The sequence below is a fragment of the Prosthecomicrobium sp. N25 genome, assembly GCF_037203705.1.
Taxonomy (GTDB): Bacteria; Pseudomonadota; Alphaproteobacteria; order Rhizobiales; family Ancalomicrobiaceae; genus Prosthecodimorpha.
The window spans coordinates 278,363-333,183 of the sequence record NZ_JBBCAT010000003.1 but is presented as its reverse complement, the minus strand read 5'-3'; the positions used below and the strand labels follow the sequence as shown (position 1 = coordinate 333,183).

Sequence of the window (54,821 nt, the reverse complement as noted above, 5' to 3'; positions counted from 1 at the left end):
GGCTGCGTGAACGATGCGCCTCAGTGTGCCCTGGGCGACGTCTCGGCCGCCTCGGGCTTCTGTCCCGGGGCCGGGACGGAGACCTTGGCCTGCCAGTTGCCGTCGCGGTTCCAGGCGCTGTAGGTCATCCGCGTCCACTCCCGCTTCGCCGTGGCGAAATGGGCGACGAGGGCGGTCAGGAGTTCGCGGATCTCGCCGGGCACCTCCAACTCCGGGCCGGAGACGTCCGGGTTGACGATCTTCGCCATGAAGGGCGCGCCGTCCAGCCCGGGCCGCGGCTCCACCATCAGGACGACCGCGTTCCAGTCCTCGGGGGCGGTGTCGATCAGCAGGTTGATCAGGTGGTTGTCGATCTCGGCTTGCTGGGCGGTATAGGCGGCCATGAAAAGCACTCCGCGAGGCGGTGGTGAAGAACCCGCCGATCATGCCACGGCCGGCCGTTGCTGTCGCGGGGCGGGCCGGACACGGACGTTCCCAGTGCCGTGATCGCGGGGGCCGGGCGGCGGCCCTGGCCGGTCCGGCCGCGAACCTCCCAGGCCTCCGGAAAACTGCTGAAGCCGGCGGGCGGCAGCGGGGGTAACATTAAATGTTCTGAATATTTCGGGAGGCCGCCATGTGGAGACCCGTTGCGCCAACCGGCGCGGCTTCGTCCGCGATGCTCAGGGCCGTGCAGGGACAGGTTTTCCCGACCCTCACCTCGTCGCTGATCGTCGGTACCGACGGACCGGACCTCATCTCCCTGCGGGGCCCGGGGAGCGACCCCTTCGCCCCCGGCGACGCCAACGGCCTCGCCGGGGCCGACACGATCCTCGGCAGCTTCGCGCAGAACCGGCTCGACGGCGGAGCCGACAACGATCTCATCGTCGGCGGAACCGGGTCCTTCCTCGTGCCCGGCCGCGTCGAGGGAGCGCTGGCGCGCGGGGCCGACACGGTGGTGGGCGGCTCCGGCGACGACCTCATCTTCGGCGACGAGGCGGATGCGAGCTACACGGCCGGCCTGGTCGGGGTCCTCGACGGTTCCGATCTCCTGGAAGCGGGCGAGGGCCAGGACACGATCTGGGGCGGCGGCGGCCACGACACCATCCGGGGCGATGCCGGGGATGACCTGGCGTACGGCCAGGCGGGCCGGGACGTGCTCGCCGGCGGCGAGGGATCGGACGCACTGTGGGGCGGGGCGGACAACGACGTCCTGAGCGGCGACGCCGGCGACGACCGGCTCGCCGGCGAGGCGGGCCGGGACACCCTGGACGGCGGTGACGGCCGGGACATCCTTCAGGGCGGCGACGGCGCCGACCTGTTGTCGGGCGGCGCCGACGTCGACGTGATCGACGGCGGGGCGGGGAACGACGTCCTCCGGGGCGGGGATGGATTCGACAGGCTTGCGGGCGGCGCCGGAAACGACCTGATCTATGCCGGCGACCATACGGACGACCGGGACGACTCCGACCTCTCGGGCGGCGACGGCCAGGACACGATCTACGGCGGCGACGGCTACGACCGCATCGACGGCGGCGCGGGGGACGACCTCATCTTCAGCTTCAACGGCGGCGTGGACCTCGTGCTGGCCGGGGCCGGCAACGACGTGGTGGTCTGCGGCACGGGCGCGACCACCCATGGGGGCGGCGGCAGCGACCAGGTGCAGGGCGGGTTCCTCATCGACGAGATGTACGGCGACGAGGGCGAGGATTCGCTCTACGGCAACGACGGCCAGGACGTGATGGCGGGCGGGGCGGGGGCGGATCATCTCTTCGGCGGTCGGGACAACGACCGGCTCTACGGCGACGCCGGCCCGGTCCGCGGCCCGGCCGACGAGGGCGGCAACGACGACGCGCTCGACGGCGGCGAAGGGGACGACCTGCTGACCGGCAACCAGGGCCGGGACTACTTCATGTTCAAGTTCGCCTCCGACGACGGCCGCGACACGGTGACGGACCTGACCTTCGCGGACCGGGACTTCTTCGTCCTCGACGTCGACGACCCGCAGACGTTCGACCGCTCGGCGGTGCAGGTCCTGGACGACGGCACCGACACCACGCTGACCTGGACGGGCCACAGCGTGACGCTGCTCGGGGTGACCGGCGGGCCGGACCGGCTCCAGAGCCTGGCGGACCTGGACGCGCTCAGCCAGGCGAAGGCGGGCTACGACGTCGTCTACCTGCTCTGAGGCGGCCTCGTCCTGACACCTCCTGTCAGCACGGCAGCTGCGCGCGCCGGCGGGCGACCTTTTCCCGCCCGGGGACTCGCGCCATATTGGCTCGATGGCCCGCACCCCGAAAACCGTATCCCCGAGCCCCGCGCGCCGGCGCGGGTCCGCGACCGCAGTGCCCGACGACGCCATGCCGTGGGAGGCGCCGGCGGCGACCGGCCTGACGGCCGGCGACGACCCGCCGGCGGACGGCTTCGGGGAGGCGCCGCAGGCGGCCTTCGCGGGCGCCCCGCTCGGCCATTCGGTGGCCGACTGGGCGCGCGAGATCTCCGCGGAGGCGATGCGCGAGGCGCCCGCCCGTCCCGCGGGCGCCAGCCGGGCCAAGGCTCCGGCCGCCGAGCCCGACAAGAAGGCGCGGCCCAAGGGCCGGCAGCGCGGGGCGGACGGCGACGCCTCGCCGGCCGAGCGAGCGCGGGCCGGGCTGATGCCGGTGGCCGGGCTGGACGTCACGCTCGAGGAGGCGGCCGCGATCCCCAAGGGCGGCGCGACCGCCACCGTCGAGGCGCTGGCGGCCCTGATCTCCTCGGGCAACCCGCTCTTCAAGGACGGCAAGCTGTGGACGCCGCACCGTCCGGAGCGGCCCGAGAAGTCCGAGGGCGGCATCGCGCTCAAGATCGTCTCGGAATACGAGCCGGCCGGCGACCAGCCGACCGCCATCGCGGACCTGGTGGCGGGGGTGCAGGGCCAGGAGAAGACGCAGGTTCTGCTCGGGGTGACCGGGTCCGGCAAGACCTTCACGATGGCGCAGGTGATCGAGCGGACGCAGCGGCCGGCGCTCGTGCTGGCGCCCAACAAGACGCTGGCGGCCCAGCTCTACGGGGAGTTCAAGAGCTTCTTCCCGGGCAACGCGGTGGAGTATTTCGTCTCCTACTACGACTACTACCAGCCGGAGGCCTACGTCCCGCGGACCGACACCTTCATCGAGAAGGAATCCTCGATCAACGAGCAGATCGACCGCATGCGCCACGCCGCCACGCGTGCGCTCCTGGAGCGCGACGACGTGATCATCGTCGCCTCGGTCTCCTGCATCTACGGCATCGGCTCGGTCGAGACCTACACGGCGATGACCTTCTCGATCGAGGTCGGCGAGCGGCTCGACCAGCGGCAGCTCCTCGCCGACCTTGTCGCCCTGCAGTACCGGCGCAACGAGGCGGCCTTCGCGCGCGGCACCTTCCGGGTCCGGGGCGACACGGTGGAGATCTTCCCGGCGCACTACGAGGATCGCGCGTGGCGAGTCAGCCTGTTCGGGGACGAGGTTGAATCCATTGTGGAATTCGATCCGCTCACGGGACAGAAGAGCCAGAGCCTGAAGTTCGTGAAGGTCTACGCGAACTCGCATTACGTGACGCCGAAACCGACGTTGCAGCAGGCCATCAGCTCCATCAAGCTCGAGCTGAAGCAGAGGTTGAACGAGCTCCACGCGGCCGGCCGCCTGCTGGAGGCGCAGCGGCTGGAGCAGCGCACGGTGTTCGACCTGGAGATGCTGGAGGCGACCGGCTCCTGCGCGGGCATCGAGAACTACTCGCGCTACCTCACGGGCCGCAAGCCGGGCGAGCCGCCGCCGACGCTGTTCGAATACCTGCCCGACAACGCCCTCGTCTTCGTCGACGAGAGCCACGTGACCATCCCGCAGATCGGCGGCATGTACCGAGGCGACTTCCGCCGCAAGGCGACGCTCGCCGAGTACGGCTTCCGGCTGCCGTCCTGCATGGACAACCGGCCGCTCCGCTTCGAGGAGTGGAACGCCATGCGGCCGCAGACGGTGTGCGTCTCGGCGACGCCGGGCGGCTGGGAGATGGACGAGAGCGGCGGCGTCTTCGCCGAGCAGGTGATCCGCCCGACCGGCCTGATCGACCCGGAGATCGAGATCCGGCCGGCCAAGAGCCAGGTCGAGGACCTGCTCGGGGAGGTCAAGGACGTGGCGAAGCGCGGCTTCCGCAGCCTCGTCACGACGCTGACCAAGCGCATGGCCGAGGACCTGACCGAGTACCTGCACGAGCACGGCGTGCGTGTGCGCTACATGCATTCCGACGTGGAGACCCTGGAGCGCATCGAGATCATCCGCGACCTGCGCCTCGGCGCCTTCGACGTGCTGGTCGGCATCAACCTGCTGCGCGAGGGCCTGGACATCCCGGAATGCGCGCTGGTCGCCATCCTGGACGCCGACAAGGAGGGCTTCCTGCGCTCCGAGACCTCGCTGATCCAGACCATCGGCCGCGCGGCGCGCAACGTCGAGGGGCGGGTCGTACTCTACGCCGACCACATGACCGGCTCGATGGAGCGGGCCATCGCGGAGACCAACCGCCGCCGCGAGAAGCAGCAGGCCTACAACACCCTGCACGGCATCACGCCGGAGACGATCAAGCGCGAGATCGCCGACATCCTCGGCTCTGTCTACGAGCAGGACCACGTCACGGTCGACGCCGGCTTCGCCGACAAGGGCCACCTGGTCGGCCACAACCTCCAGGCCCATATCGCCGACCTCGAGAAGCGCATGCGCGACGCCGCCGCCAACCTCGAATTCGAGACCGCCGCGCGCCTGCGCGACGAGATCAAGAGGTTGCGCGAGACGGACCTGCTGGTGAGCGACGACCCGATCACCCGGCAGTCGGCCCTGGACGACCAGACGGGCGGGTTCGCGGGCGAGCGCAAATACGGCGCGGCGGGCAACCTGCCGCCGTCACGGGTGCGGAAGAACACGCTGGACGAGATGACCGTGGGGCGGACCGAGGTGCCGCTGGGGACCGGGGAGATGCCCAAGCGGCCGGCGCCGAGCACGGCGGCGGGGACGGTCGCGGGGAGGAAGGGGGGGAGGTGGCGGGGGAGGCGGTAGGTGTGCGGAGAAGGGTTGGATCAGGGGCGACTCGTCGACACACCGGGTCGACACTGAATCGAGGTGGGTCAGGCTCGCCGGACCAGGGTTGAGAACCCGGAAATGGGTATGCTGTCACCGGAATTCGGAACTGCGTATGCTGTCACCGCAATTCATGCTGGCCCCGTAAACCAACGGCACACCGCTGACCACGTTCAACCCTCCCGCCTTGCGTGCACAGTTCAGATCGGTCACCATAGGTTATTGATTCCGTAACTGGATGGTGACGATGCGCCAGCATACAATGCAGTTCGCAAATTTCATATTGCGCTTCGGCGAGAAGAAATTCTTACTCGACTACCTGGATACTGTCGTTATTCCCGCGATAACAAGTAAGAAGATTGTCCGTCGCTACGGACGAAAGACAAAATTTAAGTTAGTTGACACAAACATCGTAAGACTGGAGTCCGGCGATAAGCCAGTGTTTGGTGTTTATGGAAGATTAGTCAAAGATACACTATTAGTTCGCACTCAATTGTTGATTGAAGGCGATACTTTAGTGAAAGATGAATCTAGCATGAGATCATCTCCATCATCGTTTTTCCTGCTTGTTATCAATAATCATAGATTAGTCTACTTTCCTGAGACGCCGCATGCACCAGATCTAAAGGCCTTTAAAGCAACAATTCAGTACTTTTTGGACGAAGAACACAGGCGTTACATCAGAAAACTAATCTCGACCCCAATAGGTGCGCCCTTCCCTCGTTCTGTATCGGAGGCCTATTTCGAGAACCCTGCACCTACGCTGGAAGTAGTTCCACTTGGAGGGGGTAAGGACTTAGTCGAATTTTTGCGGCAGTACAAAGTCCTTAAAAAAATATCCCTAAGAGTTGTCCGACCAAACCCAGAACTTGACGGCGCAGAAATACTAGGAGAGCTCGTCGAATACACAAAGAAACTGGAGGCAGATAGCTCGACACTAATTTCAGAAAGCAAAGGTGGTTTGAGTGTAGACGCGGCGATTGAGACTGCCAAAGACGCCATAGAGACAGGAAGCGTTTTCGTCACGACTAACGGGACAGATAAACTGGGTAACCAACTCCAAGGTAATAATGAAAAATTCATCATAACAAGGAATCTAGCAGCAATACCTCCAGACGACTCAGGAACTGCCGCGAAGATGTACGACGCGCTCAAAAAGCTTGGTGATGAACAGATTGTGAAGGTTCCAAGCATTAGTTTATCTAAAGTCAACGCTGATTTCCTGGAGGCGCAAAGTCTGAGCGAATGAGCAAACCGGAAGCCTTTTTCCCAGACAAAGACTTCATCTCGGCCTATCTTAGGGCGAGCAAAGTAGCTTCGTCTGACACACAGCGATCTGTGTGTCTAGGATTGTTCAACATGCAAATGATCTTGCTCATAGTCTATATTATAACTGGTGGAAATTCAATAGACTTAAACAGTACCTTTTCCATAATCCGTCGTATTACGTCGGTGGGAAGCTCAATGTCCACAAACATACTGGGGTTTTTAGTTGGGGGGTTCGCTATTCTGACGGCGCTGTTAAATCCAAGATTTCTGCTGAGTCTCGCCAAAATACCTTCCCGTCAAGACAAAAAAATAAATCGAATGCAGTATATCCTGTACGCATATCTTTTTGTTTTCGCCCACTACATTGCTTTCTTAATTGTAACCACCATGATTAGCATAGCATTACCCGACGGCACGACATGGTTGAATGAACGCTGGCATCGACCAGTTATCGCCTATGGTCTTTGGCTGGCAAGTGCGTTATCCGCTTGGACTTTATACGTCCTTTTGTTACTGAAGTCGTTCGTCTGGAGCATATACACAACTACTTTGCTCCACGTCGCCTCTCATGAAATGATGGAGCGAATGGACGATGTTTCTCTCTCGGCATCAAGCGGGATTTTGAAAGCCTACCTGAAGCGATAAATGCAATTCAGCAATCTGTTGTGGAATATGGACAACAGTTTACCACTGCCCCCGATAATTAAAATTTAATCATTGGGTGCATCACCCACCGCGCTCGCGTGTAGAATAGCGAGGCAGATTAGATACTCCGAATTGCGGGGACAGCTTACTGGACTGCACCCCTTGGGTGAGACACGGTAAATGAGGGACAGGGTTCCAAGGAGGAACCATGTCGGATCAATCTCTGCGTGTCCATACTGCGGAATTCAAGGTTGCGGCGCTCCGGCGGCTGGAGGCCGGGGAGACGCTCGCGAGTGTTGCGGCGGATCTCGGGGTCGCGCGGCAGCTCCTCTACAAGTGGCGGAACGCCTTCCGGGCGAAGGGGCTCGCCGGGCTTTCGGCCAAGCGCGGGCGCAAGCCGAAGCCGCGCGCGGCGGCGCCCGCGCCCGCCGGCGATCCCCCGGCGGCCGGGTCGCCCCAGGATCGAGCATCGGCCGGGCCGCCCCAGGATCCGGCGGCGGCCGCGACCGCGGAACTCGCCGAAGCTCGCCGGCGCATCGCCGAGCTCGAGGCCAAGATCGGCCGCCAGCAGATGGAGCTGGATTTTTTTCGCAGAGCCTTGCAGCCGACGGACGCGGCGAGCCCGCAGCGGCCCGTTCCGCCCGGATCTACGCGGTCATCGAGGACATGACCGCGTTAGGGCTGCAAGGCGCCCCCGCCATCGACCATCTCTGCCGCCTCGGCCGCGTCTCGCGCGCGGGCTGGTACCGCCGCCGCGAGGCCCGGGCGCCGGCCGAGGCCGACGCCGACCTGCGCGACCGCATCCAGGCGCTGGCCCTCGCCCACAAGCGCTACGGCTACCGCAGGATCGCCGCCCAGCTCCGGCGCGACGGCGAAACCGTCAACGCGAAGAAAGTCTTGCGCCTGATGCGCGAGGACAACCTCCTGTGCCTGCGCGTCTCGCCTTACGTGCCGCGCACCACCGACAGCCGGCACGGCTTCCGCATCCGGCCCAACCTCGTGCGCGGCCTGGTCCCGTCCGGCCCCGACCAGATCTGGGTCGCGGACCTGACCTACATCCGGCTCGCCGAGGCCTTCGTCTATCTGGCCGTGGTGCTCGACGCCTGTTCGCGCCGGGTGGTCGGCTGGGCGCTCGAGGACCACATCGAGACCCGCCTGGCGCTCGCCGCGCTCGACATGGCGATCGCGGCGCGCCGGCCGCCGCCGGGCTCGCTGATCCACCATTCCGACCGTGGCGTCCAATATGCCTGCGGCGCCTATGTCGACCGTCTGGAGACGGCCGGCATCCGGATCTCGATGAGCGGGCTCGCCAATCCCACCGACAACGCCAAGGCGGAGAGCTTCATGAAGACTTTGAAGGCCGAGGAGGTCGACGGCAAGCGCTACCGCTCGCTCGCCGAGGCGCGCCACGACATCGGCCTGTTCCTCGAAACCACCTACAACCGAGTGCGCCTCCACTCCGCCCTCGGCTATAAACCACCCGTTGAGTTCGAGAACGACCTGGGCCACTCGCGGCCCGAATGATACGACCGCATAAGCCGTGTCACCGATTTACCGTGTCTCACCCAAGGGGTGCAGCCCATTACCCATTCCCCTAATCCGTCGCCTCGGCCAGAATTACGGGGACAGCTTACCAATTCCCTATTTCGACCCGTCAGTTCGCGAACCTGATACCGGCCCCACTCCACGCATCGCAGGGTCCGCTCCGGATTTCGCTCCTGGTCCGGACTTACCGCCTCTGTCGCCCGAGCGAGTTCAGCACCGCACCCACGGTCCGCGCCAACGCGGCGACGGTCCAGGTCACCAGTGTCTGCCCATGCACCTCGTCGAGGCGGCAAGCAGTCCGTCAGGCGCGGCGGGTCGGGGGCGTTGGGCAGGGCCTTGCGCCGGGATTATGCTCCGCGTAGAGGAATTCGTAGCAACGAAGTCTCCGATCTTGCTTTTCGAGAGCATTCCGTTCGGTTCCACTCGCCGTTCCGGGAAAACGGAGCCCCGCGTCCCATGTTCCGTATCCTCGCCTTTGCCGGCCCGCGCCCCACGGTCGAGGATCCGGTCGTCGTGACGGCGGTGTCGATCCCGCCGGGGGTGGCGGCATGACCGCCCGGGGGACGGACCGGGCGGCGGACCGGCGGTTCGCCGAGCGGGCGATCGGGGCGATCGAGGCGGATTTTGCGCGGAGCGCCGACACGCACCTGATCCGCGTGCCGCTGCCGGCCTTCCCGGACCAGGACCTCTACCTGAAGGACGAGAGCACCCACGTCACCGGCAGCCTGAAGCACCGGCTGGCGCGCTCGCTCTTCCTGCATGCCTTCGCGAACGGCTGGCTCGGGGAGGGGACCACGGTGGTCGAGGCGTCGAGCGGGTCGACGGCGGTGTCGGAGGCCTATTTCGCCCGGCTCGTCGGCCTGCCCTTCGTGGCCGTGATGCCGCGCTCGACCGCCGGGGAGAAGATCGAGGCGATCCGGTTCCAGGGCGGGGACTGCCGCTTCGTCGACCGCCCCGACGAGCTCTACGCCGCCGCGGCGGCGATCGCGGAGGAGACCGGCGGCCACTACATGGACCAGTTCACCCAGGCGGAGCGGGCCACCGACTGGCGCGGCAACAACAACATCGCCGAGTCCATCTTCACCCAGATGCGCGCCGAGCGGCACCCGGTGCCGGACTGGATCGTGGTCGGGGCCGGGACCGGCGGCACGTCGGCGACGATCGGGCGCTACCTGCGCTACCGGCGCCTGCCCACGCTCCTCGCGCTCGCCGACCCGGAGAGCTCGGTGTTCCACCGCTTCGTCCTGCGCGGGGAGGGGACGCTGCCGCCGGGCACGCCGCCCTGCCTCGTCGAGGGCATCGGCCGGCCGCGCGTCGAGCCGAGCTTCATGCCGAAGCTCATCGACCGGGCCGAGGCGGTGGCGGACGTGGAGTCGATCGCGGCCGCCCGGCTCCTGTCCGGGATCCTCGGCCGCCGCGTCGGTGGCTCGACCGGCACCAACTTCGTCGCCGCCCTGCGCATCCTCGCCGGCATGCGCCGCGCCGGCCGGGGCGGCTCGGTGGTCAGCCTGCTGTGCGACTCCGGCGAGCGCTACCGGACCACCTACTACGACGACGGCTGGGTCGCGGCCCGCGGCCTCGACCTCGCCGGCGCGACGGCGGCCGTCGAACGGGCGATGGCGGAGTGAGGGGCGGGTCCGGCGGTCACTTCGCCTTCGCCATCCGGGCCGTCATCTCGCCGAGGATGCGCGCGCCCTCGGCCTCGACGGTCAGCAGCAGGTCCCCGCCCGCCGCCACCTTGCGGCGCGTCTCGGCGTCGGCGAAGCGGCAGGTGGCCAGCCATTTCCGGCGGGCCTCCGCCATGTCCGCCCGCGCGCCGGCGGCTTCGAGCAGGCGGCGGGTCCCGGCGTAGGGGCGCTCGGCCCCGCCGCGGTAGTAGGGCTGCTGGACGTAGCGGGGGACGTACTTGAAGGGGTCGGCGAAGACCGTGGCGTTGCAGGCCCAGATCGTCTCCTGGATGGCGAAGTTCGCGAAGTCCCAGGCGGACAGGCCGTCCTCGTTGGTTGCGTCGATGGCGGCGACGACGGCCTGGTGGGTAAGCAGCTCCTCGACGATCTCGGCATGGCCGGCATAGGCGGCCTGCATGAGCAACGTCATGCCGCCGGGCTCCGTCTTCGCGATCGCGGCGCCGCCGCCGTGTGCCGCGATGGCGGCGCGGAGGTCGCGGCGTGCCGTCCCGACCGCGGCGAAGAACTCGGACTCGCGTCCCGTCGTCTCGCCGATCACGTAGAGGCGGTCCGCGAGACCGTCGAGGACGGCCTGCGGGGTGGGCACCTCGGCGGCGCGGAGCGGGACCGCGGCCGCGAGGCCGAGGGCGGTGAGCGCGGCGAACATGATCGCGGACTTCGGCATGGCTCGGCTCCGAGGGCGGACTTTTCGGTAACCTGGCAGGGTTTCATTGCCATCCCGTTGCGGGGAGGGGAGGGATCGTGGCCCGGCGCTCCAACGCGCCTCGACCCGGACCGGCGGGCGTTGTTTCGCGGTTGACCGACCGTGCTTCCGGTGGCCGCATGGCGGGCGCCGCTGCCCACAGCCCGGTCCGGGGACCCGCGAGGGTCCTGCGCGGCCGAGGCGTCCGCGCAAGCCGAGACGGTCCTCGCCTTGGGGACCCGACGAAGGAGAGCCCCGATGCCGAACGACGACGCGCGTCTGCGGCAGGTGGTAGCCCTGCTGGCGCCCCGATCCGGGGAGCGGGTCCTCGAGATCGGCTGCGGGCACGGTGTCGCCATCGGCCTCGTCCTTGCGCAGGCCGCGGAGGCGCGGGTGGTCGCCGTCGACCGGTCGCCGGCGATGGTCGCGGCGGCGCGAAGGCGGAACGCCGGCTTCGGCGACCGGGTCGACGTGGTCGAAGCGGACCTCGCCGCCCTCGACCTGGGAGGACGGCTGTTCGACAAGATCTTCGCCGTCCGGGTCGGGGCATTCGCCCGCAAGGACGCGGGACCCGAGCTCGCGGCGGCGGCGCGGCATCTGGCACCGTCCGGCCGGCTCTACCTCTTCATGGATTCGCCCTCCGGCGACGCGGCGACCCTGGGTTCGGCCATGGCGCAGACCCTCGTCCGCCACGGCTGGCGCGTCCTGGACAGGAGTCCCGTGGCGGAGCGATCGAGCGCCTGGGTCATCGCGGACCTGCCGAACCGGACTGCGGCCCGCCCGTGATCGGCCCGCTCACGATCTCGAGCGGGTGGAGGACCGGGCAGGGCGGGCGATCTGCTGCCGCTAGGCCGCATCCGTGGTCATCACGAGGCCCGGCCCGGCCGGTCCACTCTCATCCCCCGTAGACCCCCATCGCCGCGTCCACGCCGGCTCCGGCGGGGGGCACGTAGCCGTTCCGGCGGAGGACCTGCTCGAGGGAGGCGAGGCAGCGCAGGACGTTGGGCTTGCGGCAGACGTAGCCCATGGTGCCGATGCGCCAGATCTTGCCGGCGAGCGGCCCGAAGGAGGTGCCGATCTCGATGCCGAAGTCCTCCAGCATGGCCTTGCGGACGGCCTCGCCGTTCTTGATCGCGTCCGGGATAACGACGCCGGTGACGTTCTTCATCCGGTGGTTCGGGTCGCCGTAGAGGGCGAGGCCCATGGCCTCCAGGCCGGCCCGGAGGGCGCGGCTCGTCAGCTCGTGGCGCGCCACGGAGGCGTCGATGCCTTCCTCGAGCAGCACGCGGGCGCATTCGCGCGCGGCGTAGAGCATCGAGGAGGCTTCGGTGTGGTGGTTGAGGCGCTTCGGCGACCAGTAGTCCATGAGCATGGCGAGGTCGAAGTAGTTGGAGCGGATCACCGGCCCCTCGCCCTCCTCCTGGCCCGGCGCGCGGATGCCCTGCTCGACGTGGCGGCGGGCATTCACGATCGCCTCGACGCGGTCGTTGAAGGTGATCGGGGCGGAGCCGGGCGGGCCGGAGAGGCACTTCTGCAGGCCCGCCGAGGTGATGTCGATCTGCCAGGCGTCGACCTCCATCGGGTTGCCGCCGAGCGAGGCCGTGCAGTCGACGTAGAGAATGACGTCGTGGCGCCGGCAGATCGCGCCGATCTCGTCGAGCGGCTGGAGCATCGTGGTCGAGGTGTCGCCCTGGCAGATGGCGAGCACCTTCGGCCGGTGCGTCCGGATCGCGTCCTCGATGCGGCCGGGGTCGAAGACGGTGCCCCAGGGGGCTTCGATCGTGGAGACGGCGGCGCCGACGCGCTCGCCGATCTCCACCAGGAGATGGCCGAACCGGCCGAAGATCGGCACCAGGAGGCGGTCGCCGGGCGCCAGCAGGCTGACCAGGCAGGCCTCGATGCCGGCCCGCGCGGTGCCGTCGATCAGGAAGGTCCAGGGATTGCGGGTGCGGAAGACGTGGCGGTAGAGCGCCATGGTCTGGTTCATGTAGCCGGTGAACTGCGGGTCGAACTGGCCCTGAAGGGGCACCGCCATGGCGCGCAGCACGCGCGGGTTCACGTCCACCGGGCCGGGGCCCATCAGGAGCCGCGGGGCGGGGTCGAGCTCCTCGAAGAGCTCGGGGATGGCGAGCGCCGGGTCGGCGGGCCTCATCAGGGTCATCGGCTCGAGTCCTTCGGACGGCGGAAGCAGGGCGGACCGACGCTAGCACCGGCATCCCGGGCGCTTCAACGGGCCGGCTGCTCTCGAATGCCCCTTCGGGGGAACTTCACCTGTTCCTGCGGGAACAGCGGCGCCTGCGCTTCCCGGTCAAAGTCCCGTCATCGCCGAGCCGGCGATTGTCAGGGGAGAGTGAAATGACCGTCTTCCGCGTGGACGTCGACCGAGACGAAGCCGAGATCGTGAAGCCCGATCCGTCCAGCATCCTGACTGTCAGGATCGACCGCAACAAGAACGGACACGCCAAGTCGCTGTCCGAGATCTCCATGCAGCAGTTCGGGACATTCCATCTCTGGCCGCTGATCTGGATGTATAACTATTCTCGGCTGAAGGACCCGAACAAGACGCGCCTCGGCATGTTGCTCTTCGTGCCCCGCCGCCATGCCGTGACGCCGAGCCAGCTGTCGGAGTCGACGCGAATCTTCCTGATGTGGAAGGACGTCTCCCGCGCCCGCCGCATGCTCAAGGACTGGGTCGAGCGTGCTTTCGCGGACGGCGAGCCGGTGCCGGACGACGCGCTGGAGCTGCTGCCCGACTGGATGCGCTGGAACAGCGACCGGGAGCCCGAGTGGATGAAGTGGAACAGCCACACGGCGGAGTGAGACCGGCGCCGGCGGCCCGCGTCAGAGCTGGACCGCGCATTTGATCTCGCGGCCCTCCAGATAGATCGTCACCGTGACGATCCGGTTCTTCCCGAGGTCGAAGCGGCAGAGGTCGTAGGTGCGGGTGTCTCGCTCGAAGGCGACCGTGACCGGGCCGCTCTTCTGGCGGATCACCGCCGTGGCGCCGGCGGCATCGGCGAGACCCGCGACGGCCTCGCCGTTGAGGCGATAGGTGCCGTTCGACTGGGCGAACTGGCGCTTCACCTCGACGAAGCCGGTCGGCTCCTCGGCGACGCGGCAGCCGGTGGCGGCCAGCGCGAGGGCGACGGCGGCGAGGCGCAGGGGCGGGCGGGGCATGTCAGGTGCCGGGCTCCGGCGGGGTGACGGCCTTCAGGAAGCTCTTCAGCGCCGAGGAGGCGCTGCGGATGTCGTCGGCCAGGCGGCGGATCACCTGCAGCATCTGGTCGGCGTTGTTGAGGGCCTGGAGCTCCTCGATGTAGTCGCTGCGGGTCTGGACCGTGCGCAGGAGCCGGGCGAACTCCTGGCGGGCCATGGTCAGGTCCTCGCTCGCCTTCTTGGCTTCGGCGCCGATGCGTGTCCATTCCTGGACGAGGAACTGGCGCTCCTCGTTGGTGAAGCGCGTGTCGGCCTCGATCTGGCGCTGCTTGGTGCGGGCGAAATCGACCACCTTCTGGCCGAGCACCGCGACCGAGCCGTTGTCGGAGACGGAACCGAGCGCCTCGGCGATGAGGGCCTGCAGGTCGGCCAGCTCCCGCCGGGCGGCGTCGGGCGCGGTCGCCTTCTCGATGTCCTTCGTGGACTGCTCGATCTTGCCGGTGAGTGAGCCGAGATTCTTCTTCACCTCGCCGAGGGTGCGGTTGAAGTCCTCGACCGGGTTGTTGAGTTGGGGGGCCTTTTCGGCCTGACCGGCCGTCTGGGCGGGCGCCGGCGAAGCCGGGAGGGTCCCGGCGGCGACGGCCAGGGACAGGAGAAGGGCCGGCACCGTCCGCATTCCACGCAACTCCGCAAGCGTTAACGAACCGTTAGCCTGCGGCGCCTTGGTGGCGAAACTTCGGCGGGCCGGGCTTGCATGGAAAGGCGGGGCGCATCGGCCCCGCCTTCGATCCTGCCTGGCGCGGGACCGCCGCTCAGCCGGCCTTCTTCAGGCTCTGGGCGATCTTGACGAGCGTCTCGGCGTGGTTCTTCTCGCCCGTCTCGCTGCCCCAGTAGGTCAGGACCAGCATGGTGGTCTCGTTGACGACCGCCACGGCGACGCTGATGTCCGTCTCGGCGCCGTCGTCGTCCTGGCCCTTGGCGGAGATCTCGAAGAGCGGCATGCCGTTGATGGTGCCCTCGGTCTGCTTGACCGTCTTGTCGTCGACCTTGACGCCCTGCTTCAGGAGATACTCGAGGGCTTCCGTGACGGCCTTCTCGGCGCTGGCGACGCTCGCCACCTCGACTGCGAGATAGATCTCCTCGTCGGGCGAGACCGCCTCGACGCCGGCCTCGATGGCGGTCGGCTTCCAGTTGGCCGGCAGGTCGACGCTGGCGACCACGGGGGTGCCGAGCTTGAAGATGCGGGCCTCGGCGAGGCTCGGGACGGCGAAGGCGAGGGCGGCGGCAAGCATCAGTCTCAGCATCGAATGGTCTCCAGCAAGGATGGGCGAGCCGGCCCGCAGCGGGCCCCGCGACGAACCGGCGATGGGGCGAGACTAGCGGTCAGGCCTTACCGGCCGGCGAACCGCCGGGTCGGAGCGGGCGGCTTCTTTCCGCTTGGGAAAGCGGATGTTGTCGGAATCGGACGATTTGACGGGATCGGTCATGAGCCCGTCACGCGCCGGCCCTGCGCGGCCCCGGCTCAGGCGTTCTCGGCCCGGGCTCCGCCGAGAGCCGGGCGCATGGCGGGCCACTGGCCCCAGAGCGTGCCGGCGACGATCAGGCTCGCGCCGGCGAGGGTGGCGAGGGTCGGAAGCTCGGCGAAGACCAGGAAGCCCCACAGGCCGCCCCAGACGAGGGCGGTGTACTCGATGGGCGCGAGGGCGGCCGCGGGGGCGCGCGCGAAGGCACGGGCCATGGACAGATGACCGCCGATGCCGAGGAGGCCCACGGCGGCGAAGAGGGCGAGGTCGGCGGGGGCGGGCGGAACCCAGACCAGGGCCGCGGGCAAGGCGAGGATCAGGAACGGCACCGCGTTCTGGAACCACACGATGGTGATCACCGGGTCGCGCTGGGCGCGGTGGCGGAGGTAGACGAGCGAGAGCGCATAGGTGAGGGCCGAAAGCAACGCCGCCGCGACGCCGAGCACCGCGCCGCCCTGGAAGGCGCCGGCGCCGATCCGGCCGCCGACGATCATGAGCATGCCGGTGAAGCCGATCGCCAGCGTCGCGGCGACGCGGGCGGTGAGGTGCTCCTTGAGGATCAGAATGCCGAAGAGCGCGATGAGCAGCGGCGCCACGAAGGAGAGCGCGATCGCCTCGGCGAGCGGCAGCGTGCTGATGGCATAGAAGAAGCTCGTCGCCGTCACCACGACGAGGAGCGCCCGGCTCCCATTGGCGACCGCGGTCTCCCGCGAGGGCCAGCCGGGCCGCACGAGGGCCATGCCCACGGAGGCGACCAGCCCGCCCGCCGCATAGCGTAGGAACGCCACCTGCAGGACCGGGTAGCGCTCGGCCAGCAGCTTGATGGCGACGTCCATGGCGGACAGGAGGGCGATGGCGAGAACGGCGAAGAGAACGGCCTTGCGCATCGCCGCACCATAGCCCAGCCGGGGTGCGCACCGCGAGGGGGCGAGGCCACCGTCTTCCGCCGGGAGCGTGCGCCCGTCTCCGTCCTCACAAGGTCCGGGCGGCGAGGCCCTTCATCAGCACCGGGCCGGTCGGGCGCCCCGTCGGGGAGCCGGTCTCGGGCTCCAGGGTGATCTCGAAGAGCTGGTCGGGCGCGGGGTCGGGCAGGTGGCCGAGGTCGAGGGGCAGGGTGCGGGCCCGCGGCATCAGCCCGACCGAAATCGGGCCCTCGGCGCGGTCGCGCAACGTCCAGACCTGGAGGGCGCGGCCGGCCGGCACGGGCAGGTCGGCGAGGGGCACCAGGCGGACGCGGCCGTCCGCGAAGGCCTCCACGACGGCGCCCGGCTTGCCGGGCTCGACGAGCAGCACCGCGACCACCTGGGGACGCGGCGCCGGCATCTCCCAATAGGTGCCGATCACGAGTCCCATGGCGACCACGGCCGCCGCCGCCAAGCCGCGCCAGACGCGGACGGAGCCCCAGAGCCCCGCCACCGGGCCGGCGCCGGGCCGTCCGGTCGGCGGGAACGGCAGGAGGACGGCACCGGACGGGGCATCCCGGTCGGCCTCCACCGGGTCGGCGGCGGGCGACGGACCGTCCAGGCGGGCGAGAAGGCTCGGCCAGAGGCCGGCCGGCACATCGGCGGGCGGCGTGGCGCTGTCCAGTTCGGCCAGGCGACGGCGCCAGCCGGCGACGGCGGCGCGGAAGGCGGGGTCGGCGGCGACGAGACGCTCCGCCTCGGCGCGGTCCGCGCCCTCGGCGAGGCCGAGCACCCACTCGGCGGCGAGCAGGTCGCGGTCGGGTCCGGGCGCGGCGGGGGCGGGCGGCGGCGGAGGGGCGGTCATCCGAGGCACTCCCTGAGGCTCGCGAGGCTGCGCCGGATCCAGGACTTCACGGTGCCGAGGGGCAGCCCCAGGCGGCCGGCGAGCTCGCCGTGGCTGAGCCCCTGCGTGTAGGCGAGCACGATGGCGGCGCGCCGGCGCGGCTCGAGGCGGTCGAGGCAGCGCCTCAGGGCACCGGCCTCGGAAAGGCGGGCGACGGCGGCCTCGGGATCCTCGTCCTCCGAGGGACGGTCGTAGGTTTCCGGGTCGTCGACGAGATCCGTCCGACTCTCGCTGCGCAGGATGTTGAGCGCGCGGTTGCGCAGGATGGCGTAGATCCAGGTGAGGCCGCTGCCGAGGCGCGGGTCGAAGGTCTCCGCCTTGCGCCAGACCTGCAGGAAGACGTCCTGCACGACCTCCTCGGCGAGGGCGCGGCGCTTCACGATGCGCTGCGCGACCGCGATCATGCGGCCGGCCTCGCGGTCGTAGAGAGCCTTGAGGGCCGACCGGTCGCCCTCGGCGCAGGCGCCGATCAGGGCCTCGATCTCGCCCGACGCGGGACGCCCTTCGTTCACGGCAAGCTCCACGTTTCGTCCTCCCCCGGCGGGCCGTGCCCGGTTCGAGCGCGGGTCCGCGAGGTCCCGCAAACCTTCTACACCGCCGCGGGACGCCCGGATGCAGGGGGTCTCAACAAATCGTCAGGCCGCATCCGGGGAGGGGGGCGCCGGGTAACCGCGGCATGGGACCGGCGAGGGTCGCCGGCCCGAAGACAAGGAGGTCGTCCCATGCCGTCCCGCACCCTCGCGCTCGCCGCCGCCGCACTCGCCCTGCAGACCGTCGCGGCGTCCGCCGAAACCGTCGCCGCGCTCGTCGGGGACGACTGGCTCGCGCTCATCGACACGGCCGAGCGGCGCGCCGCCAAGCCGGTCCGGATCTCCGGCCTGTCCGCGCCCGTGGTCGGCCTGGACGTCCGGCCGGCGGACGGGATGCTCTACGCCCTGGCGGCGGACGGGACGGTCGCGACCGTCGATCCGGCGACCGGCAAGGCCACCGTCCGGTCGAAGCTGGAGGCGATGTTGCCGGCCGGCGTCGCCGGCGCGGTCGACTTCAACCCGGTCGCGGACCGGATGCGCATCATCGGCGCGGACGGGACCAGCCTGCGCGCCAACGTCGACGACGGCAAGGTGGCGACCGACGGCAAGCTCCGCTATGCGGACACCGACGCCCACAGGGGCAAGAGCCCGAAGGTCACGGCCGCGGCCTATTCCAATTCGGTCAAGGGTACCAAGGAGACGGCCCTCTACGACCTCGACACCGCCAACGGGCTGCTCGTCAAGCAGGCCCCGCCGAACGACGGCATCCTCAACACCATAGGGTCGGTCGGCGGCAAGGTGACGGCCTTCGACATCGTGGCGGACGGGCAGGGCGGCAACACCGCCTGGGTGCTGGTCGGCACGACGCTGCACAAGCTCGACCTCGCGACGGGAGCGATGTCGAGCCCGGTACGGATCGACGGTGTCGAGGGCACCGTCCGCGACATCGCGGTCCTCTCCCGCGGCTGAGCCGCCGCGCGACCGCGACCGGGCCGCGGCGGCCGTTCACCCCCCGCCGCCGCGGCCCGGGGTCACTCGAGTTCGTAGCCCATGGCGGCCATGCCCTCCTCGAGGAGGTCGCCGACGTTCGGGATGCCCATCAGGTAGCGTGCGGTCGAGCGGGTCGCCCGCTCGGCGGCGCGGCGCACCGCGACAGGCCACTCCTGCGGCTCGAAGTCGCCCCGGCCGATCCAGACGAGGGCGACGAGGTCGGCCTTCTCGTCCACGTTCAGGCCCTCGATCACGCCGCGGATCTGCTCGTCCGTGCCGTCGTCCGCGATGGTCTCCAGCACGTGCAGGGCGCCGTCCTCGTAGCCGTCGATGCCGCCGCCGAAGCCGCCGGCCTCCTCCTTGCCGTCCATCATCCGCAGGTACTCGATGAGTTCCTGAACCTTGGCGGGGGCGATTTCCATGAGCCTTCTCCTCGACGTCGCGCGCGGGACAGACTGCCCTCTCACGGTGCGCCCCGCCTTGCGACGGATCAAGGCCGGCGCGTCCTTCGGCCTCCGCCGGCGATCCGAAGGCCGACGAGTGTCGTAAGGTCGCAGGGAGGGGTCGCGCCGCGGCCAACGACAACTGTCTAGTAAAAATCGAGTCTCAGATCGTAAGTTCATGGAATGAGAATTGATTCAGGCCTATTCATGCATGCTGCAGCCATGCTGTCGAGCGCGATCTGTTTTCCCCGACTCGATGACAACCTTGAGGAAATGCCGCATAGTTTCCGCCGGGGGGACGAAGAGGGGGCTCTTCGCCGCATGGCGGACTCGGCATTGCGCGCGCGCTCGGGCGTTCGCGCAAGGGTCGACGTCGTCCTCCCGACGAACTGGGAGGAAAACATATGAATCTTGTAACCGCTCTGGCGATCGTCATCGGCGCGCTCGGCGCCGTCGCCACCTATCTCGTGCTCGGACCGGCCGCCGATCTCGGCCTGCAGATCTGGATCGTCTTCATCGCCTGGGCCAGCTTCTTCCACTGCGGGGGCGGCGAGGCCGGCCTGAAGAACTCCGTGGTCGCCAACATCTGGGGCGCCCTCTGCGCCACGGTCGCCCTCGTCCTCGTCGCAAAGGCGAGCGGCGGCAGCCTGCCGGTGATCTCGATCATCGTCGGCATCACGGTGGCGGTGATGATCCTCGGCGCCCACCTGCCGCTCTTCGGGGCCATCCCGGCCGCCGTGTACGGCTATGCTTCGACGGCCGGCTACACGCTGCTGACGAGCGGCGACGCTCTGAACTTCGGCCTCAAGGGGCCGTTCACGACGGTGGCGCTCTCCTGCATCGTCGGCGGCCTGTTCGGCTACGTGTCCGGCAAGATCGCGGGCACCCTCGCCAAGTAGGCGGTGCGGCCGCACCATCCAGAGGCCGCGGCGGAGGATATCCGCCGCGGCCTTTCGCATGCGGGGGCGCGGGCGGAGGGCTTCACCTCGGCGGGCAAACGTGGTGACGTCCGGCCCTTTCCGATCCTTCAGCCGGAGCCCCCATGCAGGTCCTCAGCACGCCCCTCGCCCCCATCGTGATGCTGCTCGCCTCCAACGTCTTCATGACCTTCGCGTGGTACGGGCACCTGAAGTTCAAGGGCGCGGCGCTCTGGACGGTGGTGCTGGCGAGCTGGGGCATCGCCTTCTTCGAGTACTGCATCGCGGTGCCAGCCAACCGCTACGGACATGCCTTCTATTCCGCGGCCGAGCTCAAGACGATTCAGGAGGTGGTCACTCTCCTCGTCTTCGCCGTATTCTCCTACGCGTATCTCGGCGAGCCGCTCGGGTGGAATCACGCGATCGGATTCGCCCTCATCGCGCTCGGCGCCTTCTTCGTTTTCCAGAAGTGGTAAGATGATCTCCCCCTTGCTGATCGAGCTCGTCGGCAGCATCGCCGCCGTGCTGACCACGGCCTGCTGGATCCCGCAGGCGCTCCGGGTCTTGCGCTCGCGCCAGGCCTCGAGCCTGTCGCTGGCGACCTTCGCGATGCTGGTCTCCGGGATCGTGCTGTGGCTGACCTACGGGCTCATGATCCAGAGCTGGCCGCTGATCGCCTCCAACGTGGTCAGCCTCGTGCTCAACGGCGTGATCCTGGGGGTCAAGATCCGCTACGGCTGAGCGACCGGCGGCTCGACCGCGGCGAGGCGGGCGAGCCAGTCGTCGAGGCGGCGGCCGTTGGTGCCCCAGTCGGCGCGGCCGAGCTGGCTTTGGGAGTGGAGCGCCAGGGTCGACCGGCCCGGTCCGGCCGGCAGGTAGCGGACCCGGATCGTATCGGGAAAGCGCATCAGCGGCGTGTAGGCGACGTAGCGCTCCTCGAGCGCCTCCGGGTAGTCGGCGACGCGGGTGACGAGCGGCAGGCCGGCGAGCACGGCGCGCAGGCGCTCGCGCAGGACCGTGGGCTCGACCGCATAGACGGGCGGCTCCCGGTCGATCCTGGCACGGCACAGGGTCGCCGGGCAGACAAGGGCATCGTTCGGCCAGGGGCTGCGCGTCAGGGTCTCGAACTCGACCCGGCCCAGGTCCGGCTTGCCGAACAGGAGCGCCCAGGTGTTCTCGCGGCCGTAGAGGACAAAGAGCGCAGCGGCGGCCAGGACCGCGAGGCCGATCGCATGGAGCAGGATCATCATGACGACACGGCGCATCGGGGGTTCCGGGTGGGTCGGGCGGAGCGCGGGCGCGTGGGCGGGCGCGGTCACGCTTCCCGCATAGACCGGGCCTTATCCAAAAGGAAGGCGCGGACTGCCGGATCCTCGCTCATCCCGGCGGCCCGGTTCCAGGCCTCGACCGCCGCGGCCCGCTCGCCCGCGACGGCGAGGAGATGGGCGCGGGTGGCCCAGAAGGGCTGATAGGCCCGCGCCTCGGGGCCGATCTCGTCGAGGACGGCGAGCCCGGCGGCCGGGCCGGCCGCCTCCGCCAGGGCCGCGGCGCGGGCGACGCGGTTGCCGAGGGTTGGCGCGAGCCGGACCAGGAGCTCGTAGAAGGCGGCGAGGGCGCGCCAGTCCGTCCTGCCGGTGCGACGCCGTTCGAGATGGACGGACTGGATGCAGGCCTCGACCTGGAAGCGGCCGAGCCGGCGGGCCTGCGCGGCTGCGGCGAGCAGGCCCTCGGCCTCGCCGACAGCCTCGAGATCCCAGAGCGTCGCGTCCTGCTCGCCGAGGGGCACGAAGCGGCCCTGGGCGTCGCGCCGGGCGGCCCTGCGCGCCTCCGACCCCAGCATCAGCGCCAGGAGCCCCTTCGCCTCGGGCGAGTCGGGCGCCAGCGCCACGACCAGGCGGCCGAGCCAGATCGCCTCCTCGGTCAGTCCCTTGAGCGCCGGGTCGCTGCCCAGCGCATCCTCCCAGCCGGTCCCGAAGGCCGCGTAGACGGCGCCCAGCACGGCGTCGAGGCGGGCCGGCAGGGCCGACCGGTCCGGGACCTCGAAGGGGATGCGCGCATCGCGGATCTTGGCCTTGGCGCGCACGAGGCGCTGCGCCATGGCGGCCGGGGAGGTCAGGAAGGCGCCGGCGATGCGCTGGGCGTCGAGGCCGAGCACCGTCTGCAGCATGAGGGGCGCCTGGACGGCGGGGTCGATCGCCGGATGGGCGCAGACCAGCATGAGGCGGAGCCGCTCGTCGGGGATCGTGGCCGGATCGGGGTCCAGGGAGGCCTCGCCCATCAGGTCGAGCGTGGCGGCGGCCTCGGCGCGCACCCGCCCGTGACGCGCCTCCTGCCCGAGGCGGCGGCGCGCGGCGGTGACCAGCCAGGCCTCTGGCCGCTCTGGCACGCCGTCGACGGGCCATGTCCGCAGCGCCGCCGCGAGGGCGTCCGCAAGGGCGTCCTCGGCGGCGGCGATCGACCGGCTGCGGGCCGCGAGGATCGCGACCAGCCGGCCGTAGGAAAGGCGCACGGCCCTCTCGGCCGCGCGCGCCGCATCGGTCACCGCGCCGACCCGGCCGGAGGCATCGGCGGCATGACGGGGCGAACCTCGACCGACCCGTACTCGGCGGCGGGCGCCCGGGCGGCCCATTCCAGGGCGGCGTCGAGATCGGGCACGTCCAGGACGACGTAGCCGCCGAGCTGCTCCTTGGTGTCCGGGTAGGGGCCATCGGCGACCTGGCGCGCGCCGTCGCGGATGCGCACGATGGTGCCGGTGCGCGGGGGCAGCAGGCCATGGCCGCCGACCATCACGCCGGCCTCGCGCATGGCCCCGATATAGGCCATCCAGGCGCCGAGGGACGGGCTGCGCGTCTCCGGGTTCTCGTACTTCTGGTAGATCTCCTCGGGCTCCATGAAGCTGAGCATGTACTGCATCGTCGTTCCTCCTCCGGCGTCGACAGGCTAGTCGCCCCGGGCGCGTCGGCCAACGGTCCTGCGCTACGCGCCTCGGGGAGGCGGCCGGGATCGCCTCCCCTCGACCCCATGAGCCGCGGGCAGGCAGGAGATCGACACCGGGCCGGAAAAATTTCTTCACTGCGGAGCCGGTCCTTGCGGAAACCCGCGGGGCCCATCCGGTGTTTGGCTCTCCGGCACCGGAGGGAACCATGCAGAAAATCATGAGGGCGTTGATCGTCGCCACCTCGCACGACCGGCTCGGCGACACCGGCAAGCCGACCGGCTTCTACTGGGAGGAACTCGCCACCCCCTACCGGGTCTTCCGCGAGGCGGGCTTCGAGGTCGACATCGCGTCGATCCGCGGCGGGGAACCGGCGGCGGACCCGAAGAGCGAGCCGAGCGCGGAGGAGCCACTGCCGGACGTGGTCGCCTTCAAGAAGGACGAGGCCGCGATGGGCAAGCTGCGGCGGGCGCCTTCCGTGCAGGAGGTGGTCGCGGCGGACTACGACGTGGTCTTTCTCGCAGGCGGCCACGGAGCCGTCTGGGACATGCCGGGCGACCCGGCGCTCGCCGCGCTCCTCGGCGACGTGCATGCCCGCGGCGGCGTCGTCTCGGCGGTCTGCCACGGCCCGGCCGGGCTCGTCGGCGCCAAGGGGACCGACGGCGCCCCGCTAGTCGCCGGCAAGCGGGTGGCAGGCTTCACCAACGAGGAGGAGACGGCGGTGGGGCTGACCGAGGTGGTGCCCTTCCTCCTGGAGACGCGCCTCGGCGAACTCGGCGCCTTTTTCGAGCCGGGCCCGGCCTTCAAGCCCAAGGTCGTCCGCGACGGCCGGCTCGTGACGGGCCAGAACCCGATGTCCTCCGAGGCCACCGCGGAGCGCGCCGTGGAGGCGGCGCGCGACACGGTGGGGCGGTAGCTTACCGGCCCTGCGGCCCGCCTTTCCGCTTGCCCCGAGGCCCGTCCGGGACTAGGTTCCGCGCGCTTTTCGCGACCGCGAAGGCCAGCCAGTCCGGAGAACCGCCATGGGCTTCATCGCCGACAGCCTTTCCCGCATCAAGCCGTCCGCCACCATCGCGGTGACCAACAAGGCGCGGGAACTGAAGGCGGCGGGGCGGGACGTGATCGGGCTCGGCGCGGGCGAGCCGGACTTCGACACGCCGGACAACATCAAGGAGGCCGCCATCCGGGCGATCCGGGAGGGGCAGACGAAGTACACGGCTGTCGACGGCACGCCGGAGCTCAAGGCGGCGATCGCGGCGAAGTACAAGCGCGAGAACGGCCTCGACTACAAGCCGAGCCAGATCTCGGTCGGCACCGGCGGCAAGCAGGTGCTCTACAACGCGCTCCTCGCCACGCTCAATCCGGGCGACGAGGTGATCGTGCCGGCGCCCTACTGGGTCAGCTACCCGGACATCGTGCTGCTCGGCGGCGGCGTGCCGGTGTTCGTCGAGACCTCGATCGAGACCGGCTTCAAGGTGACCGCCGACGCGCTCGACCGGGCGATCACGCCGAAGACCAAGTGGTTCATCTTCAACTCGCCGTCGAACCCGTCGGGCGCCGCCTATTCGCGCGCCGAGCTGAAGGCGCTGACGGACGTCCTGATGAAGCATCCGCAGGTGTGGGTGCTGTCGGACGACATGTACGAGCACCTCGTTTACGACGACTTCGCGTTCACGACACCGGCCCAGGTCGAGCCCGCCCTCTACGCGCGGACGCTGACCATGAACGGCGTCTCCAAGGCCTATTGCATGACCGGCTGGCGCATCGGCTACGGGGCGGGGCCGGAGACGCTCATCAAGGCGATGGCGACGCTGCAGTCGCAGTCGACCTCGAACCCGTCCTCGGTCTCGCAGGCCGCGGCGGTCGAAGCGCTGAACGGGCCGCAGGACTTCATCCCGCGCAATAACGCGGTGTTCAAGCAGCGGCGCGACCTGATCGTCTCGATGCTCAACCAGGCGCGCGGGCTGACCTGCCCGACGCCGGAGGGCGCCTTCTACGTCTATCCGTCCTGCGCGGGCGCGATCGGCCGGACGGCGCCGTCCGGCAAGGTGATCGCCACCGACGAGGACTTCGTCACCGAGCTCCTGGAGGCGGAGGGCGTCGCGGTCGTGCAGGGCTCGGCCTTCGGGCTCGCGCCGCATTTCCGCATCTCCTACGCGACCGCCACGGAGGCGCTGGAGGAGGCGGGCCGGCGGATCCAGAGGTTCTGCGGCAACCTCCGGTAAGGTCGGGTTGGCGAGGGCGGGTCGGCTGCGGCCGCCGGGCGGCGGCGGATCCGCAACCGCGCGTACGGTCACGGCCACGGTCCCGCCGCTTTCGCGGCCGATGCACGGGCCCAACCAGTACCGAACGAGGGTCCATTTCATGCGCAAGTTCATCGCTCCGGCCGTCGCGGCGGCCGCTCTCGTGGCCCTCGCCCAGCCGGCCTCGGCGGAAGTCCGGCTGAAGGTCGGGGTCCTGGAATGCGACATCGTCGGCGGGGTCGGCTTCATCGTCGGCTCGACCCGCGACCTGGCCTGCACCTACACCCCGGTGCGGGGCAAGCGGGAGGCCTATGCGGGCCGGATCTCGCGCTTCGGCATCGACATCGGGGCGGTCACGTCGACCAAGCTGATCTGGGCGGTCTTCGCGCCCTCGAACACGCGCCTCGGCGCGCTCGCGGGGGGCTATGTGGGCGCGTCGGCGGAAGCAACGGTCGGGGTCGGGATCGGCGCCAACGCGCTGATCGGCGGCTTCGGCAACTCGATCGCCCTCAATCCGCTCAGCGTCCAGGCGCAGACGGGCGCCAATCTGGCGGCCGGCGTGGCCGGGCTATCGCTGACGGCCCGCTGAGGCGCGGCGTGGCCGTCAGGCCACCTCCTCGTCCGGCACGACCCGTTCGGTCGGGCGGGGGGCGATCAGCACCTTGTCGATGCGGCGGCCGTCCATGTCCATGACCTCGAAGACGTAGTCGCCGATCACGGCCTTCTCGCCGGCATGGGGGATGCGGTTCATCACCGAGAGCATGAGGCCGCCGAGGGTGTGGTAACTGCCGCGCTCGAGCTCGGGCAGGTCGACCAGACGCTCCAGGTCGTCGATGTCCGTGTCGCCGTCGAGGAGCCAGGAGCCGTCGTCGCGGCGCACCGGCCCACCTTGCGGGGCGTCCACGTCGGCGAGGTCGCCGGCGATGCCCTCGATGATGTCGGTGAGCGTCACCAGCCCCTGCAGGCCGCCATATTCGTCGACCACGAAGGCGCAGTGCACGGGCGTGTTGCGGAAGCGCTCCAACAGCTTCAGCACCGGCGCATTTTCCGGGACCACCACCGGCTCGCGCACCAGGCTCGCCAAGTCGAGCTCACGGCCTGCGAGGGCGTCGGCAAGAAGATCCTTCTTGTAGATGACGCCGGTCGGCTCATCGATCGAGCCGGGCGCGACGACCAGGAGCGAGTAGGGGCACTCGGCGATCTCGCGCCGGACGGCCTCGGGCGGATCGTTCGGGTCTATCCAGTAGAGATCCGGGCGCGGGGTCATGATGGCGCGGACGGGTCGGTCGGCCACCCGCATGACGCCCTCCAGCATCTCGCGCTCCTCGGGGTCGAGCACGCCGGCCTGCACGCCCTCGGCGAGCACGTGCATCACCTCGTCCTCCGTGACGTCGCCACCGGTCGACTCCTTCACGCCGATGAGTTTCAGGACGGCGTTCGAGGTGACCGACAGGAGCGACACGAAGGGCGACGCGAAGGTGCTGACGAAGGCGATGACGCCGCCGACGGCGAGCGCGATCGGCTCGGGATGCGCGATGGCGAGCCGCTTCGGGACCAGTTCGCCGAAGACCAGCGTCACGAAGGTCATCAGCACGATGACGATCACGAAGGCGACCTCGTCGGCGGCGCTGCCGAGGGAGGGGACCACCGCCAGCAGGAATCCGGCGAGATGGTCGGCGAGGCTCGCGCCCGTGGCGGCGCCGGCCAGGAGTCCGACCAGCGTGATGCCGATCTGGACGGAGGACAGGAATTTGTTCGGGTTCTCGCCGAGTTCCAGCGCCCGGGCGGCGCGGGCGTCCCCCTCCTCGGCGAGCGGTCCGAGACGCGACTTTCGCGCGGAGACCAGCGCCATCTCGGACATGGAGAAGAAGCCGTTCACGAGCGTCAATGCGATGAAGAACAGTAGTTCCAGTCCGAGCATGCCGTGAACGTGGGACGCCGCTCAGGCGCCCGGCCCCCCGTGTGGTTGTCGTCGAGGCGCAGAGTAGCACAGGTCGACCCGGATGGGGGAAGCCGGGCACCGTCCCTCGCGCTATTCGGAGCATCCGACGGAAGCCGCTGCGTCAGGGGCCGCCGCACCGCAAGTTCGGCATCCTCGCTATGGACAGGCCGTTCGTCCGGAGCGACCATGCCCGGGCCAGGGGCGGCGGAGCCCGCCCTGTCCCGCCCGTGCCCTCGGGGCCGACATGCCGGACCGAGGGTATGGCGTACTGCGAACATATCAAGAACGGGAGGCAATCATGGCAGATGGTCAAGGCGGTGCCGGCGGAGGCGGCTCGGGCAACGGCAGACGAGGGGGCCCCCGGTGCGTGGCCCTGGTCGGGCCGTTCTCGAGCGGCAAGACGACCCTTCTCGAGGCGATCCTCGAGCGCACGGGGGCCATTCCGAAAGCCGGATCGGTCGCAGCCGGAACGACGGTCGGCGACGCGGCCCCGGAGGCCCGCGCGCACCGCATGGGGGTGGAACTGAACGTGGCGGAGGCGACCTTCATGGGCGACCGCTATACGTTCCTGGATTGCCCCGGGTCGGTCGAATACCTGTTCGAGACCGAGGCCGCGCTGACCGGCGTCGACATGGCGGTGGTCGTCTGCGAGGCGGACGAGAAGAAGATCCCGGCCCTGCAACTCACCCTGAAACAGCTCGAGGACCACGGCGTCCCGCACATCCTGTTCCTGAACAAGATCGACAAGGCGAGCACCTCGGTGCGCGAGACGCTGGCGCTGATGCAGACGGCCTCGTCGGTGCCGATGGTGCTGCGCCAGATCCCGATCTGGAAGGACGGCATCGCGATCGGCTACATCGACCTGGCGCTCGAGCGCGCCCATGTCTATCGCGAGCATGCCGAGAGCGAGGTCGTTCCGATCCCGGACGGCGAGCGGGCGCGCGAGGTGGAGGCGCGCTACCAGATGCTGGAGCGGATCGCGGACTACGACGACCACCTGATGGAGGAGCTTCTTTCCGACATCGAGCCGCCGCGCGACGAGATCTTCGACGACCTGCGCCGCGAAATGCGGGACGGGCTGATCTGTCCGGTCTTTATCGGCTGCGCCGAGCGCGGCAACGGCGTCAGCCGGCTCCTCAAGGCGATCCGGCACGATTGCCCGTCGGTCGCCGAGACGGCCGACCGGCTCGGCCTCAACGCCGGGGGCGACGGCGTCGTCCAGGTCGTGAAGACCTTCCACACCCAGCACGGCGGCAAGATGTCGGTCGCCAGGGTGCTGGCCGGCAAGATCGGAGACGGCGCGGTGCTGTTCGACGGGCGTGGCGAGAGCGACCGGGTGTCCGGCCTGTACCGGCTCAACGGCAAGGAGAGTGCCAAGCGCGGCGAGGCCCTCGCGGGCGAGACGGTGGGGCTCGCCAAGGTCGAGGTGGCGCATACCGGCGACACGCTGACCACGTCGAAGGCGGGAATCGCCCGTCTGGTGACGCTCGAGCCGCCGGAGCCCGTGATGGCGCTCGCGGTGGCGCCGCACGACCGGAAGGACGAGGTGAAGCTCTCCACGGCGCTGCAGCGCATCGCCGAGGAGGATCCGTCGATCCGGGTCAGCCACGACCCCGTGAGCAGCGAGACGCTGGTCGAGGGGCAGGGCGAGATGCACCTGAAGATCGCCTTCGAGCGGCTGACGGCCAAGTTCGGCGTCACGCTCGAGACCCGGCAGCCGGCCATCCCCTACAAGGAGACGATCCGCGGCAAAACGACCGTGCGCGGGCGGCACAAGAAACAGTCGGGCGGCCACGGCCAGTTCGGCGACGTGGTGCTGGAGATCGCGCCGCTGCCGCGCGGATCGGGCTTCGTCTTCTCCGAGGCGATCACGGGCGGGGTGGTGCCGCGCAACTACATTCCGGCGGTCGAGGAGGGCGTCGCCGACTGCCTGAAGCACGGGGTGAACGGCTTCCCGGTCGTCGACCTGTCGGTCAGGCTGATCGACGGCTCCTACCATTCGGTCGACAGTTCCGACCAGGCCTTCAAGACCGCCGCCCAGATCGGCATGCGCGAGGGCCTGCCGCAGTGCCAGCCGGTGCTGCTGGAGCCGATCCTGCGGGTCGAGATCGCCTGCCCGTCGGACGCGACCTCGCGGATCAACCAGATCGTCACGGGCCGGCGCGGCCAGCTCCTCGGCTTCGACGGCCGGCCGGGCTGGGCGGGCTGGGACGTGGTGCAGGCGCTGATCCCGCAGTCGGAGATGCACAACCTGATCGTCGAGCTGCGCTCGGCGACCGCCGGGGTCGGCAGCTACCGGGCCCGCTTCGAGCATCTGGCCGAACTGACAGGTCATCTCGCGGCCAAGATCCTGGAACGCGCGAAGGCCGCGCACGCGGCCTGACGCCGGGAGGCTCGGCGGGCGGAGCCCCGCTCCGCCCGCGGCCTCGCGCGGGGTGATCAGTCACGGGACGTTGACGCGGTCGTGTCTTGCCGGGCGGGCGGCGGCGACCAATTCTCCTCACCGGTCATCCGTCCGGGGAGCGAAGTCATGCCTGTGATCCGCCGCAAGGGTTGGGAGATACCCGAATCGCAAGCCACGCCGGAGGCGCTGTTCCTGGACCGGCGGGCGATGCTCGGCCTCCTGGGAGCCGCGGGCGCCTCCGGGTTGCTGCCGGCCCCGGCGCTGGCGCAGGAGGATGCCTTCGCCAAGCGCTTCCCGGCGCAGCGCAACGAGGCCTTCAAGCTCGACCGGCCGCTGACGCCCGAGGACGTCAACGGCAACTACAACAACTTCTACGAATACGGGACCGAGAAGGGCATCGCGTCGGCGGCGCAGAAGCTGAAGACGAAGCCCTGGACGGTCACGATCGACGGCCTCGTGGAGAAGCCGATCAAGCTCGACTTCGAGGAGCTGGTCGCCAAGATGCCGATCGAGGAGCGGCTGTACCGGCATCGCTGCGTCGAGGCCTGGTCCATGACCATCCCGTGGACGGGCTTCCCGATCGCCAAGCTGATCGAGTTCGCCAAGCCGACCTCCGGCGCCAAGTATCTCCGGATGGAGACCTTCCTGGACAAGGACATGGCCTTCGGTCAGCGTCGGCTGTTTATGTACCCCTGGCCCTACGTCGAGGGGCTGACCATGGCGGAGGCCGCGAACGACCTCGCGTTCCTGGCCGTCGGGGCCTACGGCAAGCCGATCGCGAAGCAGCACGGGGCGCCGATCCGGTTGGCCGTGCCGTGGAAGTACGGCTTCAAGTCGATCAAGTCCATCGTCCGCTTCGAGTTCACGGCCGAGCGGCCCAAGGGTATGTGGGAGCAGCTTCAGTCGAGCGAGTACGGCTTCTGGGCCAACGTCAACCCGGAGGTTCCGCATCCGCGCTGGAGCCAGTCCCATGAGCGGGTGCTGCACACGGGCGACCGCGTGCCGACGCTGCTCTACAACGGGTACGGCGAGTGGGTCGCAGGCCTCTACAAGGACATGAAGGGCGAAAACCTCTTCATGTGAGCGGCGGCCAGCCGCGAATGCCGCAGGCGCTTTGGAAAAAAGACCGGATCGAGGAGCACTCGATCCGGTCCAGTGGCCTCGCAAGAGGCGATTGATCCAGAGGGGAGAACCGTCAACCGAGAGTGGGTGACCCTTGGTGACGTTCGTACCTTGTACCGAAGTTCTTAACAAACAATCAACTGGGAAGTTGACCTAGCGTCCATTCTTCTGCCCCCTGCGGGACGGGCAAGCCATTTCGGTTCAGGGGAACCAAGAATTCAGTATCGTCTAATTCATATGATACTGGATCGATAGCTTACATTCACGGAATACGAATATACTACATGCAGCGCCGCTCGTCCTTTGTCTCCGTCACATGCATCATGGAGACTGTGTGTACAGACGAGGGAGGCGTGCCTTCTTCTCGGGTATGCCGAACAACTGAAATATTTCTGGCCGATCCCCTGAAGTTCTTATACGTCTCGGCTCTCATCATGTTTGAGGGGGAGCTTCAAGGCGACCCCGGCGTCAATAAGTCCAGCGTTCCGCCTTCGAGATGAGGAAGTCGCGGAAAACCTTCACCCGGGCCGTGTTGCGCATCTCCTCAGGATACACGAAGTAGCAATCGAAGGACGGCACGTCGGCTTCCGGAATGAGCTGGACGAGTTCCGAGCCCGCTTCGATCAGGTAGTCGGGCAGGAGCGCGATGCCGATTCCGCGCTCCACCGCGCGCTTGATGGCGATGACGCTGTTGATGCGCAGGGCCGCCTTGCGCGGGCCGCCGGGCGCGCGCCCGACCGTCTCCAGCCAGTTCATGTCGCGCAGGTAGGTCGGCGCCGAGGTGCCGAAGGTGATGATCCGGTGCTCGTCCAGTTCGTCGACGGTCTCCAGGTGGCCGTAGCGCTTCACGTAGCCCTGGGAGGCGTAAAGGTGGAAATGGACCGTGAAGAGCTTGCGCTGAATGAGGTCCGGCTGCACGGGCTGCCGGATGCGGAGCGCCACGTCGGCCTCGCGCATGCCCAGGTCCAGCTCCTCGTCGTCGAGGATCAGCTCGAGCTGCACGTCGGGATAGAGATCGACGAATTCGTGGATGCGCGCGGTCAGCCACGAAGTGCCGAGGCCCAGCGTGGTGGTCACGCGCAGGCTGCCGGACGGCTTCTCCTTGGTTTCGACGAGGCGCGAGCGGACCTGGTCCAGTTTGACCAGCACCTCCCGAGCGGTGCGGAAGAGGAGTTCGCCCTGTTCGGTGAGAATCAGCCCCCGCGCGTGCCGGTGGAACAGCGGGACGTTGAGATCCTGCTCGAGCGCGCTCACCTGGCGGCTCACCGCCGACTGGCTCATGTCGAGCTTCTCGCCCGCGTGCGTGAAGCTGCCCGCCTCGGCCGCCGCGTGGAAGATGCGTAGCTTGTCCCAGTCCAAAACGGCCCCCCTCGTCTCTTGCGTGCGTCGCCCGGCCTATTCGGCCGCCTCGCGGTGAACGGCGACGCCCGCCAGGTACTTCTCCGCCTCCAGGGCCGCCATGCAGCCCATGCCGGCCGCCGTCACGGCCTGGCGGAAGACGTCGTCGGTCACGTCGCCCGCTGCGAACACGCCCGGCACGCTGGTCGCGGTGGAATAGGGCGCCGTCCAGATGTAGCCCGAAGACTTGAGCCGCAGCTGGTCGCGGAAGAGATCGACCGCCGGAGCATGTCCGATGGCGATGAAGATCCCGTCTACCCCGACGTCGGTGGTCGCGCCCGTCTTGACGTTGCGCAGCCGGGCGCCGGTCACCCCGAGCGGCTCGCCGCCGCCGAGGACCTCGGCGATCTCCGAATCCCAGACGACCCGGATCTTCGGGTTCTCGAAGAGCCGCTGCTGCAGGATGCGCTCCGCGCGGAAAGAGTCGCGCCGGTGGACGACCGTGACCTTCGAGGCGTGGTGGGTGAGGTAGAGCGCCTCCTCGACCGCGGTGTTGCCCCCGCCGACGACCAGCACCTCCTTGCCCCGGTAGAAGAAGCCATCGCAGGTGGCGCAGGCCGAGACGCCGAAGCCGCGGAAGGCCTGCTCGGAGGGCAGGTTCAGCCAGCGCGCCTGGGCACCGGTGGCGATCACCAGGGTGTCGCCCTGGTAGGTCTCGCCGGAATCGCCCACGAGCCGGAAGGGTGGGCCGGAGAGGTCGGCGGAGACGATGTGGTCGTAGACGATCTGGGTGCCGACGTGCTCGGCCTGGGCGCGCATCTGCTCCATCAGCCAGGGGCCCTGGATCGGATCGGCGAAGCCGGGGTAGTTCTCCACATCGGTCGTGATGGTGAGCTGCCCGCCGGGCTGGATGCCGGCGATCAGGATCGGCTCGAGCATGGCGCGAGCGGCGTAGATGGCGGCCGTGTAGCCGGCCGGGCCGGAGCCGATGATCAGGACCTTCGAGGACGGCATGGGAAGAACCTAACGCTTCTCTGACGGCGGCAGGGTGACGTCTGCGGCGCCGGAGGTCAATCGAACGGGACGAGACTCCGACACGCCGTCGCCCCCGCGATCCGCTTCCGCCATCCGGCGCGCCACTTCGCGCGCCACGGTCACGGTCGAGTCCACGGGGGCATATGTATAGTCTTCGAGTCGTCCTTCAAATGGTCGTATCAGCCCGGCGTCCCGGAGTCCCGCCAGAAATCGTTCGAGCTTCCTGGACAATCCCGTGGGCTGGTGAACCAGCACGGGCCGGCCGGTCGCCAGGGCCTCGCCGACCATGTTGAAGCTGTCGCCAGTAACCACGATCGCATCCGCGTGGGCGAGGAAGTCGAAATAGGGGTTCGGCTCCGAGCCGTCCCACACGAGGCTCGGACGGCCGGCGACGGCGCGGCGGACCGCTTCGAGGACGGCGGGGTCACTGCGCCGGGACGGCGTGACGAGGAAGGAGCCGGCCTCAGGCGCGAGCGCGGCGAGGCGCGGCGCCAGGCCTTCGAGGCCGGGGCCGCCCCCGAGGAGCACGGCGACGCGCGGGACGGGGAGGCGGTCGAGCCAGGCCGGCGGGGAGCGCCGGGCCTCGGCGAGCCGGGCCGCGGAGACGCGGTGGGGGCCCGTGGGGGTGACCAGCACGTCGGGCCCGCGTCGCCGGTCGTGGGCGGCGACCCACAGGAGATCGGCGCCGTGCCGGACGGTGCGCGGATCGCGCAGCACGAGCACGAAGGTGCGGGCGCCGGCGCGGGCTTTCACGACCCGCGCATAGGCGATCGCGCGTCGGCCGCAGGCGACGACCAGGTCCGGCCAGGGCGGGGCGATGGGACTGCCGGCCCGTTCGGGGGCCTCGCGTGGATCGATCGGGCCGCGGGGCAGGAACCAAACCCAGGGCGGGCGCGGGGCAACGCGCCGGAACTCGACCTCGCAGCCGAGCGCCTCGACCACGCCCAGGGCGGGGTTCACGTCGCCGGCCTTGCCGTCCGTCAGCACCCAGGCCTTCGGGCGTGCGTCCCTCGGATCCGCCGTCTCGATCACGCTGTGTCGGGTCCTGCCGCTCGGCGGCTGCTTCCGTCCGCCTTTGCGAAAATGCTATAGAGCCGCCGCGCCAGGAAACAAAACGTCGATTCTCAGCGGGGCGGGGCGCCGCCCCCGGTTCCCTCCTCCGACACGAGACCTGCCTTGAAGCTGCGCCTCGACGACATCGACTGGCACATCCTGCGGGAACTGCAATCCGACGGGCGCATGACGAACGTCGAACTGGCGCGGCGGGTGGGTATCTCGGCGCCGCCCTGCCTGCGGCGCGTGCGCGCGCTGGAGGAGGCCGGCATCATCCGGGGCTACCGGACGCTGCTCGACGAGAAGGTGCTCGGCTACGACCTCACGGCCTTCTGCTTCGTGTCGCTGGCGAGCCAGGCGGACGCGGATCTCGCGGCCTTCGAGGCCAAGGTCAGATCCTGGACCATCGTGCGCGAGTGCTGGATGCTGTCCGGCGACACCGACTTCATCCTGAAATGCGTGGCGCCGGATCTTCGCAGCTTCCAGGCCTTCGTGATCGACGACCTCACCAAGGCGCCGGCGGTGGCCGGCGTGAAGACCGCGCTCACGATCAAGATGTCGAAGAACGAGCCCACGGTGCCGCTCGGGAGCGGCTGAGACCGGGCTCCAACGTGCGGGCGAGGCGGTAGAATTTCGGCATCGCCGGCAGTGCCGCGGCCTATACAAGACGGGTATTTGCGGTAGTATCGAACTTGGCCACTCGATGACATAGCGCGGGTAAACCCGAGCGTGCGTCCCGGGTCCTGAGGGCGACGGGTGAATTGCGGCCACCCGTCGGCAAGCAGGATCGGGGCGACGCCCGTATCGTGGCGTACGGCCGTGGATTGGACATTGTTCGTGAGTGCCGCGGTCGGCGGGTTCTGCGGGGTGACGGTCCGCATCTGGATCTTCCTGATCGTGGTCCTGTGCGGCGCCGCCCTGCCGGTCGGGGCCGTGGTGCTCGGATTGTCCTCGCCGGGCGGCGCGGCGCTCACCTATCTGATCCACGTCCTGGTGCTCTACACGTCCTACGTCATCGGCGCGGCGGTCGCCGTGTGGCTGGACCGCCGCTATCCGGTCGAGCCGAAGGACGGCCCCGCCGGGCCCCGCGAGGGCAGCCCCGGCGCATCCCGGCCGCATTAGCGGGGCGCGCGCAAAGGCCGCACAGCCCGCTGTCCGCGCCTCCTCCGATGGGGCATTTGCGGCCGAGCGCCGAACGATCCCCAAAAAAGCTGTCATGGCCCTGTCGGATCCGGTCGGAACGGCGCGTCCTCGGGCGGACCGGGGCGGCGTCCGGCCCCGAGCGCGACTATGGAGGAGACAGCGATGCGGGTGATGGTGCTGGTGAAGGCGACGACGGACAGCGAGGCGGGGATCATGCCTTCGACGGAGCTCCTGGCGGAGATGATGCAGTTCAACGAGGAACTGGTGAAAGCCGGCCTGATGGAGACGGGGGAGGGCCTCCAGCCCTCGGCGCGGGGCAAGCGCATCGCCTTCGACGGCGCGTCGCGGACCGTGAAGGACGGACCCTTCCAGCCCGCCGGCGAGCTGGTCGCCGGGTTCTGGATCTGGAAGGTCAAGGACATGGACGAGGCGGTGGCCTGGGCGAAGCGCTGTCCGAACCCGATGCCCGGCCCGAGCGAACTGGAGATCCGGCCCTTCTACACAATGGAGGATTTCGGCGGGGCCGTGACGCCGGAACTCGCCGCGCAGGAGCAGCGGCTGCGGGCTCAGACCGGCGGCTGACCGGCGCGTGGCGGAATCGCCGTCCCGCGACGGAACAGCCGGGCGGCGTACCGGTTCCGTCGTGGGGCTGGCGACCCGGAAGGTGCAGCATGAAGAGCTTCATTCTCGTTCTCGCGATCGTCGCTGCGGCGACGCCCGCGGTCGCAGGGCCTTGCACGCAACGTCTCGCGGATCTCGAAAAGACGATCGGCGCCCGGAACGAGGGCGGCGGGCCGGCGATCGAGGGCAATCCGGCGGTCTCCGGGTCGACCGGATCGGGCGCCGCGGCGCCCGCCACCCAGCGCCGGGACATGGACCTCATGGCGGCGCTCAACGAGGCGAAGGGCCTCGACCGGGCCGGCATGGAGGACGAGTGCCAGAAGCGCGCCGCCGACATCGCGGCATCGCTCCCGCCGGGCAGCCGCTGAGCTGCGAGTGGGCTTGTATGGACCCAACGCGAGGACTGCCCGCGGCTTGACGCTGCGGGCAGTTGCAGGCCTCGACGCCTGGGGTTGGCGTGACTGCCACGCTGCTCCTAGTCAGCATCCCCCGAAGCAGTTTGTTGTGAAGCGCTCCTTGCTACTTTCTTTTCAGCGACTATGTGTGCGATCTTATCGAATCTATCAGCGCGCTTTCGTCTTTCTATATACCATTCTTCTATTAGTTTCTCTGTTAATTCAATTAGTATGCCAGCCTCATCTGCATCTACCGGTACTATTACGTCAATGTCCTTCTCCATATGAGCACCGATGTTGCCAATTGTTCGCACATGGTCTATGGCCTGAACGCTATCAAGGCTGACTCCCTGTGGGGCTTTGCCGATTGCCAAAGCCTTGCTCAGCTCTCTGATCTCTTCAGCGAGTGTTGCCCTTGCAATTCCGCAGAAATCTCTAATCATGCCTTGTAAACAGCGGCGAGCGAGCGTTGCGGAGGCCTTCGGACTAAGGTCTTTGATCAAGCACGCTTCTGTGTAATCTGATCTGATAGCTGCGGGAACATACTCAGGAATTTGCTTTGCACTGCTTTCGGGTTGCAGTTGCCAACGACGTACCAATCCCTTAAACCTTGCGGGTTCAGATTTCGATGGATCTACTTCGAATAGATAAACACTCAAGGACAAATTGTTACATTCATTGTCCAGGCATCGGATCGCGACAAGCTTGAGATCTAAAGGGCCTTGCGCACTGTGTGCTCGATTAAAGTCGAGGAAGTGAGTTACTTGTATATAGTTATAGTCCGATGCTAGCTGCATCTGGTTGCAGAATGGGCACTTCCACTTGATAGGCCAAGACATAGTACCTGCGATTTCTTCGATCGGAAACTTCTATGCGGTGCGTGTGAGCGGCGACAATGTACGTTCATACCCTACACCAAATCGTAGCAGCCTAAAACACATTCTCGCTAAAATTTCACCAGCCCAATGCAGTCGCATCAGGCTGGTGAAATTAGGATAGGCCAATCAGCCGAAGCGGACGCCGACCACCTCGTAGCTGCGGGCGCCGCCGGGGGCCATGACCTCGACGGTGTCGCCGACGTCCTTGCCGATCAGCGCGCGGGCGATCGGCGAGGAGATCGAGATGCGGCCGAGCTTCACGTCGGCCTCCATGTCGCCGACGATCTGGTACGTCTTCTCCTCCTCGGTGTCCTCGTCGACGAGGGTCACCGTGGCGCCGAACTTGATCTTGGTGCCGTTGAGCTTGGTGACGTCGATCACCTCGGCGCGACTGAGCTTGTCTTCGAGCTCCGCGATACGGCCCTCGTTGTGGCTCTGCGCTTCCTTGGCGGCGTGATACTCCGCGTTCTCCGAAAGGTCGCCGTGGGCGCGCGCTTCCGAGATCGCGTTGATGATGCGCGGACGCTCCACCTGTTGGCGGTGCTTCAGCTCGTTCTCCAGGGCGATGAAGCCGGACGGCGTCATCGGAATCTTTTCCATGGGTACTTACCCCCGGTTCGCGGCCCGGATGGCTCCGGACTCGACAAAAGTTCAGATGCGGCGTCCGCGGGATCGCCCCCCCGGAAACCGCACATCAATCGGCGCCCGCCCGGCCTCGAGGCCTCCGGAGCACCAGCTTCAGGATATGTCGTCCTGACATCGGACCGCTTTTTCGCGCAAGCCCGACGCCCCAACACATACCCGCCTCTCGGCGTTCCGTCGCCCCTCCAGAACGGGGCGGCACCGGCTCACCGGCCGGCCGCGAAGTAGGACTGCAGCGGCCGCACTTCAAGATCGCCGGCGGCGTAGGCCACGATGCCCTCCGTCGCCGCGATCGCTCCTGCGAGCGTCGTATAGTACGGCACCTTCTGCAAGAGCGCCGCGCGCCTGAGCGACCGGCTGTCGCCGAGGGCCTGGTTGCCTTCCGTGGTGTTGAAGACCAGCTGGACCTCGCCGTTCTTGATAGCATCGACGATGTGGGGCCGGCCTTCAAGCACCTTGTTGACCTTGGCGCAGGGCACGCCTTCGGCCTCCAGGAAGCGCTGGGTGCCCGAGGTGGCGATGACCCTGAAGCCGACCCGGGCGAGGGCGCGCATGGATTCGATGATGCGCGGCTTGTCGTCGTCGCGGACCGAGACGAAGACCGTGCCGGCGGTCGGCACGCGGTTGCCGGCGCCGAGCTGCGACTTTGCGAAGGCCATGGCGTAGTCGGTGTCGAGGCCCATCACCTCGCCGGTGGACTTCATCTCCGGCCCGAGCACCGTGTCGACGCCGGGGAAGCGCGCAAAGGGGAAGACCGCCTCCTTGACGGCGATGTGGTCGAGCGTCTTGGGCTTCAGGCCGAAGCCGGCGAGCGGCTCCCCGGCCATGACCCGGGCGGCGATCTTGGCGACCGGCTCGCCGATCGTCTTGGCCACGAAGGGCACCGTGCGCGAGGCGCGCGGGTTGACCTCCAGCACGTAGACGACGTCGTCCTTGACGGCGTATTGCACGTTCATCAGACCGCCGACGTCGAGGGCGAGGGCGAGGGCCTTCGTCTGCCGCTCGATCTCGGCGACGATCTCGGGCTTCAGGCTGTGGGTCGGCAGCGAGCAGGCGCTGTCGCCGGAGTGGATGCCGGCCTCCTCGATGTGCTCCATGATGCCGGCGATGAAGACGTCGCGGCCGTCGCAGAGCGCGTCGACGTCCACCTCGATCGCGTCGGAGAGATAGCGGTCGAACAGGAGCGGGGACTTGCCCAGCACCATGTTGATCTGGCCGGTCTTGTCGTTCGGGTACTTGGCCTTGACGTCGGCCGGCACCATGCCGGGCAGCACGCCGAGGAGGTACTCGTCGAACTGGCCCTCGTCGCGGACGATCATCATGGCGCGGCCGCCGAGCACGTAGGAGGGGCGGACCACGAGCGGGAACCCTAGGTCGCCGGCGACGAGGCGGGACTGCTCGATCGAGTAGGCGATGCCGTTCTTGGGCTGGCGCAGGCCGAGCTTGTCGAGCAGGCGCTTGAAGCGGTCGCGGTCCTCGGCGAGGTCGATCGCGTCGACGGAGGTGCCGAGGATCGGGACGCCGGCCTTCTCGAGCGCGTCGGCGAGCTTCAGCGGGGTCTGGCCGCCGAACTGGACGATGACGCCGTGAAGGGTCCCGCGCGACTGCTCGAGCCGGATGATCTCGAGCACGTCCTCGGCGGTCAGCGGCTCGAAGTAGAGCCGGTCGGAGGTGTCGTAGTCGGTCGACACGGTCTCCGGGTTGCAGTTGACCATGATGGTTTCGTAGCCGGCGTCCTTCAGCGCGAAGGCCGCGTGGCAGCAGCAGTAGTCGAACTCGATGCCCTGGCCGATCCGGTTCGGGCCGCCGCCGAGGATGATGACCTTCCGGCGCTCCGACGGGTTCGCCTCGTCGGCGAGCCGGCCCGCGAAGGGGCGCTCGTAGGTGGAGTACATGTAGGCGGTCGGGGAGGCGAACTCGGCCGCGCAAGTGTCGATGCGCTTGTAGACCGGATGGACGTCGAGCCTCTGGCGCAGCGCCTTCACGTCCGCTTCGGCCTTGCCGGCGAGCTCGGCGAGGCGGGCGTCGGAGAAGCCCATGGCCTTCAGCTGCCTGAGGCCGGCGGTGGTCGCCGGCAGGCCGTGGGCGCGGACCTTCGCCTCCATGTCGACGATCGCCTGGAGCTGGTCGAGGAACCAGCGGTCGATCTTGCAGATGGCATGGATCTGGTCGTGGCTCATGCCGAGCCGCATGGCCTGGGCGACGTGGCGCAGGCGGTCGGGGGTCGGCGTGCCGAGGGCGGCCCGGATGGCGTTCTTGTCGTCGCCCTGGCCGAGGCCGGGGATCTCGATCTCGTTGAGGCCGGTCAGGCCCGTCTCCAGGCCGCGCAACGCCTTCTGGAGCGATTCGGTGAAGGTCCGGCCGATGGCCATGACCTCGCCGACCGACTTCATGGAGGTCGTCAGCTGGGTGTCGGCGCCCGGGAACTTCTCGAAGGCGAAGCGGGGGATCTTGGTGACGACGTAGTCGATCGTCGGCTCGAAGCTCGCCGGCGTGGCGCCGCCCGTGATGTCGTTGGCGAGTTCGTCGAGCGTGTAGCCGACCGCCAGGCGCGCCGCCACCTTGGCGATCGGGAAGCCGGTCGCCTTGGAGGCGAGGGCGGAGGAGCGGGAGACGCGCGGGTTCATCTCGATGACGACCATGCGGCCGTCCTCGGGATTGACGGCGAACTGGACGTTGGAGCCGCCGGTCTCGACGCCGATCTCGCGCAGGACCGCGAGGCTCGCGTCCCGCATGATCTGGTATTCCTTGTCGGTGAGCGTCAGGGCGGGCGCGATGGTGATCGAATCGCCGGTGTGGACGCCCATCGGGTCGACGTTCTCGATGGAGCAGACGATGATGCAATTGTCCGCCTTGTCGCGGACGACCTCCATCTCGAACTCCTTCCAGCCGAGCACCGATTCCTCGATCAGCACCTCGGTGGTGGGCGAGGCGTCGAGGCCGCGCTCGACGATGTCGAGCAACTCGGCGCGGTTATACGCGATACCGCCGCCGGTGCCGCCCATGGTGAAGGACGGGCGGATGATGGCCGGCAGGCCGATCTCCTCCAGCGCCTCCAGGGCCTCGGTCAGACCCTTGGCGACGTAGCGGCGCTTGCGCTCCTCCTCCCTGGCGTTCCACTCGGCCAGGAAGGCGCGCTCACGCCGGGCCTTCTCGTCCGGCGAGGCATCGGACGCGCGGATCTTCAGGATCTCGGCGTCGTGGTGCTCCCGGTCGACGCGCTTCAGGTCCGAGGCGTCGGCGAAGCGGGCCTTCGGGGTCGCGAGGCCGATCCTGGTCATGGCCTCGCGGAAGAGCTCGCGGTCCTCGGCCTTGTCGATCGCCTCGGCGGTGGCGCCGATCATCTCGACGCCGTACTCCTCCAGGACCCCCATCTTGCGCAGGCTGAGGGCGGTGTTGAGCGCGGTCTGGCCGCCCATGGTGGGCAGAAGCGCGAAGCCCTTCGACCGGTCGCCGCGCTCCCGCGCGATGATCTTGGCGACGACCTCGGGGGTGATCGGCTCGATGTAGGTCGCGTCGGCCAGCTCGGGATCCGTCATGATCGTGGCGGGGTTCGAGTTGACCAGGACTATACGATAGCCTTCCTGTCGGAGCGCCTTGCAGGCCTGGGTTCCGGAATAGTCGAACTCGCAGGCCTGGCCGATGACGATCGGTCCGGCGCCGATGATGAGGATGGTTTCGATGTCGGTCCGTTTCGGCATACCTGGCTCGCGTTCCGCAATCGGACGCGCGGGATCGCGCGTCTCGTCGAGGCTGACGGTCTTTCGGGCTGAGACCCGGGGGCTTATAGGGGAAAAGGCCGGCGTCGGGAAGGGCGGTTCACGCGCTCCGCTGCGGCACCGCGGATCCGCCGCAATCAGCCTCTAGCCGGGCGCCATGCCAGCCCTCCGGTCCTCCATGCTCCTCGCCCTGTCCGACCAGTTCCTGCGCTACGCCCTCGTCGGGATCGCGGCGGCGATCGGTCACTACGGGACGCTGATCGGGCTCGTCGAGGGCGGCTTCGCCGGGGCGGTCGCGGCCTCGCTGGCCGGGTTCGTGGTCGGGGGCGTGATCTCCTACATGCTCAACCGGCGCTTCACCTTCGCGAGCGAGCGGAGCCATGCGGGCGCGGTGCCGCGCTTCGCCGTGATCGCTGGGGCGGCCTTCCTGATGACGGGGGCGCTGATGCACGCCCTGACGGCGTGGGCGGGGATCCATTACCTGGTGGCGCAGCTCGTCACGACCGGCATCGTGCTCGTCTGGACCTTCTTCGCCAACCGGTTCTGGACGTTCCGCGGCTGATCCGGTCAGGCCGCGAAGGTTGCGATCACGGCCTCGGCGGCGGCCTCGCCGCTGTCGAAGGCGCATTCGATGCGCGGGCCCAGGCACCAGTCGCCGCAGCAGCCGACTCGGGCGTCCGGGTCCCAAAGGCATGGCACGCCCGCGGCCTGCTCGACCCGCGCGTAGCGCCAGCGGTGGGCCTGGACGAAGAGCGGATCATGGCCGCAGCCTGTGGCCCGCAGGAAGGCCTCCATCAGCAGCGACGCGACCCTGTCGGGTGAGAGTTCCAGGTGGCGTCGGGACCAGGCCGGCGAGGCTTGGACCACGATGGTCTCCGTATCGGCGGGGCGGCCCGGCTTGGACCCGTTGCGGGCGATCCAGACGATCGGTCCTTCGTCGAAGCGCATGCGATCGGGCAGGCCGATGGGCTCCGCATAGGCGAGGAGGAGGGTCCAGCAGGGAGCGTAGACGGCTTGGTGGAGTGCGTCGACCCGCAGACCGGCGGCCGCCGCGAGCGGGGCCGCCTGCGGCGCCGGCAGGGCCAGGAGGACCGCGCCGTAGCGGCCGTTGTGGGGGGCCGTTACATCGCCGTCGCGCACCACCACCGTCCAACCGTGGTCGTCCTTGCGGAGGCCTGACACGAAGCAGTGGGGGACGAGCGGCAGTCCCGCGGCCTCGGCCCGCAGGACGGCGTTCATTCCGGGCAGGCCGACGAAGCGGTCGTCGAACCATTCCGCCGCCAGCCCCGCCGCGCACCACCGGTCGAGCACGGCGCGGAAGCGGGGGCCGCGGGCAGTGAAGTACTGGGCGCCGTGATCGAATTGCAGGTCGGCCAACCGACGGGTCGCCATGCGACCCGAAATGCCGTTGCTCTTGTCGAAGAGCACGGGTGCGAAGCCGGTCTGCGCCAGTCGCCGCGCCGCCGTCACACCCGCCATGCCGGCCCCGATCACCGCAACCGGAATCATGCCGACGTGTCCTCGAGTCCGTTCATGCTGATCTCCGGAAGATTCGTATTCCGATCAGTGCACGCGGGTGCGATCCGCTCAAGTGACCGGGACGCCGGAGCTGCTCTGATGCTGGGTATGAGCAAAGGGGCGACTCAGACGGCTGGGCCGTCAGGACATTACGTTGCGTAATATTCACATAATGGATCATGTCCTTGCGGCAATCAAGCACGCGCGCAGGACAGTCCGACTACGGACCAAGCCGGCCGACGGCAACACCGGGAACTCGGGACGGCGGGCGCGCTCAGAGGGGCCGGTCGGGCTTGGGCGCGCCGTCATAGGCGCCCCAGATGGACTGGTCGTAGTTGATCACCGACCCGGTCATCAGCCCGGACTCCTCGGAGCAGAGGAAAGCGCAGGCGCGGCCGACCTCGAAGGGGTCGATCAACCGCCCCCAAGGCTGCTGCGACGAGGCCTTTTCGAGCCAGTCGGGCGCGGCGTGGTGGAACTCGCGCTGGATCCGGTCCTCGCCGTCGGAGGCCATCCAGCCGATGTTCAGGCCATTGACGCGGATGCGGTTGCGCAGCAGCGCGTAGGCGGTGTTTTCGGTCAACGTGGCGAGGGCGCCCTTGGAGGCGCAGTAGGCGGCCAGGAACGGCTGGCCGGCCTTCGCCGACATCGACCCAATGTTGACGATCGTGCCCTCGATCCTCTCCCGCCGCATGATCGCGATGGCACCCTCCATCAGGTAGAAGGGCGCGCGCACGTTGACGGCGAAGATGCGGTCGAAGAGCTCGGGCGGGGTGTCCAGGATGGTGCCCCGGTCGGTGACGCCGGCGGCGTTGACGAGGGCGTCGACGCGCCCGAAGGCATCGTCGGCGGCGGCGATCACGGCCCGGCAGTCCTCGACGCGGGCGAGGTCGGCGGGCACGAACACCACCCGGCAGCCGGTCGCCTCCTGGATCTCCCGGGCCTTCGCCTCGCCCTTCTCCACCGACCGCCCGCAGGTGACGATCCCGGCCGCGCCGCGCTCCGCGAAGACGCGCGCGATGGCGGCGCCGAGGCCCTGGGTGCCGCCGGTGACCACGGCGATCTCGCCGGAAAGCTGGGACATGGGGAGGCGATCCTTATCTGCCGTTTTGCTTGGGGCGCGCCGGCCCGTGTCGGCCGCCCGTTCGTCGAAGGACCGGCCGCGGCGCCGATCGACGCCGCGGCCGGGAGGCGATCACCCGCCGATGCAGGTTTCGATGTTCTTGGGCGTGCAGACGTCGAGGCCCGTGTAGGTCGGGTCGGCGACGGTCTTGCCCTCCTTCAGGTCCTTCAGGAAGAACATGGCCTTGTAGCCCATCTCGAAGGGCCGCTGGCCGACCTGGCCGCGGGAGAGGCCGGCCTTCATGAGGTCCATCTGGACCGGCAGCGTGTCGGCGACCACGAGGGCGAGCGAGCCGTCGGCGATCTTCGCCTTGTACTTCTCGGCGACCTTGCGGTAGGCGTCCGGCAGGAACTGCGGGAAGCCGCCGGTCGGCGTGAAGGCGTCCAGGTTCGGCATCTTGCCGAGGATGTCCTCCATCTGCTGCACCGACCGCGGGAAGTCGTCGTCGGTGTAGAGCGGGCAGCCGTCGGCCTCCTTCCAGTTGTTCTGGCCGGTGAGGCGGTTGCCGGGCGAGGTCGTGCCGGTGGCGCCCGCCAGGGTGTCGCGAATGCCCTGCATGCGCTCGTTGTGGTTGGCCGCGGCGGCGCCGCCGGACTGGATGCAGATCGTGCCGCCGTTCGGCTTGATGGACTGGACGATCTTGGCGATGTTCACGCCGATGTCGTAGTTCTTCGTGCCGACATAGGCGACGCGCAGGGCCTTGTCCTTCGGCAGGAGGTCGGAGTCCCAGGTGAGCACCGGGATGCCGGCCTTCTTGGCGCCCTCGAGCGCGCTCGCCATGGCGGCCGCGTTCGACGGCGAGACGGCGATGCCGTCGACCTTCTTGGCGATCAGGTCGTTGACGATCTGGACCTGCTCCTCGCCGCCGCCGTGCTCGCCGGGGCCGATGTAGAGGCACTCGACGGCGCCGTTCAGCTCCTTCTCGGCCTTGCGGCAGCCCGCCAGCGCCTGGTCGAAGAAGGGGTTGTTCATGTTCTTCGGCACGAGCGCGAAGGTGTACTTCTTGCCCTGCGCCGCGGCGCCGCCCATCGAGAGCGCCAGGGCCGTGCCGACCAGCAGGGCCGTCGAGACGATCTTCTTCATGGTGAGTTCCTCCTATGACCCCCGTTCGTTGACTTCAGGCTTGGCCGTGGGGTTCGGTCAGGCCCGCTTGCGTCCGCGGACCCGCTCGAGCAGGACCGCCAGGATGATGATCACGCCGACGAAGGCGCCCTGCCAGTTGGAATCGACGCCGGCCATGAGCAGCGAGTTTCGGATGAGCTCGATCAGGGCCGCGCCGATGAAGGCGCCGTAGGCTCCGCCGGCGCCGCCCATCAGGTCCGCGCCGCCGATCACCGTCGAGGCGATGACGCGCAATTCGTAGGACTGGCCGAGGGCATTGATGGCGGAGCCCTGCCAGCCGACGATCAGGATCGAGGCGAGCGAGGCGGAGAGGGCCGAGATCACGTAGGCGGAGAGCTTGACGGCCTTGACGTTGACGCCCGTCAGGGTGGCGGCGTGCTCGTTGCCGCCGATGGCGTAGAGATGGCGGCCCCAGGCGCTCATCCGCAGCACGAGGGCGAGCACGATCGTCAGGACGATCAGGATCAGCACCGGGTTGGCGATGGGGAAGGGCAGGGGCAGGCCGAGGTTGTCGCCGCCGCCGAGGAGCTTGAAGGTCGGGCCGCTGGGGCCGAAGTCGTAGATCATCTTGTTGCCGGACAGGACGATCGCGAGCGAGCGGGCGATCGACATGGCGCCGAGCGTGACCACGAAGGAGGACAGGCCGACATAGGCGACGAAGAAGCCGTTCACGACGCCGACCGCCCCGCCGGCGAGGAGGCCGGCCGCCACGGCCGCGTACCACGGGTACTGGGCCTGCAGGACGAGGCCGCAGACCACCGCCACCATGCCCATGATCGAGCCGACCGAGAGGTCGATGCCGCCCGTCAGGATGACGCAGGTCATGCCCAGCGCCATGATGCCGATGAAGGCGAAGTTGCGGGAGATGTTGTAGAGGTTGTTGGCCGTCGGGAAGCTGTCGGGCTGCAGCCAGCTCATGAAGGCGAAGATCGAGAGGAAGACGACCGTCACCCAGAAGGACTGGGCCGACAGGAGATGGTCCAGGAGGCTCTTCTCCTTGACGGACAGCATGTTCTCGATGGCGACGGAGTCCTGCGCGGCCGTGGGCGCGGTCGGCTCATGCGGCATGGATCGCCCCCGTGATGAGGCCCGTCACCTCCTCGGGCGAGGAGAGGCGGATCTGCTTGTCGGCGACCTTGCGGCCACGGCGCATCACGACGACCCGGTCGCAGACGGCGAAGACGTCGGGCATGCGGTGGGAGATCAGGACGACCGCGATGCCGGCGTCGCGCAGGCGGCGGATGAGGTCGAGCACCTCGGCGACCTGACGCACGCTGATCGCCGCGGTCGGCTCGTCCATCAGCACGATCTTGGCGTTGGAGAGGCGGGTGCGGGCGATGGCGACCGCCTGGCGCTGGCCGCCCGACATCTGGCGGACGAGGTCGCGGGGCCTGGTCTCCGACTTCAGCTCGACGAAGATCTGGCCGGCCCTGTGGACCATGGCCTTGTGGTCGAGGAACTTGAACGGACCGACCTTGCGCTTGATCTCGCGGCCGAGGAAGACGTTGGCGGCGGCCGTGAGGTTGTCGCAGAGGGCGAGGTCCTGGTAGACGACCTCGATGCCTTTCTTGCGGGCCTCGACGGGCTTGTGGAAATGGCAGACCTCCCCGTCGAGCACGATCTCGCCCGAGGTCGGGGGGAAGTTGCCGGCGATCAGCTTGACGAGGGTCGATTTGCCGGCGCCGTTGTCGCCCATCAGGCCGACGATCTCGCCCTTGCCGATCGACAGGTCGACGTCCTGGAGCGCCTTGATGGCGCCGAAGCTCTTGGAAACGTGCCTGAGAGTCAGGAGGCTCATGGACGAGCCCCCGACGATGCCGTGCCGGCCATGCGATCTCCTCCCATGCCGGTCTGGCGCCGGCATCTGCCCGGCCCCGTCAGGGAGGCCGATGCTTTTGTGTGAGGATACCCCGTTTCTTGGGAGTGGCAAGAACATTTTGCACGAATGAAATATTCTGCCAAGACATCGGGAGCGTCTGGCGTGGTTTGCAGTATAGGACCGTCGAAGCGGAAGTCTTCCCAGGTCATCGCGGTCACGTCTCTTGGCGTTTCGAGAACCATGGCGACATGACACGTGCTTTCCGCCTGGTCGAGACTCGTCTCAGCTTGGGGAAGGACTCGCGACGCCTGTCGAGACTGTCAGGGTTCCGTCATGCGGCTCGCCTGCGCCCGGCGCCGGCCGCCGCGCGCCGGCGCGGGAGAGGCTTGCGGGGCGGGGGCTGCGGGGCTTAGCGTCTGGTCCGAGGCCGCCCGCCAGAGGCGGCCACGGGAGGAACACCATGACGCTTCGCACCAGCCTCGCGGCCCTGGCCGGGCTCGCCGCCTGCCTCGTCCTCGGTCCCGCCCTGGCGGCCGACTATCCGGCGCCGAAGGACGGCGTCTATGTCGCCAAGGACTTCAAGTTCCATACCGGCGACCGCCACGCGGAAGTCCGTCTCGCCTACAAGACCATCGGCGAGCCGACCGGCGAGCCGGTGCTGATCCTGCACGGGACCGCCGGGTCTGCCCAGAGCATGCTGACGCCCGGCTTCGCGGGGGAGCTCTTCGGCGAAGGCCAGTCGCTCGACGCGAAGAAGTATTTCATCATCCTTCCCGACGCGCTCGGGGCCGGCAAGTCGTCGAAGCCGTCGGACGGTCTCAAGGCCGAGTATCCGGCCTACAACTACGACGACATGGTCGACGCCCAATACCGGCTCGTTACCGAGGGCCTCGGCATCAAGCACCTCCGCCTCGTGCTCGGAAATTCGATGGGCGGCATGCATGCCTGGGTCTGGGGCACGCGCTATCCGGAGATGATGGACGCCATCGTGCCGATGGCCTCGCAGCCGACCGCGATGTCGGGCCGCAACTGGATGATGCGCCGCCTGATGATCGAGACCATCAAGGCCGACCCCGACTACAAGGGCGGCAACTACACGACGCCGCCGAAGTTCGCCGCCATCGCGAACGTCTTCTACGGCACCGGCACGAACGGCGGCGACATGGCCCTGCAGAGCCAGGCGCCGACCCGCGAGGCGGCCGACAAAATCATCGACGCCCGGCTCAAGGCGGCGTTCACGGCGGACACGAACGACTTCCTCTACCAGTGGGCCTCCTCGGCGGACTACGACCCGTCGGCGAAGCTCTCCGCCATCAAGGCTCACGTGCTCGCCATCAACTCGGCCGACGACGAGCGCAACCCGGTGTCGACCGGCCTGATGGCCGAGGCCATGAAGCAGGTGAAGAACGGCCGCCTCCACGTCATTCCGGCGAGCACGGCCACGGCCGGCCACGGGACGACCGGGGGCATGGCGAAGCTCTGGGCGCCGCAGCTCGCCGAATTCCTGGCGAGCGTGCCGAAGATGTGAAGGGACGGGCGGCGCGCGATGGCCGAGCCGGTGTGGATCGAGGCCGCCCTCAACGGGCCGTGGGGTCGCGGGCTGCAGCCCGGGATCCCGGTTTCGGTCTCCGAGATCGTGGCCGAGGGTATCGCGGCCGCGGAAGCCGGGGCGGCGATCGTCCACTTCCACGCCTATGACGAGGCGACCGGCCGGCAGCAGGACGACTGGGAGATCTACGCACGCATCATCGAGGGCATCCGGGCACGGGCCGACGTGATCGCCTACCCGACGATCCCGCTCGCGGGCTCCGGCCTCGGCGCCTTCGAGCCGGCCGGGGCGCGGGACCGATTCCGGCATATCGACGAACTCGGCCGGCGCGGTCTCCTGGAATGGACGGTGGTCGACCCCGGGTCGGTCAACTTCGCAAGGCTCGACGCCATCGCGGCGGGCGAGCCGGGCTTCGTCTATCTCAATCCGGAGAGCCATGTGGGCGAGGGGCTGCGGGTCTCGGCGGCGCACGGCATCCGGCCGAGCTACGCGATCTACGAGCCCGGGTTCAGCCGGCTCGGCGCGGCGCTGGCGGCGCGGTCGCCGGGCCTGAGGACGCCGGTGTACCGCCTGATGTTCTCCGATCGCTTCGCCTGGGGCTTCCCTCCGCGGGACTGGGCGCTGGAGGCGCATCTGCGGCTTCTCGGCGAGGTTGCGCCCGGGGCTGCCTGGATGGTCGCGGGGCTCGGCGTCGACATCGACGCGCTCATCGAACCGGCCGTCGCGCGCGGCGGTCATGTCCGGGTCGGGCTGGAGGACGCGATCTTCGGCGAGGCGCGGTCCAACCGGGCGCTCGTCGACGCGGCGGTGCGACGGGTGCGCGCGCTCGGGCGCGATCCGGCGACGACCGCCGAGGTTCGCCGCGCGGCGGCCCGAACCGATTCGGTCCCTTGAACGAGCGGATCGGCGCGGCGGGTCCCCGGACTAGCCACGAGCCCGGGCAGCGCAATCGGCTGCCGTCCGATCTCGGCCCCTCTGCAAGGAGGGCCAGCGCGCTCGCCTGCGGAGCAGTCACGGCCGCCATCCTGACATTTTTTCTATTCGTAAGGGCAACAATGGACTGAATTGATGCCATTCTGGTAGAGGATCGCCACGATCGCACTTGCAGGCTCCGGCATGCATTCGGGCCTGCGAGTTGGACGTGGACTGCCTCGCCCACGCGGCGAGTCGGGTCGGCCGGAGGGCGGTGCCCCAATAGCGCCCTCCGGCCGATTGCCGTTTCCGCCCCCGGCTTGGAAGAACCAGCTGGGCGTCAGTCGGCGTGGGCGGCCGCGGGCGCGACCGAGGCGGGGCGCTTGGCGGTCCGGATCAGCAGGAGCAGCGGCACGGCGAGCAGGCTGATGACCGTCATCAGCTTGAAGTCGTTCTGGTACGCGATGGTGAGCGCCTGGGAGGTGACGAGGCGCTCGAGCAAGGCCCGGCCGGCCTCGGTGGCGGGGTCCATCATGGCGGCGCCGGGGAATTGCAGGCCGAGGTTCCAGGGCGTCACGAGTTCGGCGAGGCGGGCGTGCATGACGGTCGTGGTCGAGCTCAGCTCGGCGATGACGATCGACACGCCCACGGCGCTGCCCATGTTGCGGATCAGGGTCCAGACCGCCGCGCCCTCGGTGCGGTAGCGGGCCGGGAGCGTCGCGAAGGCGACCGTGTTCATGGGCACGAAGACGAGGCCGAGGCCGAGGCCCTGGACGACCGAGGTCCAGACGATCGTGAAGGCACTGATGTCGGGGGTGATGCCGATCATCAGGACCATGGGCAGGGTCGACAGCCCGAGGCCGGTCAGGATCAGGAGGCGCGCGTCGACGCGGCCCAGGAGCCGCCCGGCGATCATCATGGACACCATTGTGCCGACGCCGCGGGTGCCGAGGAGGAGCCCGGCCTGCATCACCGGATAGCCCATGACGCTCTGCACGAAGGGGGTGATCAGCGCCATGGTGGCCAGGAGGATGATGCCGATCACGAACATGAACAGCACCCCGACGGTGAAGTTCGTGTCCCGGAAGATCTGGATCGGGATGAAGGGCTTCTCGGCGGTCAACGAATGGACGACGAAGTACCAGAAGCCCGCGCCGGATACGACCGCCTCGGCGACGATCTCGGCGCTGTCGAACCAGCCGACGCTCTCGCCCCGGTCGAGCATCAACTGGAGCGCGCCGATGCCGATGGACAGCGCCGCGAAGCCGAACCAGTCAAAGCCCATGGGGCGCGCCTCGGTCTCCTCCATAAAGGTCATCAGGCCGAGGACGGTCGCGATGCCGAAGGGCAGGTTGACGAAGAAGACCCAGTGCCAGGACAGGGTCTCGGTGAGCCAGCCGCCCAGCGTCGGGCCCATGATGGGGCCGAGCATGACGCCCATGCCCCACACCGCCATGGCCTGGCCGCGCTTCTCGGGGGGATAGATGTCCATCATGACGGCCTGGCTCAGCGGCACCAGGGCGGCACCGAAGACGCCCTGGAGGAGCCGGTAGAGCACCATGTCGGTGATGGACTGGGCAATGCCGCACAGCATGCTGGCGAGGGTGAACCCGGCCGCGCAGACGATCAGCACCTTCTTGCGGCCGAAGCGCATGGCGAGCCAGCCGACCGGGGCGGTCATGATGGCGGCGGCCACGATGTAGGAGGTCAGGACCCAGCTCACCTGGTCGAGGGTCGCCGACAGGCTGCCCTGCATGTAGGGCAGCGCCACGTTGGCGATGGTCGTGTCGAGGGCCTGCATGATCGTCGCCGCCATCACGCAGACGGTGATCATGGTGCGGTTCGGGGCGCGCTTCCCGGCGGTCCCCGCCGGCGCGGCGGCCCCCGCCGGCGCGGCGGCCGTGCTCACGATCCCTTCCTCGGCAGCGGCGGCTTGCGCGCGGGGACGCCGGCGGCGGCCTCCAGGCCGAAGAGCCCGGCGAGGCTGCGCTGGCGGCCGGTGTCGATGGCGACGTCGGCGCTCATGCCGGCGCGGAGGCCGGACAGGTCCTGGCCGGCGTCGAAGGCGACGCGCACGGGGATGCGCTGGACGACCTTCACCCAGTTCCCGGAGGCGTTCTGGGGCGGAAGGATCGAGAATTGCGCGCCCGTACCGGGGCTGATCGACTCCACCGTGCCCCGGAAAACCTTGTCGGGATAGGTGTCGACGCGAACCTCGACGGGCTGTCCGCGGGTGACGAACTCGAGGTCGGTCTCCTTCGGGTTGGCGTCGACCCACATCCGGTCGGTGGCCACGATCGCGAAGACGGTCGTGCCGGCGGAGAGGTAGCGGCCCATCTGGATCGCGGGCACCTGGGTGGCGACCCCGGCGATCGGGGAGCGCAGGAGCGTGTTCTCGAGGTCCCGGGCAGCCCGGTCGCGCCGGGTCACGGCCTCGCGGTAGGGCGGGTAGTCCTCGACGGCGAGTTGCGGCTTGCCCAGGAGCTGGTCGAGGGCAGTCGCGCGCTGCTGCCGCAGGGTCTCCAAATGGGCGCGCGCCGTCGCCAAGGCGATTCGCACGGTCTCGACCTCGGTCTGGGTGGTGACCTTGTTGCCGTAGAGGGCCTGCTTGCGCTCCAGGTCTTTCTCGCGAAGGTCCGCGCTCTCGCTGGCGATGTCGATCTGGCGGCCGAGGCTCTCGACCGTCGTCTTCAGGCCGGCGAGGTCCGACCGCACGCCCTCGACCTTCGCCTCCGCCTCGCGCAACGCCAGCCGGTAGGGCTCGGGGTCGATCTGGAAGAGCGGATCGCCGGGCTGCACGGGCTGGCCCTCGGTCACGGCGATCGAGACGACGCGGCCTGAGACCTCCGGCGTGATCAGCACCTTCTCGGCGCCCACGTAGGAGTTGTCGGTGGAGACGTAGCGGCCGCCGTGCAGGTAGAAGGCAAAGCCTCCCGCGGCGGCGAGCAGCGGCACCAACACCATGAGGAGGAAGCGGATCCCCCGGCGACGCCGGCGGGGTTCGGGCTGCGGCCTTACCTGGGGCGCGGTTGCCGGGAGGCCGCCGCCCGCGGTCGCGACCGCGCCTTCGCGCGGCACGGCCGTGGTCTCGGTCTTCTCGGGGGTGGCGTCAGCCGGCATGGGAAAGCTCCGTCCTGGCCGCGGCGCACCGGGCTTCGGCGGCGGCCTTGCAATTGCGCTTCACGCGGTCGAGCACGGCGGCCAGGGAGGCGACCGCCTCCGGATCGAGCCCCGCGAAGATTTCCTGCATGACCTCGGCGGCCAGCGGCGCGAAGTTGGCGAGCGCCTCGCGGCCGGCATTCGTGATGAAGAGCCTGTTGGCCCGACGGTCGGTCGGATGCGGGCGGCGCTCCACGAAGCCCTGGGCGTCGAGCCGGTCCACCAGGCGGGTCAGCGAGATCGGCTGGATCTCCAGGAGATCCGCCAATTCCGCCTGGGTGAGGCCCTCCTGTCGGGAGAGGCGACCGAGCAACGCCCACTGCGCGCGCGTGGTTCCCTGCTCCCGCGCCTTGTGGTCGACATGGGTCCGGACCATCCGGGCGGCATCGACGAGCAGGAGGAAGGCTTCGCGCCGAGGATCGGCGCCGGTGAGGATCGGTTTCTGTGTCATAGGCTCAATATAAGCATGCTTATGATATGTGCCACTTGGAATCGGGAAGGCTGGCATGCTGTCGCCGCATGGTGCGGAGCGCCCTTGCGAGGAGACCATTCATCCAGTAAAAGAGACGCATGACTACTATCGTGGACGATCCCTCCGTAGCCATCGCACGCGTCCTGCGGCAGGAGCGGAGCGCCCGGGGCTGGTCGCTCGCCGATCTCGCCGAGCGCTCCGGCGTCGCCAAGGCGACGCTCAGCAAGATCGAGCGGGCGGAGACGAGCCCCACGGCCGTGATCCTCGTCCGCATCGCGGGCGCCTTCGACCTGACCCTGGCCGGCTTCCTCCTGCGCGCGGAAGGGGACCGGGACCGGCTATGCCGCGCCGCCGACCAGCCGGTCTGGCGCGATCCGGAGACCGGCTATCGTCGCCGCCAGATCTTCAGCCGGCCCGACCACCCGGTGGAGATCGTCGAGGTCGAACTGCCGGCCGGCCGGCGGGTCACGCTGCCCGCCTCGTCCTACGCGCGCATCCGCCAGGTTCTCTGGCTCCGGTCGGGCCGGCTCGTGCTGGAGGAGGGTGCCGACCGCCACGAGCTGTCGCCGGGCGACTGTCTGGGGTTCGGGCCGCCGGCCGAGGTGGTGTTCGAGAACCCCGGTCCCGATCCCTGCACGTATGTCGTCGCCCTCGCCCGGGAGTAGTGCCGTGACCCAAGCCCGCATCGTTCCCCTGACGCCCGATCCGCCGGTCATCGAGCGGCTCGCTGACATCCTGGTGGCCGTCGTGGCGGGGGGCGGGTCGGTCAGCTTCATGCACCCGCTGCCCCGGGAGCGGGCGCGGGCCTTCTGGGACGGCGCGCTCGCCGCCGCGGCGCGGGGGGAGCGGCTGGTGCTCGGCGCCTTCGTGGACGGCAGCCTGGCGGCCACCGTCACGCTCCACCTCGACTGTCCGCCCAACCAGCCCCATCGTGGCGAGATCGCCAAGCTGATGACCCATCCCGACCACCGCGGGCAAGGGCTCGCGCGCGCCCTGATGGAGGAGGCGGAGCGCCACGCGGTCGCGCGGGGCCGGACGCTCCTGGTCCTCGACACCGCCACCGACGGCGGCGCGCGGGGCCTCTATGAGCAGCGGGGCTTCACGCTGGCCGGCGAGATCCCGGACTATGCGCTGAAGCCGCATGGGGGGCTCACCGGCACGCTCCTCTACTGGAAGCGGATCGGGGCGGCCGGAGCGGCGGCCAGCGGCCCGGCCTGACGGCTCGCCTCCACAAGGGACTACAACCCAGAGCTTTGTCATTTTCATCACGATAAGGAATTCCAAAGACATCCCGTGCCAGATTGTCACTCCTTCGAGGCCTTGCGCGACGACGGTCGTCCCGGCGCCCCGCGGAGCAGACCCAGGGAAAGACAAAGGCAGGGATGACGCCGGAACGCAGTCACGCACTGATCCTGCGCATCGT

56 protein-coding genes (1 of these 56 cut by a window edge) are annotated in these 54,821 nt (G+C 68.8%); 28 read left to right on the top strand and 28 right to left on the bottom strand.

The genetic code is table 11. From position 1 onward, the window contains the following. Positions 1-20 precede the first annotated feature (20 nt). Positions 21-383 carry a hypothetical protein gene (locus tag WBG79_RS20705; RefSeq protein WP_337359124.1) on the bottom strand — a complete coding sequence of 121 codons (363 nt, stop codon included), beginning with the start codon at positions 381-383 and terminating at the stop codon, positions 21-23. 230 nt (positions 384-613) lie between these two features. Between WBG79_RS20705 and WBG79_RS20700 the strand changes: the two genes are divergently transcribed. The 7 genes from WBG79_RS20700 (at position 614) to WBG79_RS20670 (ending at position 10,147) form a co-directional block, all read left to right on the top strand. Continuing rightward, entirely contained in the window at positions 614-2,164 is a 1,551-nt protein-coding gene (locus tag WBG79_RS20700; protein WP_337359123.1) for a calcium-binding protein, read from the top strand. 172 nt (positions 2,165-2,336) lie between these two features. Continuing rightward, positions 2,337-5,039 (top strand): excinuclease ABC subunit UvrB, encoded by a 2,703-nt coding sequence (uvrB, locus tag WBG79_RS20695; protein WP_337359122.1) that lies wholly within the window; start codon positions 2,337-2,339, stop codon positions 5,037-5,039. A 268-nt stretch (positions 5,040-5,307) separates the two neighbouring features. Next, entirely contained in the window at positions 5,308-6,309 is a 1,002-nt protein-coding gene (locus WBG79_RS20690) for a hypothetical protein (RefSeq protein WP_337359121.1), read from the top strand. Between the two features lie 110 nt (positions 6,310-6,419). Continuing rightward, the gene (locus WBG79_RS20685) at positions 6,420-6,974 is read left to right on the top strand and encodes a hypothetical protein (RefSeq protein ID WP_337359120.1); all 555 of its coding nucleotides are present in this window, start codon (positions 6,420-6,422) and stop codon (positions 6,972-6,974) included. Positions 6,975-7,182: 208 nt separating this feature from the next. Beyond that, positions 7,183-7,644 carry a helix-turn-helix domain-containing protein gene (locus tag WBG79_RS20680; RefSeq protein WP_337359119.1) on the top strand — a complete coding sequence of 154 codons (462 nt, stop codon included), beginning with the start codon at positions 7,183-7,185 and terminating at the stop codon, positions 7,642-7,644. Continuing rightward, positions 7,641-8,498 carry an IS3 family transposase gene (locus WBG79_RS20675; RefSeq protein WP_337359118.1) on the top strand — a complete coding sequence of 286 codons (858 nt, stop codon included), beginning with the start codon at positions 7,641-7,643 and terminating at the stop codon, positions 8,496-8,498. Before WBG79_RS20680 ends, WBG79_RS20675 begins: the two co-directional genes overlap by 4 nt. A 569-nt stretch (positions 8,499-9,067) precedes the next feature. Then, the gene (locus WBG79_RS20670) at positions 9,068-10,147 is read left to right on the top strand and encodes a PLP-dependent cysteine synthase family protein (protein WP_337359117.1); all 1,080 of its coding nucleotides are present in this window, start codon (positions 9,068-9,070) and stop codon (positions 10,145-10,147) included. Between the two features lie 16 nt (positions 10,148-10,163). Here WBG79_RS20670 and WBG79_RS20665 read toward each other — a convergent pair whose 3' ends face one another. Next, the gene (locus tag WBG79_RS20665; protein WP_337359116.1) at positions 10,164-10,871 is read right to left on the bottom strand and encodes an ankyrin repeat domain-containing protein; all 708 of its coding nucleotides are present in this window, start codon (positions 10,869-10,871) and stop codon (positions 10,164-10,166) included. 276 nt (positions 10,872-11,147) lie between these two features. On the opposite strand from WBG79_RS20665, the gene WBG79_RS20660 reads away from it, so the two are divergent. Then, positions 11,148-11,675, top strand: a complete 528-nt coding sequence (locus tag WBG79_RS20660; protein WP_337359115.1) for an SAM-dependent methyltransferase — start codon at positions 11,148-11,150, stop codon at positions 11,673-11,675. A 109-nt stretch (positions 11,676-11,784) separates the two neighbouring features. Here the strand turns inward: WBG79_RS20660 and WBG79_RS20655 are convergent, their stop codons facing one another. Beyond that, positions 11,785-13,050: a pyridoxal-phosphate-dependent aminotransferase family protein gene (locus WBG79_RS20655; RefSeq protein ID WP_337359114.1), complete on the bottom strand. Its 1,266-nt coding sequence runs from the start codon at positions 13,048-13,050 to the stop codon at positions 11,785-11,787. A 194-nt stretch (positions 13,051-13,244) separates the two neighbouring features. On the opposite strand from WBG79_RS20655, the gene WBG79_RS20650 reads away from it, so the two are divergent. Next, positions 13,245-13,709 carry a hypothetical protein gene (locus tag WBG79_RS20650; protein ID WP_337359113.1) on the top strand — a complete coding sequence of 155 codons (465 nt, stop codon included), beginning with the start codon at positions 13,245-13,247 and terminating at the stop codon, positions 13,707-13,709. A gap of 21 nt (positions 13,710-13,730) precedes the next feature. Here WBG79_RS20650 and WBG79_RS20645 read toward each other — a convergent pair whose 3' ends face one another. The 6 genes from WBG79_RS20645 to WBG79_RS20620 all read right to left on the bottom strand — a co-directional run bounded on the left by WBG79_RS20645 (position 13,731) and on the right by WBG79_RS20620 (position 17,886). Then, positions 13,731-14,066 carry a hypothetical protein gene (locus WBG79_RS20645; protein ID WP_337359112.1) on the bottom strand — a complete coding sequence of 112 codons (336 nt, stop codon included), beginning with the start codon at positions 14,064-14,066 and terminating at the stop codon, positions 13,731-13,733. Between the two features lies 1 nt (position 14,067). Next, a complete protein-coding gene (locus WBG79_RS20640; protein ID WP_337359111.1) occupies positions 14,068-14,721 on the bottom strand; it encodes a hypothetical protein in 654 nt (217 codons plus the stop codon). A 136-nt stretch (positions 14,722-14,857) separates the two neighbouring features. Then, positions 14,858-15,349 carry a histidine kinase gene (locus tag WBG79_RS20635; protein ID WP_337359110.1) on the bottom strand — a complete coding sequence of 164 codons (492 nt, stop codon included), beginning with the start codon at positions 15,347-15,349 and terminating at the stop codon, positions 14,858-14,860. Positions 15,350-15,567: 218 nt separating this feature from the next. Continuing rightward, entirely contained in the window at positions 15,568-16,455 is an 888-nt protein-coding gene (locus tag WBG79_RS20630; RefSeq protein ID WP_337359109.1) for a DMT family transporter, read from the bottom strand. Between the two features lie 85 nt (positions 16,456-16,540). Next, positions 16,541-17,335, bottom strand: coding sequence for an anti-sigma factor (locus WBG79_RS20625; RefSeq protein ID WP_337359108.1), 795 nt, complete (start codon positions 17,333-17,335; stop codon positions 16,541-16,543). Continuing rightward, positions 17,332-17,886 (bottom strand): sigma-70 family RNA polymerase sigma factor, encoded by a 555-nt coding sequence (locus tag WBG79_RS20620; protein WP_337359107.1) that lies wholly within the window; start codon positions 17,884-17,886, stop codon positions 17,332-17,334. Before WBG79_RS20620 ends, WBG79_RS20625 begins: the two co-directional genes overlap by 4 nt. Before the next feature lie 210 nt (positions 17,887-18,096). On the opposite strand from WBG79_RS20620, the gene WBG79_RS20615 reads away from it, so the two are divergent. Continuing rightward, positions 18,097-18,873 carry a DUF4394 domain-containing protein gene (locus tag WBG79_RS20615; RefSeq protein ID WP_337359106.1) on the top strand — a complete coding sequence of 259 codons (777 nt, stop codon included), beginning with the start codon at positions 18,097-18,099 and terminating at the stop codon, positions 18,871-18,873. 62 nt (positions 18,874-18,935) lie between these two features. Here WBG79_RS20615 and WBG79_RS20610 read toward each other — a convergent pair whose 3' ends face one another. Next, positions 18,936-19,316 (bottom strand): DUF3775 domain-containing protein, encoded by a 381-nt coding sequence (locus WBG79_RS20610; protein WP_337359105.1) that lies wholly within the window; start codon positions 19,314-19,316, stop codon positions 18,936-18,938. A 425-nt stretch (positions 19,317-19,741) separates the two neighbouring features. On the opposite strand from WBG79_RS20610, the gene WBG79_RS20605 reads away from it, so the two are divergent. The 3 genes from WBG79_RS20605 (at position 19,742) to WBG79_RS20595 (ending at position 20,995) form a co-directional block, all read left to right on the top strand. Further along, positions 19,742-20,236 (top strand): DUF1097 domain-containing protein, encoded by a 495-nt coding sequence (locus WBG79_RS20605; protein WP_337359104.1) that lies wholly within the window; start codon positions 19,742-19,744, stop codon positions 20,234-20,236. 143 nt (positions 20,237-20,379) lie between these two features. Continuing rightward, positions 20,380-20,730: a DMT family protein gene (locus tag WBG79_RS20600; RefSeq protein WP_337359103.1), complete on the top strand. Its 351-nt coding sequence runs from the start codon at positions 20,380-20,382 to the stop codon at positions 20,728-20,730. 1 nt (position 20,731) lies between these two features. After that, positions 20,732-20,995 carry a SemiSWEET transporter gene (locus WBG79_RS20595; protein WP_337359102.1) on the top strand — a complete coding sequence of 88 codons (264 nt, stop codon included), beginning with the start codon at positions 20,732-20,734 and terminating at the stop codon, positions 20,993-20,995. On the opposite strand, the gene WBG79_RS20590 is transcribed toward WBG79_RS20595, so the two are convergent. The 3 genes from WBG79_RS20590 to WBG79_RS20580 are packed head-to-tail and all read right to left on the bottom strand — an operon-like array spanning position 20,986 to position 23,167. Further along, positions 20,986-21,519: a DUF1499 domain-containing protein gene (locus WBG79_RS20590; RefSeq protein WP_337359101.1), complete on the bottom strand. Its 534-nt coding sequence runs from the start codon at positions 21,517-21,519 to the stop codon at positions 20,986-20,988. The genes WBG79_RS20595 and WBG79_RS20590 overlap by 10 nt on opposite strands. Positions 21,520-21,569: 50 nt before the next feature. After that, positions 21,570-22,763 (bottom strand): RNA polymerase sigma factor, encoded by a 1,194-nt coding sequence (locus WBG79_RS20585; RefSeq protein ID WP_337359100.1) that lies wholly within the window; start codon positions 22,761-22,763, stop codon positions 21,570-21,572. Between the two features lie 29 nt (positions 22,764-22,792). Next, positions 22,793-23,167, bottom strand: a complete 375-nt coding sequence (locus WBG79_RS20580) for a YciI family protein (RefSeq protein WP_337359099.1) — start codon at positions 23,165-23,167, stop codon at positions 22,793-22,795. 230 nt (positions 23,168-23,397) lie between these two features. Between WBG79_RS20580 and WBG79_RS20575 the strand changes: the two genes are divergently transcribed. From WBG79_RS20575 to WBG79_RS20565, 3 genes are all read left to right on the top strand, one after another. After that, positions 23,398-24,105, top strand: coding sequence for a type 1 glutamine amidotransferase domain-containing protein (locus WBG79_RS20575; RefSeq protein ID WP_337359098.1), 708 nt, complete (start codon positions 23,398-23,400; stop codon positions 24,103-24,105). A 106-nt stretch (positions 24,106-24,211) separates the two neighbouring features. Continuing rightward, entirely contained in the window at positions 24,212-25,414 is a 1,203-nt protein-coding gene (locus WBG79_RS20570) for a pyridoxal phosphate-dependent aminotransferase (RefSeq protein ID WP_337359097.1), read from the top strand. Positions 25,415-25,553: 139 nt separating this feature from the next. Beyond that, complete coding sequence (locus tag WBG79_RS20565; RefSeq protein WP_337359096.1) at positions 25,554-26,021, top strand: DUF992 domain-containing protein; 468 nt, start codon at positions 25,554-25,556, stop codon at positions 26,019-26,021. 15 nt (positions 26,022-26,036) lie between these two features. Here the strand turns inward: WBG79_RS20565 and WBG79_RS20560 are convergent, their stop codons facing one another. Next, the gene (locus tag WBG79_RS20560; RefSeq protein ID WP_337359095.1) at positions 26,037-27,353 is read right to left on the bottom strand and encodes a hemolysin family protein; all 1,317 of its coding nucleotides are present in this window, start codon (positions 27,351-27,353) and stop codon (positions 26,037-26,039) included. A gap of 319 nt (positions 27,354-27,672) precedes the next feature. Between WBG79_RS20560 and WBG79_RS20555 the strand changes: the two genes are divergently transcribed. Next, a complete protein-coding gene (locus WBG79_RS20555; RefSeq protein ID WP_337359094.1) occupies positions 27,673-29,757 on the top strand; it encodes an elongation factor G in 2,085 nt (694 codons plus the stop codon). A 147-nt stretch (positions 29,758-29,904) separates the two neighbouring features. Further along, the gene (msrP, locus tag WBG79_RS20550; protein ID WP_337359093.1) at positions 29,905-30,861 is read left to right on the top strand and encodes a protein-methionine-sulfoxide reductase catalytic subunit MsrP; all 957 of its coding nucleotides are present in this window, start codon (positions 29,905-29,907) and stop codon (positions 30,859-30,861) included. A 507-nt stretch (positions 30,862-31,368) separates the two neighbouring features. Here msrP and WBG79_RS20545 read toward each other — a convergent pair. The 3 genes from WBG79_RS20545 to WBG79_RS20535 are packed head-to-tail and all read right to left on the bottom strand — an operon-like array spanning position 31,369 to position 34,305. Then, positions 31,369-32,259: a LysR family transcriptional regulator gene (locus WBG79_RS20545; RefSeq protein WP_337359092.1), complete on the bottom strand. Its 891-nt coding sequence runs from the start codon at positions 32,257-32,259 to the stop codon at positions 31,369-31,371. A gap of 36 nt (positions 32,260-32,295) precedes the next feature. Beyond that, a complete protein-coding gene (trxB, locus tag WBG79_RS20540; protein ID WP_337359091.1) occupies positions 32,296-33,252 on the bottom strand; it encodes a thioredoxin-disulfide reductase in 957 nt (318 codons plus the stop codon). Positions 33,253-33,261: 9 nt separating this feature from the next. Beyond that, positions 33,262-34,305 (bottom strand): mitochondrial fission ELM1 family protein, encoded by a 1,044-nt coding sequence (locus WBG79_RS20535; RefSeq protein ID WP_337359090.1) that lies wholly within the window; start codon positions 34,303-34,305, stop codon positions 33,262-33,264. Between the two features lie 144 nt (positions 34,306-34,449). Between WBG79_RS20535 and WBG79_RS20530 the strand changes: the two genes are divergently transcribed. The 4 genes from WBG79_RS20530 (at position 34,450) to WBG79_RS20515 (ending at position 36,458) form a co-directional block, all read left to right on the top strand. Then, positions 34,450-34,923, top strand: a complete 474-nt coding sequence (locus tag WBG79_RS20530; protein ID WP_337359089.1) for an Lrp/AsnC family transcriptional regulator — start codon at positions 34,450-34,452, stop codon at positions 34,921-34,923. Positions 34,924-35,163: 240 nt separating this feature from the next. Further along, a complete protein-coding gene (locus WBG79_RS20525; protein WP_337359088.1) occupies positions 35,164-35,448 on the top strand; it encodes a hypothetical protein in 285 nt (94 codons plus the stop codon). Positions 35,449-35,631: 183 nt separating this feature from the next. Beyond that, complete coding sequence (locus WBG79_RS20520; RefSeq protein WP_337359381.1) at positions 35,632-36,051, top strand: YciI family protein; 420 nt, start codon at positions 35,632-35,634, stop codon at positions 36,049-36,051. A gap of 89 nt (positions 36,052-36,140) precedes the next feature. Further along, a complete protein-coding gene (locus WBG79_RS20515; protein WP_337359087.1) occupies positions 36,141-36,458 on the top strand; it encodes a hypothetical protein in 318 nt (105 codons plus the stop codon). 107 nt (positions 36,459-36,565) lie between these two features. On the opposite strand, the gene WBG79_RS20510 is transcribed toward WBG79_RS20515, so the two are convergent. From WBG79_RS20510 to carB, 3 genes are all read right to left on the bottom strand, one after another. Next, entirely contained in the window at positions 36,566-36,988 is a 423-nt protein-coding gene (locus WBG79_RS20510; protein WP_337359086.1) for a DUF4145 domain-containing protein, read from the bottom strand. A gap of 501 nt (positions 36,989-37,489) precedes the next feature. Continuing rightward, the gene (gene greA, locus WBG79_RS20505) at positions 37,490-37,963 is read right to left on the bottom strand and encodes a transcription elongation factor GreA (RefSeq protein WP_337359085.1); all 474 of its coding nucleotides are present in this window, start codon (positions 37,961-37,963) and stop codon (positions 37,490-37,492) included. Between the two features lie 248 nt (positions 37,964-38,211). Beyond that, positions 38,212-41,706 carry a carbamoyl-phosphate synthase large subunit gene (gene carB, locus WBG79_RS20500; RefSeq protein WP_337359084.1) on the bottom strand — a complete coding sequence of 1,165 codons (3,495 nt, stop codon included), beginning with the start codon at positions 41,704-41,706 and terminating at the stop codon, positions 38,212-38,214. A 175-nt stretch (positions 41,707-41,881) separates the two neighbouring features. On the opposite strand from carB, the gene WBG79_RS20495 reads away from it, so the two are divergent. Continuing rightward, positions 41,882-42,286 carry a GtrA family protein gene (locus WBG79_RS20495; RefSeq protein WP_337359083.1) on the top strand — a complete coding sequence of 135 codons (405 nt, stop codon included), beginning with the start codon at positions 41,882-41,884 and terminating at the stop codon, positions 42,284-42,286. Positions 42,287-42,291: 5 nt separating this feature from the next. Here the strand turns inward: WBG79_RS20495 and WBG79_RS20490 are convergent, their stop codons facing one another. From WBG79_RS20490 to WBG79_RS20470, 5 genes are all read right to left on the bottom strand, one after another. Beyond that, the gene (locus WBG79_RS20490; protein WP_337359082.1) at positions 42,292-43,233 is read right to left on the bottom strand and encodes an NAD(P)/FAD-dependent oxidoreductase; all 942 of its coding nucleotides are present in this window, start codon (positions 43,231-43,233) and stop codon (positions 42,292-42,294) included. Positions 43,234-43,516: 283 nt separating this feature from the next. Beyond that, the gene (locus tag WBG79_RS20485) at positions 43,517-44,326 is read right to left on the bottom strand and encodes an SDR family oxidoreductase (protein ID WP_337359081.1); all 810 of its coding nucleotides are present in this window, start codon (positions 44,324-44,326) and stop codon (positions 43,517-43,519) included. Between the two features lie 111 nt (positions 44,327-44,437). Beyond that, positions 44,438-45,448, bottom strand: coding sequence for a sugar-binding protein (locus tag WBG79_RS20480; RefSeq protein ID WP_337359080.1), 1,011 nt, complete (start codon positions 45,446-45,448; stop codon positions 44,438-44,440). Positions 45,449-45,505: 57 nt separating this feature from the next. Further along, positions 45,506-46,555 carry an ABC transporter permease gene (locus tag WBG79_RS20475; protein ID WP_337359079.1) on the bottom strand — a complete coding sequence of 350 codons (1,050 nt, stop codon included), beginning with the start codon at positions 46,553-46,555 and terminating at the stop codon, positions 45,506-45,508. Then, positions 46,545-47,285 (bottom strand): ATP-binding cassette domain-containing protein, encoded by a 741-nt coding sequence (locus WBG79_RS20470; RefSeq protein WP_337359078.1) that lies wholly within the window; start codon positions 47,283-47,285, stop codon positions 46,545-46,547. Before WBG79_RS20470 ends, WBG79_RS20475 begins: the two co-directional genes overlap by 11 nt. 481 nt (positions 47,286-47,766) lie before the next feature. Here WBG79_RS20470 and WBG79_RS20465 point away from each other — a divergent pair, with 481 nt between their 5' ends. Together WBG79_RS20465 and WBG79_RS20460 are read left to right on the top strand one after the other, a co-directional pair. Then, positions 47,767-48,834 carry an alpha/beta fold hydrolase gene (locus WBG79_RS20465; protein WP_337359077.1) on the top strand — a complete coding sequence of 356 codons (1,068 nt, stop codon included), beginning with the start codon at positions 47,767-47,769 and terminating at the stop codon, positions 48,832-48,834. A gap of 18 nt (positions 48,835-48,852) precedes the next feature. Then, the gene (locus tag WBG79_RS20460; RefSeq protein WP_337359076.1) at positions 48,853-49,749 is read left to right on the top strand and encodes a 3-keto-5-aminohexanoate cleavage protein; all 897 of its coding nucleotides are present in this window, start codon (positions 48,853-48,855) and stop codon (positions 49,747-49,749) included. Positions 49,750-50,107: 358 nt separating this feature from the next. Here WBG79_RS20460 and WBG79_RS20455 read toward each other — a convergent pair whose 3' ends face one another. The 3 genes from WBG79_RS20455 to WBG79_RS20445 form a co-directional block, all read right to left on the bottom strand. Further along, the gene (locus tag WBG79_RS20455; protein WP_337359380.1) at positions 50,108-51,601 is read right to left on the bottom strand and encodes a DHA2 family efflux MFS transporter permease subunit; all 1,494 of its coding nucleotides are present in this window, start codon (positions 51,599-51,601) and stop codon (positions 50,108-50,110) included. Between the two features lie 71 nt (positions 51,602-51,672). Beyond that, positions 51,673-52,887, bottom strand: coding sequence for an HlyD family secretion protein (locus tag WBG79_RS20450; RefSeq protein WP_337359075.1), 1,215 nt, complete (start codon positions 52,885-52,887; stop codon positions 51,673-51,675). Further along, positions 52,877-53,377: a MarR family winged helix-turn-helix transcriptional regulator gene (locus WBG79_RS20445; RefSeq protein WP_337359074.1), complete on the bottom strand. Its 501-nt coding sequence runs from the start codon at positions 53,375-53,377 to the stop codon at positions 52,877-52,879. The genes WBG79_RS20450 and WBG79_RS20445 overlap by 11 nt, the downstream gene beginning before the upstream one ends. A 119-nt stretch (positions 53,378-53,496) precedes the next feature. Here WBG79_RS20445 and WBG79_RS20440 point away from each other — a divergent pair, with 119 nt between their 5' ends. From WBG79_RS20440 to WBG79_RS20430, 3 genes are all read left to right on the top strand, one after another. Further along, complete coding sequence (locus WBG79_RS20440; RefSeq protein WP_337359073.1) at positions 53,497-54,063, top strand: helix-turn-helix domain-containing protein; 567 nt, start codon at positions 53,497-53,499, stop codon at positions 54,061-54,063. Between the two features lie 4 nt (positions 54,064-54,067). Continuing rightward, entirely contained in the window at positions 54,068-54,616 is a 549-nt protein-coding gene (locus tag WBG79_RS20435; protein ID WP_337359072.1) for a GNAT family N-acetyltransferase, read from the top strand. Positions 54,617-54,780: 164 nt separating this feature from the next. Next, positions 54,781-54,821 carry the 5' end (the start) of a bifunctional diguanylate cyclase/phosphodiesterase gene (locus tag WBG79_RS20430; protein ID WP_337359071.1) on the top strand. Its footprint extends 3,286 nt past the window's final position, so 41 of the gene's 3,327 nt are visible here — the first part of the coding sequence; the start codon lies at positions 54,781-54,783; its stop codon lies off the right edge, out of view.

Excerpts from the sequence above, each read along its gene's own strand:
- WBG79_RS20705 (WP_337359124.1), bottom strand. The coding sequence starts at position 383 with ATGGCCGCCTATACCGCCCAGCAAGCCGAGATCGACAACCACCTGATC.
- WBG79_RS20700 (WP_337359123.1), top strand. The coding sequence starts at position 614 with ATGTGGAGACCCGTTGCGCCAACCGGCGCGGCTTCGTCCGCGATGCTC.
- uvrB (WP_337359122.1), top strand. The coding sequence starts at position 2,337 with ATGCCGTGGGAGGCGCCGGCGGCGACCGGCCTGACGGCCGGCGACGAC.
- WBG79_RS20690 (WP_337359121.1), top strand. The coding sequence starts at position 5,308 with ATGCGCCAGCATACAATGCAGTTCGCAAATTTCATATTGCGCTTCGGC.
- WBG79_RS20685 (WP_337359120.1), top strand. The coding sequence starts at position 6,420 with ATGCAAATGATCTTGCTCATAGTCTATATTATAACTGGTGGAAATTCA.
- WBG79_RS20680 (WP_337359119.1), top strand. The coding sequence starts at position 7,183 with ATGTCGGATCAATCTCTGCGTGTCCATACTGCGGAATTCAAGGTTGCG.
- WBG79_RS20675 (WP_337359118.1), top strand. The coding sequence starts at position 7,641 with ATGACCGCGTTAGGGCTGCAAGGCGCCCCCGCCATCGACCATCTCTGC.
- WBG79_RS20670 (WP_337359117.1), top strand. The coding sequence starts at position 9,068 with ATGACCGCCCGGGGGACGGACCGGGCGGCGGACCGGCGGTTCGCCGAG.
- WBG79_RS20665 (WP_337359116.1), bottom strand. The coding sequence starts at position 10,871 with ATGCCGAAGTCCGCGATCATGTTCGCCGCGCTCACCGCCCTCGGCCTC.
- WBG79_RS20660 (WP_337359115.1), top strand. The coding sequence starts at position 11,148 with ATGCCGAACGACGACGCGCGTCTGCGGCAGGTGGTAGCCCTGCTGGCG.
- WBG79_RS20655 (WP_337359114.1), bottom strand. The coding sequence starts at position 13,050 with ATGACCCTGATGAGGCCCGCCGACCCGGCGCTCGCCATCCCCGAGCTC.
- WBG79_RS20650 (WP_337359113.1), top strand. The coding sequence starts at position 13,245 with ATGACCGTCTTCCGCGTGGACGTCGACCGAGACGAAGCCGAGATCGTG.
- WBG79_RS20645 (WP_337359112.1), bottom strand. The coding sequence starts at position 14,066 with ATGCCCCGCCCGCCCCTGCGCCTCGCCGCCGTCGCCCTCGCGCTGGCC.
- WBG79_RS20640 (WP_337359111.1), bottom strand. The coding sequence starts at position 14,721 with ATGCGGACGGTGCCGGCCCTTCTCCTGTCCCTGGCCGTCGCCGCCGGG.
- WBG79_RS20635 (WP_337359110.1), bottom strand. The coding sequence starts at position 15,349 with ATGCTGAGACTGATGCTTGCCGCCGCCCTCGCCTTCGCCGTCCCGAGC.
- WBG79_RS20630 (WP_337359109.1), bottom strand. The coding sequence starts at position 16,455 with ATGCGCAAGGCCGTTCTCTTCGCCGTTCTCGCCATCGCCCTCCTGTCC.
- WBG79_RS20625 (WP_337359108.1), bottom strand. The coding sequence starts at position 17,335 with ATGACCGCCCCTCCGCCGCCGCCCGCCCCCGCCGCGCCCGGACCCGAC.
- WBG79_RS20615 (WP_337359106.1), top strand. The coding sequence starts at position 18,097 with ATGCCGTCCCGCACCCTCGCGCTCGCCGCCGCCGCACTCGCCCTGCAG.
- WBG79_RS20610 (WP_337359105.1), bottom strand. The coding sequence starts at position 19,316 with ATGGAAATCGCCCCCGCCAAGGTTCAGGAACTCATCGAGTACCTGCGG.
- WBG79_RS20605 (WP_337359104.1), top strand. The coding sequence starts at position 19,742 with ATGAATCTTGTAACCGCTCTGGCGATCGTCATCGGCGCGCTCGGCGCC.
- WBG79_RS20600 (WP_337359103.1), top strand. The coding sequence starts at position 20,380 with ATGCAGGTCCTCAGCACGCCCCTCGCCCCCATCGTGATGCTGCTCGCC.
- WBG79_RS20595 (WP_337359102.1), top strand. The coding sequence starts at position 20,732 with ATGATCTCCCCCTTGCTGATCGAGCTCGTCGGCAGCATCGCCGCCGTG.
- WBG79_RS20590 (WP_337359101.1), bottom strand. The coding sequence starts at position 21,519 with ATGCGCCGTGTCGTCATGATGATCCTGCTCCATGCGATCGGCCTCGCG.
- WBG79_RS20580 (WP_337359099.1), bottom strand. The coding sequence starts at position 23,167 with ATGCAGTACATGCTCAGCTTCATGGAGCCCGAGGAGATCTACCAGAAG.
- WBG79_RS20575 (WP_337359098.1), top strand. The coding sequence starts at position 23,398 with ATGCAGAAAATCATGAGGGCGTTGATCGTCGCCACCTCGCACGACCGG.
- WBG79_RS20570 (WP_337359097.1), top strand. The coding sequence starts at position 24,212 with ATGGGCTTCATCGCCGACAGCCTTTCCCGCATCAAGCCGTCCGCCACC.
- WBG79_RS20565 (WP_337359096.1), top strand. The coding sequence starts at position 25,554 with ATGCGCAAGTTCATCGCTCCGGCCGTCGCGGCGGCCGCTCTCGTGGCC.
- WBG79_RS20560 (WP_337359095.1), bottom strand. The coding sequence starts at position 27,353 with ATGCTCGGACTGGAACTACTGTTCTTCATCGCATTGACGCTCGTGAAC.
- WBG79_RS20555 (WP_337359094.1), top strand. The coding sequence starts at position 27,673 with ATGGCAGATGGTCAAGGCGGTGCCGGCGGAGGCGGCTCGGGCAACGGC.
- msrP (WP_337359093.1), top strand. The coding sequence starts at position 29,905 with ATGCCTGTGATCCGCCGCAAGGGTTGGGAGATACCCGAATCGCAAGCC.
- trxB (WP_337359091.1), bottom strand. The coding sequence starts at position 33,252 with ATGCCGTCCTCGAAGGTCCTGATCATCGGCTCCGGCCCGGCCGGCTAC.
- WBG79_RS20520 (WP_337359381.1), top strand. The coding sequence starts at position 35,632 with ATGCGGGTGATGGTGCTGGTGAAGGCGACGACGGACAGCGAGGCGGGG.
- WBG79_RS20515 (WP_337359087.1), top strand. The coding sequence starts at position 36,141 with ATGAAGAGCTTCATTCTCGTTCTCGCGATCGTCGCTGCGGCGACGCCC.
- greA (WP_337359085.1), bottom strand. The coding sequence starts at position 37,963 with ATGGAAAAGATTCCGATGACGCCGTCCGGCTTCATCGCCCTGGAGAAC.
- carB (WP_337359084.1), bottom strand. The coding sequence starts at position 41,706 with ATGCCGAAACGGACCGACATCGAAACCATCCTCATCATCGGCGCCGGA.
- WBG79_RS20495 (WP_337359083.1), top strand. The coding sequence starts at position 41,882 with ATGCCAGCCCTCCGGTCCTCCATGCTCCTCGCCCTGTCCGACCAGTTC.
- WBG79_RS20490 (WP_337359082.1), bottom strand. The coding sequence starts at position 43,233 with ATGATTCCGGTTGCGGTGATCGGGGCCGGCATGGCGGGTGTGACGGCG.
- WBG79_RS20485 (WP_337359081.1), bottom strand. The coding sequence starts at position 44,326 with ATGTCCCAGCTTTCCGGCGAGATCGCCGTGGTCACCGGCGGCACCCAG.
- WBG79_RS20480 (WP_337359080.1), bottom strand. The coding sequence starts at position 45,448 with ATGAAGAAGATCGTCTCGACGGCCCTGCTGGTCGGCACGGCCCTGGCG.
- WBG79_RS20475 (WP_337359079.1), bottom strand. The coding sequence starts at position 46,555 with ATGCCGCATGAGCCGACCGCGCCCACGGCCGCGCAGGACTCCGTCGCC.
- WBG79_RS20470 (WP_337359078.1), bottom strand. The coding sequence starts at position 47,285 with ATGAGCCTCCTGACTCTCAGGCACGTTTCCAAGAGCTTCGGCGCCATC.
- WBG79_RS20465 (WP_337359077.1), top strand. The coding sequence starts at position 47,767 with ATGACGCTTCGCACCAGCCTCGCGGCCCTGGCCGGGCTCGCCGCCTGC.
- WBG79_RS20460 (WP_337359076.1), top strand. The coding sequence starts at position 48,853 with ATGGCCGAGCCGGTGTGGATCGAGGCCGCCCTCAACGGGCCGTGGGGT.
- WBG79_RS20455 (WP_337359380.1), bottom strand. The coding sequence starts at position 51,601 with ATGATCACCGTCTGCGTGATGGCGGCGACGATCATGCAGGCCCTCGAC.
- WBG79_RS20450 (WP_337359075.1), bottom strand. The coding sequence starts at position 52,887 with ATGCCGGCTGACGCCACCCCCGAGAAGACCGAGACCACGGCCGTGCCG.
- WBG79_RS20445 (WP_337359074.1), bottom strand. The coding sequence starts at position 53,377 with ATGACACAGAAACCGATCCTCACCGGCGCCGATCCTCGGCGCGAAGCC.
- WBG79_RS20440 (WP_337359073.1), top strand. The coding sequence starts at position 53,497 with ATGACTACTATCGTGGACGATCCCTCCGTAGCCATCGCACGCGTCCTG.